Origin of the sequence: Campylobacter showae CSUNSWCD (assembly GCF_000313615.1) — a bacterium.
Lineage (GTDB): Bacteria > Campylobacterota > Campylobacteria > Campylobacterales > Campylobacteraceae > Campylobacter_A > Campylobacter_A showae_A.
In genome coordinates, this window is the sequence record NZ_AMZQ01000002.1 from 57,672 (window position 1) to 115,342 (window position 57,671).

A 57,671-nucleotide genomic window follows, 5' to 3' on the forward strand; every position below is an offset into this window, starting at 1 on the left:
TCTCTAGCCTCGTGGAGGGCTCCGTCATCATCGGCGCTATCAGTAAGCAGTTTGGCTCAAATATGAAATACGAGCCCTGCGACAACGTCATTTTCGAAGCCGACGAGAGCGATAGTAGTTTTCTCAACTCAAACCCGTATCTAGCCGTCGTGACCAACGCCGAGCCCGAGCACATGGAGCACTACGGATATGATTTGGAGAAATTTCACGCGGCGTATCGCGGATTTTTGGAGCGAGCCAAGGTGCGCGTGATAAACGCCGAGGACGAGTTTTTAGGTACGCTAAAGCTTGATGCCGTGCGCCTTTATCCGAGCACCGATATCACCGAGCTTAGCATGATCGTGCGCGATTTCGTGCCTTACACCGCGTTTAATCTAAAAAATTTAGGCAAATTTGAAGTGCTGGGCATGGGCGAGCACATCGCCGTGGACGCGTCGCTTGCGATCTTGGCCGCGCTAAATGAAACGTCTCTGGCGCAAATCAGGCAAAATTTGCTAAATTTTAAAGGCATCAAAAAGCGCTTCGATATCCTCACCGCTAGTCGCAAATTCGTACTAATCGACGACTACGCGCACCACCCAACCGAGATCAAAGCTACTTTACAATCGGTCTTTGAATACGCCAAACTACTAGGCATCACCAAGATCACGGCGATATTTCAGCCGCACAGATTTACGCGCTTAAGCGCAAATTTGCAGGGCTTTAAAGGGTGCTTTGAGGGCATAGACGAGCTAGTTATCCTGCCTGTTTACGCAGCGGGCGAGACACCGATAGAGATAAATTTAAAAGAGGAGTTTAAACGCTACAACCCAGTGATGACGCAAAAAGTCGCGCGCGAGGGCGAGGGGATAGTCTTTACGGACGAGTTTGGCGTGAAAAACCTGCTCGATGACGGCCTAGTGATCGGCTTTGGCGCTGGCGACATCACATATCAGCTGCGAGGCGACGCATGAGGGTCATAATCGTACTTTTAGGCGTGCTTGCCGCGATCGCGATATTTAGCGTGAGCGACGAAAAGCTAAGCAAAAAGGCGAAATTTATCATCACTTTTTCGGTGATTTTTGTCGCGGCGGCGCTGTACTTTTACGAGACCAGGCTGGAAAGCGAACAAGGCAAAAGGCTGGAGCTGGTCGCGCTTTTTAATCAAGGCAAAACTCTAAAATGCGGAAATTTTGACGTAAATAACACTAAATTTAACTATGAGTTCGGCACTTCCTCTTTTGTCGCAAAACGCGCGGCAAAGGAGCTAAACAGCGTCAAGATCGCGCTTGATGGTTGCGAATTTAAAGGCGAATAATTGCGAAATTTTAAAGATAATCAAAATTTGACCCAAGGCGGAGTTTGGGAGGCGGACGGGCGAGAAAACAGCGTCTCGCGCGAGCAAAGAAACGGCGACATTTTTGACACTACAGGACACCGCGAACAAAAAGAATTTACAAACGCGGAAGGCTTTGAACGGCTTATAAAAATTTTAGACCTACAAGGCTATATGGAGCGGTTTAACTCCTTTTTAGCGCGCCCAAAGCCGCTTTTTATGGCGGGCGACAGCAAGTTGCATTATGAAAAAATTTTAGAACTCTCGCAAAAGCAGTTTGATGCGCCCTCGCCCGCTCAAAATCTAGACGACGCGCTCATTCGCCTTAGCAAGCAAGCCACGCTGCATGTGAGCGAGATTTTTGAGTTTGCTAAGATTATTAGTTACTTTACCTACCTAAAAACGCTCAAATTTGAGGGCAAACTAGGCGAGTGGCTCGCTAAAATCGAGATCCCGCAGCCGATGCTAAAGCTCGCAAACTCGTTTGATAAAAACGGCGAGCTAAAAGACGAAGTGGACGAGCGCCTAGGCAGTATCAGAGACGCGTTTAGCGCCAAAAGAGCGCAAATAGACGCCGATCTGCGCCGCCTCATCTACTCAAAATCCATCACGCCATACCTCGTTGATACGCAGGTGCACTACATCAGCTCCGTCGAGGCGCTGCTCGTGCGCGGCGGGTTTAACCATGTGCTAAAGGGCACGGTCGTGGCTAGAAGCTCTGGCGGATACTTCTATGTCGCGCCCGAAAACATCCAAAAACTCAAAAAAGAGCAAAGCGAGCTGCTGGATAAAAAAGAGGAAATCGTCTATGAGCACTGCAAAATTTTTAGCTCCGCGATGCACAAGGCCTTGCCGTTTTTAAAATTTATAAACGGTGCGTTTGACGTGTTTGACGCCTACTGCGCGCGGGTCTTTACGGCTAAAAGCGCAGATTTTGAGTTCGTGCTACCAAGCGGCGGGTCAAATTTAAAACTAGCAAATTTCGCCCACCCGGCGCTAAAAAATCCAAAAAGCATCAGCATAGACTTTAGTAAAAAGGTACTGCTAATCACCGGCGTAAACGCAGGCGGTAAATCGATGCTTCTAAAATCGCTGATAGCCGCAGCCTTCCTAGCCAAATACCTGCTGCCGATGTGCATAAACGCGCAAAAATCGCAGATCGGAAATTTCAAAGAATTTGACGCCATCATCGAAGATCCGCAAAACGTAAAAAACGACATCTCGACCTTTGCCGGGCGTATGGTGCATTTTTCTAAGCTTTTTACGAAGAAAAATCTGCTCATCGGAGTCGATGAGATTGAGCTCGGAACGGACTTTGAGGAAGCGGCGAGCCTGTATGGCGTGATGATCGAGCGGCTGATGAGTCAGGATATCAAGATGATCATCACCACCCACCACAAGCGCCTTGCTATGCTACTAGCTAAAAACCCGGACGTCGAGCTGGTTGCCGCGCTATACGACGAGGAAAACTCGCGGCCTAAATTTGAGTTTTTAAAAGGTACGATCGGCAAATCGTATGCCTTTGAGACCGCGGCTAGATATGGCATCGCGGCAAATTTGGTCGCGCAGGCGAAAAAAATCTACGGCGAAGACAAAGAAAATTTAAACGAAATCATCACAAAGACGCTGAATTTAGAAGTACAGCTCAAAGAAAAGCTCGAAAGTGCGGAGAAAAAAGAGCAAAAGCTAGACTCCCTAATCGAAAATTTAAAAGAGCAAAAAGAGCGCGCCGAGGCCGAGCAGCACGAGGTTATAATGCGGCTAGAGCGGGAGTATTTTAAGGCGATAAACGAGGCTAGACGCGCGATAAATTTAGACGACACAAAAGAAAAACAGCGCGCCCTAAACCGCGCAAACGAGGCCAAACGCGCCGTGCAAAAACCAGAAATCTCTGCCCCGCCCCAGCTAAAGGTCGGCGACCGCGTAAAATACGGTAAGATAAAGGGCGTCGTCGCAAGTCTGGGGAAAAACGACGCCGTGATACAAACCGACAACGTGAGCATGCGCGTGCCGATAAATCAGCTAAAAATCAGCGGCGAAATGCCAGCACCCGCGAAAAAATCAGGCATAAATCTAAGCGTGCAAAAGCCGCAAAACGCTAGCGTCACGCTCGATCTACACGGACTGCGCGCGGACGAAGCGGTGCAAAAGCTCGATAAATTTATCTCAGATAGCCTAGTGATGGGCTTTGACGAGGTGCAGGTGTATCACGGCATCGGCACGGGCAAGCTCGCCTACGCGGTCAAAAATTTCTTGCGCGAGCATCCGAGCGTGAAGGAGTTTTTCGACGCGCCGGCGGGGCAGGGGGGATTTGGAGCGCAGATAGTGCGATTGTGAGTTCGGAGATTGGCGGCTCGTCTCGCGAGCGCTTTTCCGAGATTTCGCAAAATTTTCGCTCCGCAGGCTATATGCCTAGCGCACGCTCAATTTTGCTTCTTCTGCTTGCAGCTGCGAGCTTGCGAAGCAGAAAACTCGAAAAATCATCTCGCGATACTTCGCCTTATCGTTTTTGCGATCAAAATTTGAAGTCAAATTTGTAAATTTGAGTTGCTGAGACCCTCACCTTGAAAATGCAAATTTAAACCTGCGCATAGCGCAGCAACCTCTCACGTCGTAGGGGATAGGGGATCGTTAAGGGGGAAGGGAGCTCTTTTGCTTCAGCTACGCTTCGCAACTGCAAAGCAGAGCGCAATTCAAGCCCCTTCCCCCTTAACAAGAAAGATTAAGTACACAGTACTAAATTTGATAAAACCAAATTTAGCACCTTAAAGGTGCAGGTCTCGGTGGGTAAATTTCCAAATCCCAAAGTCAAATTTGCATGCTTCATTAAAAATTAAATCCGCTTTTCGCGTCAAATTTAACGACCTCAAAATCTCTCAAATTTAGGTAAAATCCAAAATACAAAAATGAAAAAAGGACAAAGATGAACGCATTTTTGCAGGGCTTGCTGCTGGGTTTTAGCGCGGCGGTACCGCTAGGACCCGTAAACGTGATGATAATGAGCACGGCGGTAAGGTCGTTTTGGGCGGCGTTTGCTATCGGGCTCGGCGCTATGAGCGCGGACGTGGCGTATCTGTTGCTTTTAGCGTTTGGCGTGCTTGAGTATTTGCAGGGCGAAACGGTAGAAAAAATCATCGGGATTTTTGGATTTTGTTATCTAGCCTACATCTCCTACGCCATATTTAAAAGCGCAAACAAGCCTATAATGGCGGACGCGCAGGGCGGTGAAGTAAAATTTAGCAAAAACTACGCAAAAGGCCTTTTTGTCACGCTTGCAAACCCGTACACCGTTGGATTTTGGCTCAGCGTGGCTGGCTTTGCGAAAAGTTTTGAAAACGCGGGCGCTGTCGTAGCGGGGCTAGTAGCGGCGATATTTATCTGGATCGTTTCTATGCCGTTTGCCGTGCATAAAAGCGCGAAATTTATCTCGCAAAACCTTGCAAAATTGCTAAACTACGTGTGCGCGGTCATTTTGCTGGGTTTTGCTTTCTTTTTACTTTATAAACTATTTTTATAAAATTTAGCTTTTATAATTAACTTAAGTAAATAATGATAAAATGAGAGTAATTTTTTTAAAGAAGTTTTATGCAAAATTCGTATTTTAAAAAATCAACAATGCAGTTTATTATTGTGCCGATTATAGTACTTGTGATTTGTGCATGCTTGGCGATGTGTTTTATATTTTATAAAAAACTGCAGGACTCTTCTAATGATATCTCAAACGTCGATATACAGAACAAATCCGAATACTATATGAATATACTACAAATGATCTATAAGGACATAGCAAAGGGCAATATAGATGAGTTCCAAAGATATAGCGAAGTCGCAAAATCTATTCCTTCGTGGATAGTAAAGCAAACCGGTGAAAAAAACGAGCTCGTTGCTTTGGCCAGCTCGCAACAGCCAAATTTGATTGGAGAAAATTTGCCTTATAATTTTTGCGGAATGAACTCTAGTGCACACATGGAGTTAGCGCGTAACGGCGTTTATAAAAGTGTAAAACTGATTCCAGATAACAAGGCTGAAATTTGTTACTTTAAAAAAATAGACGGTGCAATTATCGGTTATAATATGGTTCAGGGCGTTAAAATTTCAGGTTTTGACGATCCGCTTTTCATGCAATGGCTTATAGTAAATATGAAAAACACTTTTATCGTAACAAGCGTAATGGTGTTTATTTGTATTTTTCAGTATCTTCTTTTTTATAAAAGTATAAGAAGTAATCAAATCTCGCTTGTAAAAACTAATGCTAAGCTTGCTGCTAATAATACCGAGATGCAAAAGCGTCTTTATAGCGACGCATTGACCGGCTTGCCAAATAAAACGGCTTTGGAGCGTGATTTGGAGACGATGAAAAGTCCTAAAATTATCGTTGTAGATATCGATGAGTTTAGAAAGATGAATAACTACTTTGGCGTAGTAGTTTGCGATCAAATTCTGGTACGCATGACTCAAATTTCACAAAAATTCGCAAACGATAATAATATGGCCGTTTATCGCGTGGGTCCCGATCAATTTGCATTTGTCGAGGATGCTATGCTATTTATCGATAGGTATGAAGATCTGGCGACCGAGCTTTTGGATAATATCAAGGGTTTAATTGTCGGCATAGCTGCGCCAGATGGCGAGCAAATCGAGATAGAGATTCATTGCACGGTCGGTTTTGCGCTTGATGAAACAAATACCCTTAAAAAGGCAATGACGGCGCTAGAGTTTGCCAAGCAAAACGGAAAGGATTATTTTTGTTACTTTAAAAATATAGATGATACTCCACAATATGCAGAGCAGATTACGCGATCAAATATGATACGAAATGCTATCGTAAATGACAAGATTGTGCCGTTTTATCAACCGATATTTAATAAAGAAAAGCAAATCGTAAAGCATGAGGCGCTAATCCGTATTCAAAATAGTAATGAAATCATATCGCCGAGCGTGTTTCTGGAGGTTTCAAAGCGCATTAAGCGTTACACGGACATAGAAAAAATGTTGATCGAAAAAAGCTTTAAACTAATCGCCGGTATACCAAATGCCGTGATTTCTGTAAATTTGTCCGGACGAGATATGACTGACGGCGACGTAAGCGTGTTTATTATTGAAAAATTAAATAAATATAAAGTTGCAGGGCGCGTGATATTTGAGATATTAGAGGATGAAAACGTCGAGAATATCGAGCGCATAGGAATATTTATCGAGCGCGTGCGCAGGATGGGCGTAAAGATCGCTATAGACGATTTTGGCTCTGGCTATAGCAACTTCTCCTACATCCTAAAACTAAAGCCCGACTACATAAAAATCGACGGCTCCATCATAAAAAATATCGATACGAGCGAGGACTCTCGCGCGATAGCGGGCGCCATCATCGCCTTTGCTAAAAAGCTTGATATCACGGTAATAGCCGAATTTGTCCGCTCAAAAGAGGTGTTTAATACATGCGTAGAGCTTGGCGTGGACGAGTTTCAGGGCTTTTATCTAGGAGAGCCTAGAGACAGCCTTTATGAGGATTAAAATTTAACTGCGACGCTATTTTGTCGGAGGCTTTAATCTTTTGCTATCTTATAAATTAGTCTTGATTTTTTGATGAATTATCGCCGATTTTTTATATCATTTTAACTTTTAATAAAAACAATAATGTCTCTTGCGGAAATTTTAAAGCGGACCGATTTTTGTAAATAAACTACCAAGTAAAGCCTTATAAAATGAAATCTCGTTGAGAAATTGCCGGAATTTATGCACTTGACACGCTTTAGGGCCTGCTTCATTAACTTTTGTAATTATTTATGGATCAATTGCCTTCTTGTGTTTGTACTAAGTTTGGTTTAGATTTTTGTTTTTGCGACAGCGGCGTCAAATTTGACTTTAATTTTTATTGGGTTTTGGCGATTCTTGTTTGATTACGAAAAAACATCATATCGCGCAAGGATAAGATTTGTACATGCGCCCAAAAAGCTAAGTATAATTGGTTTTTGTAGTTTGGCTTGCGAGCTTTGTATGGTTTAAATTTTATCAAGATTGATCGCCGAGTATTGTGATTAAAAACTATCAAATTTCAAGATATTTTTTGCAGAAATAAAAAAGCTAAATTTAGCGACCTGCATCGTAAAGACGCAGGTTAATTCGACTTACAAATTTAGCTTAAATTTGCGCCTTGATTTTTTCGTAAAGCGATAAAATTTCGTCTTTTTTGATGATAAAGCTATTTTTATTTGCGATAAGGTGTGCGGAGCTGTACATGATGGTCTCGGCGACTCTGAGTCCGTTTTGCTTCATCGTCGTGCCCGTTTCCACGACGTCCACGATCGCATCTGCTAGTCCAACCAGCGGTGCTAACTCGATTGAGCCGTAGAGCTTGATGATCTTTAGCGCGGTGGCCTTTGCGGCAAAATAGTTGCGCGAAATGTGCGGCATTTTAGTGGCGATTTTTAGCTCGGGAGTGTTTAAATTTAGCTCCTCACCCTCTTTTATGCCCACGCAGACGCGGCATTTACCGATCTTTAGATCAAGTAGGCGCACGACGTCAGGACGGTGCTCTTCAAGCACGTCAAGACCCACCACGCCGATATCTGCAGCGCCGTTTACGACGTAGGTCGGGATGTCTTGGTTGCGAACCATTAGAAATTTAAAATTACCCTCGCTCATCAACAGTTTTCTATCCTCAAACTCAAACGAGCTTTGAAAAATTTTCCTAAAAATCGCTAGAGTTTCGTCAGCGATGCGGCCTTTTGGCAAAGCAACCGTTAGCATAAGATGTCCTTTTTTTGTTCGATTAGTTTTTGCATCCCGCGAAATACGAGCATGCGGTCGTAGATACTCGTGGCGAAAAAGCGCGATAAAAACTCGCCGTCGCCGCCCGTGAAGTAGATTTTCGAGCCGTTTGCCATACTTTCGATAAGAAGCAGGATTGGCTTGATGACGCCGTAGCTTACTGCATCGGTCGTTTTTTGCGGGAGCGCGTCGAGGTCGATCTGCGAATTTAGCGAGATTTTTAGCCTAGGTGAGATTGTCTCGCAAGCTTTTAAGATGTGCGAAATGCCGGGCAGTATTGCGCCGCCAAGATGCATAGAGTTCATCATGACGTCTATCGTTATGGCGCTACCTGCATCGACAATAAGGCCGTTTTTTGCGGCGTAACAGCTAGCCACGCGGTCTATACCTAGACCTTTATAGATAGTGTCCAGTTCAAAATACGGCTCCAAATTTACGAATCTGGGCGAATTTTGCAATCTCTTGGTTACTTCGTCGTTTACGCTGATAAAATAAATCTTCTCGTCGCTTCTAAAATATTTAAAATTTTCAAGTCTGATTTTTGTGATTTTGCCGTTTTCAAAAAAGGTGGCGTTAGTGTTGCCTACGTCACATAGAGTCATGTTTGTAGCCGTTTTCTTTCATTAATTTTGCAGTTTTTGAGCAGATATCAGAGCTATAAAAAATAGCTTTTTTCTTAAAATTTACTCCTGTTTGCTCGGCGATTTTGCTGGCTATTTCGTTGATTGTTTCAAACTCTTTGCTTAAAAATCTAGCCTTTGCGCTACGGAAAAATAAAAGTGTATAAAATCCCTTCATATCAACGCCCGTAAGTGCGGCAAGGGTCTTTTTTTTAGTAAATTTATCAAGCTCCGTCCAGCTTAAATTTTTTAAGATAATTTTTTTGGCTTCCAGAACTTGATAAATTTCTTGTTTCGTCATTTAAGCTCTAAACTGTAATCGTCGTAGTAAAATTCTTTCGCGCCGGCGAAAATTTGGCTCTCGACCTCGTCTGAAAGCTCGTAAATTTTGGCATTTTCAAGCGCTAGATCTGTCTTTATGAGATATCCTGTTTTTTCCATTATATAAAGCGAGCCGTTATAGACGGTGGCGCTTGAAAAGATGGCGAATTTAAAATATGCGTCTTTGATTTGTTTCAAATTTAAGTCGCTAAGCACGATTTTTCCGTCTTTTAGCAAGATATATATATATTCGCCGTTTATGACGATGTCTTTGATCTCGCCGTTATAATAAACCGTTTTTTCGGGATTTATCGAGACGATACGTTTTCCGGTGGCGGCTATCATCGTGTCGTTTACGACGTTGAGCGAGATGATGTTGTTAAAAAACTGCTCGCTACTCACGACCACGTCACGTAAAATTCGACCTTGGTTTTTATCGGCTATCATGATCTTTCCGTCAAGCGTAGGAAATATAACGAGCGAGCTCATAAATAACGGCGCAGCGACGCGAGAGTCCTGCGCATAGACGTTTGAGCTTTCAAACTCGAGCAAAGTATCGTTTGTTGCAATGTCGATGAGATATATGACGTTACCCGCGCTTAAAAGGGCTAGTTTATTATCTTCTAGAGCGGCTGAAACGATTGCTTCATTGAAGCTTCTTTGAAATAAAATTTCGTTTGAGCTGTTTGCAACGATCAAATTTCCGTCCAAATCAGAGCTTATAATTTTATCGTCGCTGTAATTTAACAAAGTAGCGCCTTTTGTCAGCTTTGTTTCGGGCGCTAGTAAACCGTTTTTAGTTATCGCCATACCGTTTTTTAGCACCGCTCCGTTTATGCTAGCCGTCGCGATACTAGCCGGTAGCCTGTTTTCTGAAATTTTTTCATTTTGCACGTCGGTCGGCTCGAAATACTGCCTTTTTGTGCTGCATCCGCCAAGTACCGCGACGCAGAGTGCAGCCGCTAAAATAGCTTGAAATTTTCTCATTTTGCATTTCCTTGATAGTGTTCTAAATTTTTGACGATGGATTGAAGCTGAGAATTTAGAGGAACCTTTTTAAATTCGTTTTTTGCTTCGTCGATTTTATTTTCTTTCATTAGCTCATACCCTCTAACAACGGCCTTATACGAGCTTAAAATTTGACCGCTAGGCTCGTTTATCTGAGACTTTACGATATCTTTTAAAAGGGGGTCAATCTGCTCGTTTGCTAGCGACTTTAGCGCGTTTGTGTCGTTGTTATCAACCGCTCTTTTAAACTCGTAAAGCGCGTAAAGCGAGGCGTCTTTTTGCTTTAGCTCGGCTTTTGCCTGCTCGTCTTTTGGATTGAGTATCAGTTTTGCATATGTGGCATTTGCTGCTTTAAACTCTTTTTCTTTTAAGGCGCCGTTTATATAGTATCCTGCCGCTCCGACGATACCCAAAACGACTGCGCCTATGATAATTTTTTTATATTTTTTAAAAAATCTTTCGCTTTTTATTATGTTTTCTAAAAATTGTTCTTGAGTATTTAACTCTTCCTTTATAGAATCAATATCATCTTTGATGGCCAAGTTTGTTCCTTAAATTTTAGTTATTGAAAGTTCGTAATTGTAGCATAATAAATATAAAACATCATAAAAATCAAGGCAAATTGTGTTATAATGCGGAAAATTTTAAAAATTTGACGAGGTTTTATGCAGATAGACGATACTTTATTAACCAAACTCGAAAAGCTTAGTTCGCTTAAAGTCGAGAGCGACAAGCGAAGGGAAATCGAAGGTCAACTCAGTGAAATTTTGAGCTTTGCAGGCATACTAGACGAGCTTGATTTAAGCGCTTCTCAAGCGGTAGTAAGCTCTAGAGAGGGCGGAACTCCGTTAAGAGAAGACGTAAGCGTGAGCTCTGATGTGATAGAAACTATACTTAAAAACGCTCCAATGAGTAGCGAACACTTCTTTGTCGTGCCGAAAATTATAGAATAAGGAAAATTTTATATGGAGCAAATAAGGCAAGAAACTCAAAATGATAGTTTAGAGCCCAAGAAAATAGATGTAAGCTTGGAGACGTTATTAAAAACGGTCGTCCACAATAAGGCCAGCGACTTGCACCTTGTCGCAAGAAGCGAGCCGCAGATCAGAATAGACGGAACTTTGAGGCCGCTTGAGCTCGGCGTGCTAAAAGGTGACGATATACAAGATATCTGCTATGCGCTCATAACAGACGTGCAAAAAAGCGATCTTGAGGAAAATAGGGAGCTTGACTTCGCGATAGAGCTTCCGGGCGTCGGGCGCTTCAGGGGCAACTATTACTATACTATGAATGGCGATTTGGCCGCCGCATTCCGTATTATTCCGACAAATATTCCGTCTCTTGACGACCTTAGAGCGCCTGCTATTTTTAAAGAAGTGGTAAAGCGCGAAAAGGGACTAATTTTGGTCACCGGACCTACGGGTAGCGGTAAATCGACGACGCTTGCCGCGATGCTAAACGAGATAAATTTAAACGAAAGAAAGCATATTATTACCGTAGAAGATCCCGTTGAGTTCGTACACACGAATAAAAAAGGTCTTTTTTCTCATAGAAACGTCGGCGTGGATACCAAGTCTTATGCCAAGGCGCTCAAAAGCGCGCTTCGCGAAGACCCTGATATTATTTTGGTGGGCGAGCTTCGAGATAGGGAAACGATATCCACGGCTATTACTGCGGCGGAAACAGGCCACTTAGTATTTGGCACGCTACACACAAACTCAGCTATTCAGACCATCAACCGTATCATAGATAGCTTTGAGGGCGGCGAGCAACTCCAGGTTCGAAATATGCTTTCTGTTTCTTTAACGGCGGTTATATCGCAAAGCTTACTGCCTAAAATAGGTGGCGGACGACTTGCTATCCATGAGATTCTAATTAACAATAACGCCATCGCAAACCTTATTAGAGAAAATAAGGTGCATCAAATTTACTCCCAAATGCAACTCAACCAACAAGTAACCGGCATGGTAACGCAAACGCAGTCCTTAATGAAAGCTATTAGAGCAAATCAAATTACGAAAGAAATGGCGATGAGGTATTCAACCAATCAGCAAGAACTCGCGCCGTTGTTGGGTGTGTAATGGACTTTGTTACACTATTTGACGTAGTCGTCGTTTCATTAGTTTTGATACTGGGTATAAAAGGCGTGATAAGCGGACTGATAAAGGAAATTTTTGGCCTTATCGGCCTTATCGGCGGTATAGTTGTAGCTAGTAGATTTGGTATTAAGGTCGGTCATTTAATAAGCGATAATATTTATAAAATAGATGGCGATTCTATTCTGTTTTTTGCAGGATTTTTAACGACGCTTATCGTATTTTGGTTGCTTTGCCTGGGTATCGGCGCATTTTTGTCAAGGTTAGTTAGATTAAGCGGGCTCGGTTTTTTAGATAAAATGGGTGGTTTCGTTATCGGAAGCGCTAAAATTTTCCTGGTTTTTGCAGTTTTGATAGTAACTATTTCAAACATTCAAGTTTTAAATAACAAAATCGAGCCGTATTTTAGGGGAAGTAAACTGTACCCGATTTTGCTGGATACCGGCAAATGGATAATGAATGTTAACGTAAAAGGCATATCAGGCGGCGTGGGAAATATCGAAACGCCGTTTGACGCATCTATGCAGGAGCAAAGACCCAATTTTGAGATAAATTCGACGATTAAGGAGTATAAATAATGATTGAGAATTTAGAATACGACGCGCTTCTTGATAAATTTAAAAAAATTTTGAGAGACAATGGCCTAAAATACACGCAACAGCGAGAAGTTCTACTAAAAACGCTCTACAACAACGACGAGCACTTCACTCCGGAGAGACTTTATTTTTTCATTAAAGAGACCTATCCCGACCTAAACGTCGGTATAGCAACCGTTTATAGGACGTTAAATTTGCTCGAAGAGGCCGAGATGGTAACCTCTATCAGCTTTGGCTCACAAGGTAAAAAATTCGAGCTTGCAACCAAGCCTCACCACGATCACATGATATGTCGCAGATGTGGCGCTATAATTGAATTTGAAGACGCAACTATAGAAAAAAGACAAGCAAACATCGCAAAAGAGCACGGCTTTAAGCTAACGGGGCACATGATGCAGCTTTACGGAGTATGTAAAGAGTGTATTGCTAAAGAGGCAAAGGGTGGCAAGTGATATTTGAAAATCAATTAGAAATACAAAGATTAGAGACGGCAAACGAACTAAGAAGCGCGGGCGTAAATCCCTATCCGCATTTTTTACGCCGCGATATGGATATAACTAAATTTAGACTCAAATTTAAACATATAATAGACACCGAAGAGAAGAGCGCCGAAGGTCAGCTAGTAAGCATTGCCGGGCGCATAAAGCTCATCAGGGATGCGGGCAAGGCGATATTTGCCAACATCGAAGACGAGGACGGCAATATTCAAATTTACTTTAGCAACAAGACGCTTGATCCTGATTGGTTTAAGGTCGTAAAGAAAAATATCGAAGTAGGCGACATCATATATGTGCGCGGATATGCCTTCGTCACGCGAACAGGCGAATTTTCTATGCACGTTAGCGAACTTACTTTGGCATCAAAGGCTATTTCGCCGCTTCCGGAGAAATTCCACGGACTAACGGATATCGAGACTAGATACCGCCAAAGATATCTTGATATGATAATGAACCCCGAGGTTAGGGCTGATTTTAAACGCCGCTCGGTTATCGTTAGCACGATTCGCAGATTTTTCGAGGATAAGGGCTTTTTAGAGGTTGAAACTCCAATGCTTCACCCAATAGCTGGCGGCGCAAATGCAAAACCATTTGTGACATTTCACAACGCTCTTGGAGTTGAGAGATACCTAAGGATCGCACCTGAGCTATATCTAAAACGCCTTATAGTTGGCGGTTTTGAAGCTGTTTATGAGATGAATAGAAACTTCAGAAATGAGGGTATGGACCTAACCCACAACCCTGAATTTACAAGCATAGAGTTTTACTGGGCATACCACAACTACCACGATCTAATGGGCATCACAGAGGATTTATTTAATGTCATTTTAGACAAGCTAGATATGGAAAAAGTGATACATTTTGACGGCATGGAAATTGATTTTAGTAAGCCATTTAAGCGCATAAGCTACAAAAAAGCCCTAGTTGAGATAGGCGGACTTGCTGAGGATGTCGTAAGTGATAAAGCTAAAATTTTAGCAAAACTAAGAGCTGACGGCTTTGAGGCAAACGAGAAGCTTGACCTTGGACACTTACAGGCTGAACTCTTTGACAACTACGTAGAGAGCAAGCTCATCCATCCAACTTTTGTCATAGACTATCCGATCTCTATTAGCCCACTTTCAAGAAGAAGCGACACAAATCCTGATGTGGCAGAGAGATTTGAGCTATTTATCGCTGGTAGAGAGCTAGCAAATGGCTTTAACGAGCTAAATGATCCGATCGATCAATACAACCGCTTTAAGGCTCAAATCGACGCTAAAAACGCAGGCGATGACGAGGCTCACGAGATGGACGAGGACTATGTAAAAGCCCTAGGATACGGCATGCCACCAGTTGCAGGCGAAGGCATAGGCATCGATAGACTTGTTATGCTTTTAACAGATAAAAAATCAATACGCGACGTTGTCCTCTTCCCAGCGATGAGGCCACTAAAAACTGAGACAAAGGAGAACGAAAAATGAGTTTGCAAAGCTACGATAAAGATATTTACGACCTAGTAAATTTAGAGTTAAAACGCCAGTGTGATCACCTTGAGATGATTGCTAGCGAAAATTTCACATATCCAGATGTTATGGAGGTGATGGGCTCAATCCTAACAAACAAATACGCCGAAGGCTACCCTGGTAAGAGATATTATGGTGGCTGCGAATTTGTCGATGAGATCGAGCAGATCGCTATCGATAGATGTAAAGAGCTTTTTGGATGTGAATTTGCAAACGTTCAGCCAAACTCAGGCTCTCAGGCAAACCAAGGCGTTTACGGAGCTTTGCTTAACCCAGGCGATAAAATTTTAGGCATGGATCTAAGCCACGGCGGACACCTAACTCACGGCGCAAAGGTAAGCAGCTCTGGCAAGATGTATGAGAGCTTCTTTTATGGCGTAGAGCTTGACGGTCGCATAAACTACGATAGAGTTATGGATATCGCAAAGATAGTAAAACCAAAGATGATCGTTTGTGGCGCTAGCGCATACACAAGAGAGATCGAGTTTAAGAAATTTAGAGAGATAGCTGACGCTGTTGGTGCGATACTCTTTGCAGACGTTGCTCACATCGCTGGCCTTGTAGTAGCCGGTGAGCATCAAAATCCTTTCCCACACTGCGACGTCGTAAGCTCAACTACGCATAAAACTCTAAGAGGTCCAAGAGGCGGCATCATCATGACAAATAACGAAGAGTACGCTAAAAAGATAAACTCTTCTATCTTCCCAGGCATCCAAGGCGGGCCACTAGTTCACGTCATCGCTGCAAAGGCAGTTGGCTTTAAACACAACCTTAGCCCTGAGTGGAAAATTTATGCTAAACAAGTAAAAGCAAACGCTAAAAAACTTGGCGAAGTGCTAATTAGCAGAGGCTTTGATCTAGTAAGTGGCGGCACTGATAACCACCTAATCTTAATGAGCTTCTTAAATCGCGAATTTAGTGGAAAAGACGCTGATATCGCGCTAGGAAATGCTGGCATAACAGTAAATAAAAACACAGTTCCAGGCGAGACACGAAGTCCGTTTATCACAAGCGGCATACGTGTAGGTAGCCCAGCTCTTACAGCGCGCGGCATGAAAGAGGCTGAATTTGAGCTAATAGCAAACAAGATAGCCGACGTGCTAAGCGATATCAACAACACCTCTTTGCAAGAGAAGATCAATGGCGAGCTAAAAGAGCTAGCTCATAAATTTATAATCTACGATAAAGCGACTTATTGATGCATAGTATGGACACTGCGCTAATTAAAATGAACACGAGCCACTACTGGATCAAACGCGATAGTATCGTAAGCAAGATCGAGTATAAGGGGCGGACGTTTTTTAATAAATTTGAGCTCATAAACGAGCCTCTAAGCTATCAGGCAATCAAAGACCACAACGAGGGCAAGATCACGGTCGCGCACTCGCTGATACTACCTGGCGACAAGGTAGAAAATATCGTCTTTGATTACAATGGTAGGATGCCCGAGCGCTTTTGGCATAGAACCCAACTTTTGCTCCGCGAGGAAGGATTTTTAAATTTTACAGCCTATGAGAGTAAAACGCCGGGACACCTGCATCTTTACGTGCACAAGGGGCATACAACGCTAAACGAAGGCTGTCAGATTGCAAATAAGCTATCTATGCTACTTAGTTCGCGTCTAGCAAAAGAGTGGAGAGTGTTTCCTGCGATGGAACTGCCAAAAGAATTTAATATTTTGACCTTGCCATACAAGGTTTATCAAAAAGAGCGCGGCGCAAGCTGGTCTAAACATATGTAAGGAGTAAAAATGGAGTATAATGAGCTAAGAGACATCATGCTTGATAACAACGAGGATAAAAAGAGCAGAAACATTAAGAGGATTCTTATCCTTGTGGCTGTTTTTGTTATTATATTTTTGGCCGTCCTCATCGTGATGAAATTTTTAAATTCAACTGAAACGAGTGATCAGGTTGCGCAAACCGACTCTAGAATGGTTTTACCGCCTGAACCTGATAATACGCGAAGTATCCCGCAACAAGTGAACGTGCCTACTACGCCGCCTAGCGAGCCTACGCCGCAAATAGCGGAAAGTAACGTCCCTCCAGTTGCTCCGCCTCCAGCATCCGAGCCTCAGGCGCAGCAGCCAAATCCTGCCTTTGAGCAGGTGCCTATAGTGCCTGAAAATAAAGGTCAAGATAGCTTTGAGGATATGGTAAAAGCGCTTAAGGAAAAAGAGGATAAAAAGCAGCAGGATGCAAGCATGGCTGCGCCTGCCCCGACCGAGCCATCAACCATACATGGAGCCTTAAAGCAAAATGATACGCCGAGCACTCAACCAAGTGAACAAAAAGCTGAGCCTAAGCAGCACGTAAACGTAGTAAAACAAAAAGAACCTAAGCAAGAAAAAGTTACAAAACAGCCTAAAAATGATGCGACTAAAGACAAACAAGCTAAAGAAAAAACCGCAAAACAAAAGCCTGTCAAACAAGCTCCTGCAGCTAGCGGCGGCGATGCTCACAGCGGTAGTTACGTGCAAGTTTTCGCCGTTAAACACTTTAATGAAAAAGCGCCTGAGCTTGGCAAACTAAAAGCCGCAGGATACGCCTATAAGCTATATAGGACGAACGTAAACGGTAACGAAATCATCAAGGTGCTAGTTGGACCTTATAGCGGCGAGCAGTTAAAAAGCGAGCTTGCCAAAATCAAGCAAAGCGCGGCTCCAAACGCCTTTATCGTAAATATAAAATGATGGTTTTTGCCGTTTTTGGCAACCCTATATCCCACTCCGTTTCGCCGAGACTACACAATCTAGCTCTCGGCGAGCTCGGTCTATCTCGCGAAGCCTTCTATACTCGCTACGAGCTAGCAGATGGCTCACAACTCATCTCTAAATTTAAAGAACTAAAATTAAGCGGCGCAAACGTCACAGTACCTCACAAAGAAGCCGCGCTCGCGCAGTGCGACGTCCTAGACGAAGCGGCTATAAAAATCGGCTCCGTAAATACTCTCGTCTCTCGCAGCGATAAAATTTACGGCTACAATACTGATGCGCCGGGATTTTTGCGAGCGATAGAACATTTTGGGCAGATAAATTCAGCTCTGGTTTTGGGTGCCGGCGGGACGGCTAGAGCGGTCGCATATGCGCTAAAAAGCCGCGGCGTGCGAGTTTGCGTGCTAAATAGAAGCGAGGAGAGGCTAGCAAATTTTGCCGAATTTGAAAGATTTAGCTGGGCAGATTTCGGCAAATTTAATGGCGGCAAATTTGACTTCGTCATAAACACAACCTCGGCAGGACTAAAAGACGAAAATTTGCCTGCACCGATCGAGATTTTGCGCCCGATTTTTGATGAAAGCAAATTTGCCTTTGACGTTATTTACGGCAAAAAAACGCCTTTTTTAAATTTAGCCGCCGCTAGCGGGCTCGCGCATAAAGACGGCGCTGAGATGCTACTTTTTCAGGCGGTTTTAGCGTTAAATTTATTTTTCGAGGGATCGCTTGACGAGGCCAAAATTGAGGCCTCGATGCGAAAAGCACTCTATTTATCGGCTTCTTCTAGATAATAATCTATCTGAGCTTTTCTTAAAATCCTGATCAGGTCCGAGCTGCCCGCCACTCCCGTCGGATAGCCAGCCGTCATGATGTAGCTTTTGTCGTCTTTTATGTAGCCTTTTTCGACTGCGGCTTTGATCGATTTGGCCATGAGCGTGTGCAGTCTTTCTTCTTTTTCTATCACGAATGCCGCTGTTATGCCCCAGCAAAGAGTGAGCCTATATGCGGCCTGCTCGTTGTGCGCTATGGCGATGATATCTATATCGGTGCGGTATCTGGCCAGTTTTGCTGCCGAGCCGCCCGATGAGGTTAGCGCGATTATGCCGTCTACTTTTAGTGCAGAGGCGAGCCTAGCTGTGCTAGACGCCATCATATCGGTATCGTCGTAGCGGGCAAAATCAAATTTGTTAAAAGGGTAAATTTGCTGCGTTTGGATTATAGTATTGCTCATCGCTTCTACGACGGCGACCGGGTTTATGCCGACCGCGCTTTCTTCGCTTAGCATGACCACGTCGGTACCGTCTAGTACGGCGTTTGCCACGTCGCTAATCTCGGCTCTAGTAGCTGTTTCGTGCTCAGCCATGCTTAGCATCATCTGCGTAGCCGTGATGACTGGCTTGACGGCTTCGTTTGCTTTTTTGATGATGAGCTTTTGGATTGTCGGCACCTTATAGTAGGGCACCTCGATACCTAGATCTCCGCGAGCGACCATCACGCCGTCGCTGGCCTCGATGATCTCGTCGATATTTTCCACTGCGTCAAATTTTTCTATTTTGGCGTAAATTTGAGCTTTGGAGCCAAAGCCCTTTAGTATCTCTCTAGCTTTTCTTATGTCGTTTGCGTTTTGAACGAAAGAGATCGCGACGAAATGAACGCCGTTTTTGGCGCCAAATTCCAAATCCTTTAAATCTTTAGGCGTGATAACCTCGATATTAAGCTTGGTGTTTGGGAAATTTACGCCTTTGTTCGAGCGGAGTATCCCGTCGTTTTCCACTACGGCTTCTACTTTTTGGGCGCTTGCATTTACGATCTTAGCGCGGATTTGTCCGTCACATAGATATATGTACTCGCCCATCTTTAGCGCGGCTAAAATTTGAGGCTGATTTATGCAAAGCTTATAGTGATTTTCGTCTATTTGCTCGCCGATTATTTCATCTTTTACGAAGATTAGCGTATCGCCGATTTTTAGTTTAAATTCGCTTCTATCTAGCTTGCCGACTCTTATTTTAGGGCCGCAGATATCCTGAAATATGCCTATTTTTCGCCCGAGTTTCGCCTCTACTTGCCTGATTTTATCTATGTTGGATTTATGGTATTCGTGCGTGCCGTGGCTGAAATTTAGCCTAAAAGCATTGACTCCGGCTAAGACTAATTGCTCCATAACCTCTATGGATTCGCTGGCCGGTCCGACCGTGGCTAGGATTTTGGTTTTTTTATTCATGGATACCCCTTTTCGCGCAATTTTACCAAATTTTTAAAAAAAATAAGTATAATCGGCCAATTTATTTTAAGGAGCAAAAATGAAAAAGTTTTTAGCGGTTTTGGCTGCTTTCGGTTTAGCGCTAGGCGCGAACGCGGCAGACAAAACCTATAAGCTAAAGCTAGCCAGCACCTGGGAGAGCACGACTCCGGTTTTGGGCGACGCAGCGAAAGAATTTAAACGCGTAGTAGAGACGCTAAGCGATGGCAGGCTAGAGGTGAGGATAGACTATCCGTCTAAGCATAAGGCGCCGTTTGGTATCCTAGATTTCGTAAAAGGCGGCCAGTACGATATCGGCTACACGGCGTCTTACTACTACAAGGGCAAGGACGCAAATACTATGTTTTTTACCGCCGTACCTTTTGGTATGACCGCAACCGAGCTTCGCGCTTGGTATGAATTCGGCGGCGGCAAGCAGCTAGAGGAAAAAGTTTACGACAAATACAATATCAAAGTTTTCCTTGCGGGGGATACCGGCACGCAAATGGGCGGCTGGTTTAAAAAAGAGATCAAAAGTGTAGAGGATTTAAAGGGCCTAAAAATCAGGATCCCCGGCTTTGGCGGCGAGGTGATGGCGCGCGTGGGAGCGACGATAAACACGATCCCAACCGGCGAGCTATATATGGCGCTAGAGATGGGCACGATCGACTCGGTCGAGTGGGTAAGCCCTGCATTTGATATGGGTCTTGGCTTTCACAAGATCGCCAAATACTACTACACAGGCTGGCAAGAGCCGAGCGGTCAGACTCAGTTTTTCGTAAATAAAAAGACCTACGAGAATCTACCTGCCGACCTTCAGGCCGTGATCGAGGCCGCGGCTAACGAGGTAGCTAGCATGCTAAATAGCCGCTCGTTCTTTGATAACGCCGAGTACTGGGCGAAGATGAAAGCCGAGTATCCTGATATCGAGGTTCGCTCGTTCCCGCAGGACGTTATGGACGCGCTTAGAAAAGCAAGCGACGAAATCCTAGACGAAGAGGCGGCAAAAGATCCGCTATTTAAGGAGATTTTGGACTCTCAAAGAGCGTTTTTGGCTAAAGCTCGCGAGTGGACGAAGATTTCCGAGTTCTCATATATCCAAAAAACTACGAAATAACTTCTATCGCTCATTTTGGGCGGCTTAAATTTACGGCCTTCGGGTCGTAAATTTCTCTTTTTAAATTTTCTTTTTATTCTTTGTCGTGCTTGTAAAATTTGATTTTGGGGCTACGCGTCAAATTTGAGTCGTTGCAAATTTGACTAGCTTTGGCGGCGGGTTAAATTTGAAGCGGTTTGTCTGTTTGAAATGTGGCAAAAACTTGCTCGCCTAGTCTTAAATTTGAATTCGAGCTAATTTAAAAGGATACCGTTAAATTGATAAAAAGCTTCACGCGCTTGAGTTAAATTTACAGCTCAGTCCTGCTATCAAGCGCCTTCATAAGCGATAGAAGGTCGATATTTTCGAGATTTACGCCGGTAGGTACACCTTGGGCTATCTTGCTAAATTTAACGCCCATATCGCTTAGCTTATCCTCGATAAAAACCATCACCGCGTCGCTGCTAAGCCCCGGCGTTAGTGCAAAAATAATCTCGGTTACACCGTTTTGGCGGATGATCGCGCGTAGTTTTTCGGTTTGTTCGGGAGTTATCTCTTCAAGCACGAAGTAGCGTCCGCGGTAGATCGCACTTTGTTCGAAAACTAGGATGTCTTTTGGGCTTTCTACGACGGCCAGTAGCTCCTTATCTCGCGTTTCGTCGCTGCAAATGTCGCAAATTTCATCTTCGCTAAGCCCACCGCAAATTTGACATTTACCCGTAAATCTCACTGCGTCCTCGATGCTTTGAGCGAGCTTTAGTCCGCCGAAGCTATCCTTTAGGCATACGTGATAGGCGTAGCGCTGGGCGGACTTTTTGCCAACGCCCGGTAGCCGCTCAAAGGCCGCCACGAGTTCGTTAAATTTCTCAAGCCCTTTTTTCAACGCTTTCCTTTGGATTGGTGCAAATTTTAAATGAGTGGAAGCCGTCCTCGTATGAGTATTTTAGACTAAATTTGTGCATACGGCAGATGTGGTCGATGATGTAAAGTCCTAGCCCCATGCCGCTGCTTTTACTGCCCTTTTCACGGATAAAGGCTTGCATGTAGTACTCGATAGGATTTTGTAGCGGTTGGCCTAGGTTTCTCACGACGATACCGTCCGCGTCGCAGATAACCTGCGCTTTTTTATCGTCAGCGTATTTTAGGGCGTTATCTATGAGATTTTTGATCGCGAGCGAAAAGAGCCCGAAATCCACGCGCAGCAAGATATCTCGGCGGATATCTACGCTCACTTTTTCTTCAAATTTATCGAGCATCAGCATGTCGCGCGCTTGGTCAAGGATGTTTGAAAAGTATGACTCCTGATAGTTTAGCGCGTAGTTTTTGGATAGCAGCTGCTCGATCTTGCCAAACTCGTTTATGAGCATGTCAAGGCGCTCAAATATCGCTATCAAGCGCGTTTTGTGCGTAGAATTTTGCACCATCTCAGAGACTATGCGACCTTTGCCGATCGGCGTTTTTAGCTCGTGCATAATCGTGCGTAAAAACAGCTGCCTAGAGCGCAAAAGCTCCCTGATCTTGCTGGCTGCGGCGTCAAATTCTATCGCGACCTTGGCTATCTCGTCGTCGGAGTCGGGCTTGGCGATATTTACGTCCATGTTTCCCGCGCCAAATTTCCTGATATCAGAGCTTAGTTTTTTAAGCGGCATTAGCGACTTCATTACCGAAACGTAAAGCGACACTAGAAGCGCCGTCGTGAGGATAAAACCCACCCAGATCGGATCGTTTATGTTTTTCGTATCGTCGCTTTCGAGCAAAATTTGAAACGAAGGATTTTTGATCTGTAGGTACAAACTATCCTGAAAAAGCAACGATTGAAATAGTCCTAGCTGCGTTTGCTTGGCAAAGACCGGTTTCCCGGAGCTTATGACGTTTGCGACGGTTTTGTCGCTTTTAACGTAGGTTAGTCCGAAATTTTTAAAATAGTTAGTCAAATCGCTAGGCGGATTTGACTTTTCGTATGAAGCGATGAGGTAGTTTATCGCGTTTAGCTGCTTGTTTTTTATCTTTTCTAGCGCGTTATCTAGCTGTATGCTCGCAAACGTGTAGAATAAGATACAAACAAGCGAAAACGCCAGCGCGAAAACTACCGAAATCTTCGTGGTTAAGGAGTATCTCATCCTATGAGTTTATAGCCTATTCCGCGTACCGAAAATATATGTTTAGGCGCTTTTGAGCTGTCGCCGATCTTGGTTCTTAGTCTGCCGATGATGACGTCTAGGCTCTTTGAGTCCTTGTCTTTTAGGCTTTTGCAGTTATAAACTAGCTGCTCGCGAGAGACTGAAAAGCTGTGTTGCTTGATAAGGTAGCTCAAAATTTCATACTCTGCCGGCGTTAGCGTTAGGCTTTCGTTGTTGTAGTAAATTTCGTGTCTGCGCTCGTCTATCCTAAATAGCGTATCAACGACCTCTTCTTGCACTTCGTTGGTCTTTTTGTAGCGGCGGATTAGGCTCATTATGCGCGCGTACATTTCCTTTGGATCGTACGGTTTTGGTAGATAGTCGTCTGCGCCTAGCTGCAGGCCCACGACTTTGTCGCTGATATCGCTGCGAGCAGAAGAGATGATGATAGGGATGTTGTATTTGCTGCGGATCTCTTTGCATACCTCTAGGCCGTCCATGCCAGGTAGTGTAAGGTCTAGGATAAGCAGGTCGAAATTTTTTACTCCAGCACTTAGTCCCAAATAAGGATCTTCGAAATTTGTTACTTTTATATTAAAATCGCTCAAGTATTCGGATAGGATTTGCGCGAATTCCGGATCGTCTTCAATCATTAAAACATTAATCATTTTAAGCCTTTCAAATAGATTTAACGAAAATGATTATAACCAAAAAAAGTTAAATTTTTTTTCCGAATTTACTATCCTTGTTTAAAATTCTCCCCCGCTTTGAATTTTTATAAATAATAAGATAAAATCGCCCTTTAAATTTAAAAATTTTAGGAGATTTTGTGGAAATAGACTACTACGAAATTTTAGAAATCAGCAAAAATAGCGACTCTGAAACCATAAAAAAAGCATTTAGAAAGCTTGCCCTAAAGTATCACCCGGATCGCAATCAAGGCGATAAAGACGCCGAAGAAAAATTTAAAAAGGTAAACGAAGCCTACCAGGTGCTAGGCGACGAGGAAAAGCGCGCGATATATGATAGATACGGCAAAGCTGGACTTGAGGGCAGGGGCGGCTTTAGCTCTGGCGGATTTAGCGCGGATTTTGATTTGGGCGATATCTTTAACTCGTTTTTTGGCGGTGGATTTAGCTCGGGTGCAAGTAGCCGCAAAAGAAGCAGTGACAAATATCCGCTCGATTTAGAGATAGTTCTTAGGATCAAATTTAACGAAGCTGTGTTTGGCGCCGAAAAAGAGATAGATTTTACGATCAAAAAACCGTGCCAAACCTGCAAAGGCAGCGGTTCGAAAGACGGCAAAACGCACGTATGTCCGCACTGCGAGGGCAGGGGGCGGATATCGCAGCAGCGAGGCTTTATGAGCTTCGTGCAGGAGTGTCCATACTGTAACGGCACGGGCGAAACGGTCAAGGATAGATGCTCTGATTGCGGCGGTAGCGGCTACAAAGAAGAGCGCCAAAGCGTCAAAGTAAATATCCCCGAGGGCATCGACGACGGCATGCGCATGCGCGTGAGCGAAAAGGGCAACGTCTCCTCAACCGGCGCCAGGGGCGATTTGTACGTGCATATCGAGGTTGAAGCCGACGAGCATTTCGTACGTCACGAAAGCGACGTTTATATCGAGATTCCGGTATTTTTCACGCAGGCGATTTTGGGCGAGACGATCACGATCCCGACGCTAAAAGGCACAACCGAGCTCAAGCTGCCAGTCGGCGCAAAAGACAAGCAGCAGTTCGTATTTGACGGCCTTGGCGTAAAAAACGTAAATAGCAAAAGATACGGCAGGCTCGTAGCTCAAATCTCCATAAAAACGCCAAAAGAGCTTAATGACGAGCAAATCTCTCTACTAAACCAGCTACAAGAGAGCTTCGGCATCAAGGCGGGCAAGGCGAGCTACGACGAGGAAGAGGACAAAGGAATCTTGGATAAGATAAAAGGGTGGTTTAAGGGTGAAGAACCTAGCGATAAAGGCAATAAAAAAGGCAAAAAGGCCTAAATTTACGTCAAATTTTACCATTTAGCAAGCCCGATCTTTCGTTAAATTCGCCGAGTCGTTCGGGCTTAAATTTGCGTCCGTTACAAAACGGCGCGTCAAATTTGACGTTAAAATACAAGATGAATAAATTTATATTTTTAGCCGCTTTTACGGCGATTTCTTTAAATGCTGCAAAATGCGATACGGGCTGGCTTCAAAAAGGTTGCGACGCTGGCGATTTTGAGAGCTGCGATAACTTGGGTCTTGCCTACATCGGCATCAAGCTTGAGGAGTGCGACTTGGACAAAAACTACGAAAAGGCGTTTGCGCTGTTTAAAAAAGCTTGCGACGGGGAGTACGTGCGAGCCTGCGTAAATTTGGGCGTAGCGTATCGCAAAGGCGAAGGGGTTAAAAAGGACGAACCAAAGGCTGCCGAGCTCTATAAAAAAGCCTGCGATAGCGGTTATTTGCTAGGTTGCGCAAATTTAGGCTCGCTTTATGAGCAGGGGTTTGGCGTCAAAAAAGACGCGCAAAAAGCGGGCAAAATCTGGCGCAAAGCCTGCGAGGCAAAGGACGGGATGTCTTGCTTTAACCTCGGCGTACTCTACTACAACGCGATGCTTGGCGAAAAAGACGTAGCTAACGCAAAAAACTATCTGCAAAAGGCGTGCGCATACGGCTGGAAAGATGGCTGCGACGCGGCGCAAGCGATAGAAAAAGCCGCGAAACGATAAATTTGCCTAAATTTTAATGTCGGTCGAAAGCGGTGCAAAATTCAATTTGTGCCGCAGACTATTTGCGCACAAATTTGGTTGCGTTTTGCGCTAAATTTGGCGGCTTTTTGCAAATAACTGCTGCCAAATTTATTCAAAAGCGGGGAGTTAAATTTGCTCTTTCAAATTTAACGAAAACAAATGCGTCAAATTTGGCTCAAATTTCACTCTCTTTTAGTTGCTCGATCTTAGCCGCCACGCTCCTATTCGTCACCTTTTCGATCTCTTCGCTCGCTGCGGTCATTATAGCTTCAAAGCTGCCGTAAAATTTAACTAGCTTTGCGATACTGCCCGCCGATACGCCCGCGTCTGCTAGCTTGCTAGCGCCCAGATCCTCTTTGCGCTTGGTTTTTTGATGAAAGGTAATCGCAAATCGGTGCGCCTCGTCGCGAAGGCGCTGGAAAAACTGAAGTCGTCTGTCGCCCGTTGGTAGCGTAAAAACGCCGCCCGGAGCGTAAATTTTATCCCTCGCGCCGCCTTTTGCGCGGTGGGCTTTGGCGTCTATTTTTTCTTTTGAGATGGCGAGTATATCGACGTTTGCGCCACTACTAGCGATGATGTCCGAGGCGAGGTCTAGCAGCGCCTGGCCGCCGTCGATGAGCCAGAGATCGGGTGGGCTAAGCTTATCAAACCGCAAAGCGCGCTCTGTAAGCATCTGGTGCATCTGATCGTAGTCGTTTGCGTGAGAGAGGTGCATGTGGCGGTAGTGCTCCTTGGCGAAGTTGCCGTGCTCAAAGCGCACCATCGCGCCGACTGCGGCCGCGCCGAACATATGCGAGTTGTCGAAGGTCTCGATGGTGTACGGCGCGCAGGCTAAGCCGAAATACTCCTTTAGCTCGTCCAAAAACGCGTCGTCGTGGGTTTTTAGGTACTTTTGGATAAAGACTTGCGCGTTTGTTAGCGCCATCTCGCAGATGCGCTTTTTCTCGCCGATTTTAGGGACACAGATGCTAAATTTACGGCCGTGGCGAGCGGTCAAGATCTCCTCTACTAGACTTGCGTCCTCAAATGCTTCGAGTGCGTAAATTTTCGCGCTCACGACGGGCGCGCCAGCTGGAAAGCTCTCTAAAACGATTTGCTTATACGCGTCGTTTAGATCGCCTTGCGAGCTCATCTTGGCGTTCGTGATATTTTGATACACGCCGCTGATCTTGCCGCCGTGCACGCTAAAACGCACCGCACAAAGCAAATTTTGCTCAGCACGCACTGCAAAAACCTCAAAGTCCTCAAGCTTAGCCAGATCGACCTCGATTTTGACGTCTAGGTCTTTGATAGCGTTGATTTTATCGCGCACGAGGGCGGCTTGCTCGTAGTTTTCGTTTTGGGCGTATTTGCTCATCAAATTTACGAGCTTTGGCAGCATAGAAAGAGGATTGTTTAGCGCTGCGATCGCGCCCTCTACGACCTTGGCGTAGTCTGCGGGCGAAATTTTGCTGATGAGCGGGGCTTCTGAGTAACCGATCTGATAGGGCAAGTACGCTCCCGTGGCTTTGAGCGCGCTTTTGCTTTGCACGAGTTTAAAGCTCAGCCTTAGCGCATCTAAAAGCTCGCGCGCGCCGCGAAAATAGGGGCCAAAATACTTGACGTTTTTGCCTCGGACGATCTTTCGCGTGATCTCAAAGCGCGGGAAATCGTCATCCAAATTTACGTAGATGTAGGGATAAGTCTTGTCGTCACGCAGCAAGATGTTGTATTTGGGCCTTAGCTGCTTGATGAAGGAGTTTTCTAGTATCAGCGCGTCGGCCTCGCTGGGAGTGACGATATACTCGAGGTGTACGGCCTCGCTGATCATCTTGTGGATGCGCGGGCTAACCTTGGGCGAGGGGGCGAGCGCCGGCGTAAATGAAAAGTAGCTTTTGACGCGGTTTTTTAAAATTTTAGCCTTGCCGACGTAAAGAAGCTTGCCGGCCTTGTCGAAATACTGATAAACGCCTGGTTGGGCGGGCAATGAGCGGATCTCGTCGATTAGCAAAATTTGACTCCCGCCAGTGAATTTGAGCTTTTGCTGATTGGGGTTAAATTTGACCAAATTTGATTCATTGCGCCCCGCTTGATTCTTTGGCTAAATTTTGCTTTATAGCAAGGCGAATTTTTTCAAATCCTTCGAAAATCCGCTCGCTTTTGGCTAAATTTACAAACTCGCCTTTAGCAGGCTCGGCATAAGTAAAAATTCGCTTTTTTTCGTATGGGTCGGTCGCTTTTTTAAATTTTAAATGCTTTGTCACAAAAAATTTAACGTCCGTTACGCGAGCGAGCCTGCCGTCAAAATTTACGCTAGAATAGATTTTTAATAAGCCTTTTAACATTTTTATACTACTATCGCTTTTTAATTCCTGAAGTCCTAGCGGATGAAACAGGGCGAAAAACAAAATGCCGTTTTTCTCGTAGCAAAAGGCGATGAGCCTGCGATGATTTAGGCTTAAAAGCTGTAAAAATTCTCCGCATTCGCTACGGTTTTTTAACTCTTTATAAAAAGGATTATCAACAATATGTCGAATAATAGTCTTAGCGTCTTTCATAAGGCGATTTTAGCATTTTTTTTGTTAATTTTTATAGCAGGCTGCGGCCACAAGGGCGATCCGTTCTACGAGGCGCCGTCCGAGCCGTCAAACAGCAAAACCGAAAAGATAAATAAACTATAAATCAAGGAGAGTAAATGAAGATCGTCGGACTTTTGGGTCTGTTTTTCGCTTTAGCCTTCGGTAGCGGCGACGCTGCGGGCGAGGCTTTAAATCTAACGACTACGTGGGTGGGTATCGCGAGCCTCATAATTTTCGTCGTGGGATATTTTTTCATCGCTACGGAGGAAAATTTTCACATCGATAAGGCTAAGCCGGCTATATTTATCGGCACTTTTATGTTTCTGCTCATCGGCTTTTATATGCTAGCAAACGGCCTAGATGTGCATTTGTTGCAAAATGAGGTAAATCACCTGATTTTAGAGATTTCGCAGATCGTATTTTTCCTCATGGTCGCGATGACATATATCGAGGCGCTTATCGAACGTGACGTGTTTAACGCGCTAAAATACAACCTCGTCTCAAAGGGCTACACGTATAAAAGACTCTTTTGGCTAACGGGCGCTTTGGCGTTTTTCATTAGCCCCGTCGCCGATAACCTAACTACGGCCCTTATCCTTTCTACTGTTCTTTTAACGATAGATAAGACCAATACGAATTTCCTAGTCGCAGGTGCGATAAACATCGTCGTAGCCGCAAACGCAGGCGGCGCATGGAGTCCGTTTGGCGATATCACGACTCTGATGGCGTGGGCTGCGGGCAAGGCTCCTTTTATCGACTTTTTCGCACTTTTCCCTGCTTCATTTATCGGCTGGCTAGTTACGGCGTTTTTACTAGTGCGCATAGTGCCCGCTGGTAGCCCGCACTTTGACCCGGCCACAGAGCCTAAAGTAACCATCAAAAAAGGTGGTAAAGTCGTTATCGGACTTGGCGCATTTACGATATTTTCGGCTGTTATGATGCACCAGCTTTTCCATTTGCCTGCGATGTGGGGCATGATGTTTGGCTTCTCACTTCTTAGCATTTACACCTACATCTACAAAAAAACAAACAAAAACGAAGAGCCTATGCATGTCTTTCACTATATGTCAAAGATCGAAAACAACACGCTTTTCTTCTTCTTCGGCATCCTTGCGGCCGTCGGCGCGCTACACTTCGTCGGATTTTTAAACTACGCCGTTTCGCTTTATGATAAATTTGGCGCTACGACCGTAAATATCGGCGTTGGCTTCCTCTCTGCTATCGTGGATAACGTCCCTGTTATGTCTGCCGTGCTAAAAGCAAATCCTATGATGGGCGCGGATGTGGGCGAAAATTTAAGTCAGTGGCTGCTAGTTACCTTGACTGCCGGTATCGGCGGATCGATGATAAGCTTTGGTTCGGCTGCGGGCGTTGGCGTTATGGGCAAACTAAAAGGCATCTATACCTTCGGCGCGCATATGAAATACGCTTGGACCGTGGTTGTCGGCTATATCGTATCGGTCGTGGTCTGGTACATACAGTTTGAAATTTTTCATTTATATTTTTAAAGGGCAATCATGAATAATACGATAATAGTTTTGGATTTTGGCTCGCAGTACACCCAGCTCATCGCTAGACGCCTGCGCGAGCAAGGCGTTTATACTGAGATTTTGCCTTTTAACGCTAAGGTCGAGGAGATCAAGGCTAAAAAACCAAAAGGCATAATCCTAAGCGGCGGTCCAGCTAGCGTTTATGCGCCGGATGCGTATTTTTGCGACGAGGGCGTTTTTAAGCTAAAGTTGCCGATTTTAGGCATTTGCTACGGCATGCAGCTTTTGGCGCATAAATTCGGCGCCGAAGTCGCTCCTGCCTCTCACAAAGAGTACGGCAAGGCAAGCCTAAACGCTCTAAAATCTCATCCGCTCTTTACTGATACGCCTGAAAAGCAAACCGTCTGGATGAGCCACTCTGACCTCGTAAAAAATTTGCCAAACGGCTTTGAAGCGATCGCGACGAGCGAAAATTCGCCTTACTGCGTATTCGGCGACGAAAAGCGCAAATTTTACGCGTTGCAGTTTCACCCGGAGGTGCAGCACAGCGAGTTTGGCACTCAAATTTTAAAAAATTTCGCCAAATATATCTGCGGCTGCGAAAGCACGTGGAATATGGGCGGCTTTGCTAAAACCCAGATCGCTAAGATCAAAGAAACCGTCGGCAACAAAAAAGTCCTTTGCGCCGTTAGCGGAGGTGTAGATAGCTCCGTCACCGCTGCGCTTTTGGCCGCTGCGATACCGCAAAATTTGATCCTGGTTTTCGTCGATAACGGACTACTTAGAACGGGCGAGCGCGAGCAGGTCGAGGCGACCTTTAGAACAAAGCTTGGCGTGGAGCTAGTTAGCATAGACGCGAGTAAAACTTTCCTAGAAAGGCTAGCAGGCGTAACCGATCCAGAGAAAAAACGCAAGATAATCGGCGAAACTTTCATCGAAATCTTTGAAAAAGAGGCCAAAAAGCACGATAACGTTAAATTTTTAGCCCAAGGCACGCTTTATACCGACATCATCGAAAGCTCGGTCGTGGGATCTAGCAAGACGATCAAAAGCCACCACAACGTGGGCGGACTGCCTGATTGGATGAGCTTCGAGCTGATCGAGCCTTTAAGAGAAATCTTTAAAGACGAAGTACGTCAGCTAGGCCTTGAACTTGGCCTTTCGCGAGAGCTCGTGTTTCGCCATCCATTCCCTGGACCAGGCCTTGCGATCCGCATAATGGGCGAGGTAAATACGCCAAGCCTTGAGCTACTACGCAAAGCCGACGTAATCCTGCGCGACGAGCTAAAATCAAGTGGCTGGTACAACAAAACGTGGCAGGCATTTTGCGTACTGCTAAACGTGCATTCTGTGGGCGTCATGGGTGATAACCGCACCTATGAAAACGCCGTGTGCATACGCGTAGTGGACGCTAGCGACGGCATGACGGCTAGCTTCTCGCGCCTGCCGTACGACCTGCTAGAAAACGTCTCACGCCGCATCATAAACGAAGTAGACGGCATCAACCGCGTAGCTTACGACATCTCGAGCAAACCGCCTGCAACGATAGAGTGGGAGTAAAATTTAGGCGTTTTTACGCCTAAATTTTATTTAAAATCGACTCAAATTTGCCAAAAAGAATAATCCTTATCAACAAATCGTCCGCAAATTTTAGCTACAATGACGCGTAAATTTACGAAAGGAAGAACAATGAGTAAAATTTACAATTTAAACGCCGACACGAAAGTGATCGCAAAAAGCGTCGTTAGCAAGAGAATTTTTGATTGCGAGAACGCTCACGTCGATGTGTTTGCCTTTGACACTGGCGAGGAGCTAGATCACGAGATGCTATTTTGCGACAGCCTTGCGTGGGTCGTAGAGGGCGGCGCGAGCTTGCACTACGGCGAAAAGCAGATGCGCTTAGGCGACGAACAGGCCTGCCTGATAGAGAAAAAAGTATGGCGAAAACTAGTTTTCAACGAACCAACGAAATACGTCTTAATCGATTTTAAGGAGGACTTAATGATAGATCATTTACCTAAGGCGGCTATTTTTAGCCTAGTGGATGCGGTCGAATACGAAGAAGGCAAAATCGTGAGCAAAACGCTCGTCAAAAACGAAAGCGGCTCGATGTCGCTGCTGTCATTTTCAAAAGACCAACAGCTCTCCACTCACGCGGCTCCGGGCGACGCTCTTTTGGTCGCGCTTGACGGCGAGATGAAGCTAACCATCGGCGATGAGCATTTTGATATCAAAAAGGGCGATACTATCGTGCTTCCAGGCAAAATCCCGCACGGACTAAAGATACCGGAAAAATTTAAAATGTTACTCATCGTAACAAAAGATAAGATGTAGAGTTTTGGGGCGATTGCCACGACTCGTTTAGGAAATATATGGCAAGATTTATAATAGATGATGAAAACATAAGCGTAGATAATCTAGCAACGCTAAAAAAACTAGGCGAGAAAGATAAAATTTATATCGTAACAAACAATAGACAAAAGCTAAGCATCTCCGTTTTGGCGTGGTTTCTGGCGCGAAAAATCAAAATAAAAATTATACTTTTAGAAAGCGCTCACAAGGACTATGCCGATAAAATAATTACGTTTTTAATGGGCAAACTCTCGCATAAAAAAGACAAAATTTACATCGTCAGCAACGATAAATTTTATGATGACGTGATAGATTTTTTTAATAAACAAGATAAAAACGGCGGTAAATTTTATAAACTTAAATTTGACTTCAATCGCTCGCACACTGCGCAGCTCATCGAAGAAAATCAAGACGAAATCGCGATCTTGATACGAAACTCGGGAAGCCTAAGCGAGCTTCATATGAAATTTATCTCAAAATTTGGCAGTAAAAACGGTGCTGGCGTGTATAACGCACTAAAAGAGGACGCAAGGAAGATCTACAAAAAACCTCAAATAGAAAACTCGCAAAAAGGTGAGGCAAAGCTTATCGCGGCGCCAAATTCTGCAAAATCTAGGCTAGCGACGCAAGGCGATGAGCAAAAATTTGACGAGCGAGAAAAGTCGCAAATGGAGTCAAATTTGAGTGGCGAGACTTTACATGCTCAAAGCGCCTCGGCAAAAGAGCAAAATTTGGAGTCTCTAAAACCGCAATCTTTAGAGGGCGAAAGTGGTGCGGTGACAAATGATGAAGTTAAGGTTGCTGAGTCAAATTTGAGTGATAAACTCGCTTCTACCGAGCGCTCAAAAGATGCGAAGATCGAGGTTTCTGGCGAAAATCTAAATGCGGACGAAAAGGGGCAAAATTTATCAAGCAAGCATCCGCCGCAAAAACAAAAACAAGCTGGTGCGCAACAAAACGAAGTAAAAAATGAGGCTAAAAATGCGGTAAAAACGCAGCTCGCGCCCAAGATAGATGAGGCTAAAAAGCAAGATATAAGAAAAATCGCATTTGAAAGTAAAAATTTGGGCGATTTTCACAACGGGCTCGTGAAAAAATACGGCGCAGACGAGGCTGGCAGGCTATATAAAGCGCTAAAGCAAAAGGCAAAAGAGTACCTAAGCAAGCGCAATGCGGCTAAGTAAAATTTGTGTTTTGTGTGCGGCTTTTAAAATTTGAGGATTTGCGGTAAAATTTGGACGCAAAGTCATAAACTTAAGGGCAAAAATGATCTATCTAGTCGGGTCAAATTTGGAATTTGATGGCGTAAAGACGCTGGTTTTAAACGAGATAAAATTTAATAAATTTAGCGTAAATTTGGCCGAATTTGAGACGCTGGTTTTGACCTCCAAAAACTCCGTAAACGCGCTAAGATTTAATCAAATTTCGCCTACAGATTTGCAAATTTACTCCATCGGTGAAGGCACTAGCCACGCAGCTAGCGAGTTTGGCTTTGCTCAAATTTACACCGCAAAAAACGCTCACGGAAACGACTTTGCCGCCGAGATCGCACCGTTTATAAAGGGCAAAAAAACGCTGTTTTTAAGGGCGCTCGAAACGGCTTCGAGCGTTGGTGAAATTTTACGTAAAAGCGGCGTAAATTTGACGCAAATAATCGCTTACGAAAACGTTTTTAAACCGCTTAATGAAGAGCAAAAACCGCCTAAAAATTCGGCGATTATTTTTACATCTCCCTCGGCGGTGCGAAATTTTACTCGAAATTTCGGCTGGGATGAGAGCTATAAAGCCGTCTCTATCGGACTTACGACGGCAAAGGAGCTAGAAGCTTTTGCCTCACCTATAGTGAGTGCCCAGCAAAATATAAATGCCTGCGTAAGCCTCGCAAAAACGCTACTTTAAGCTAAAATTTTATATAATAACCTTGCCTGAGTGATTTGGCAGCGTATTTTTATAGGGTCCAACACATTAGTATAGGCGAAGATGTGCGGAACTGTGTGACGTGGCTTCGTTTGAGCGCGCGAGCGCGAGAAGTTGCGACCTAAAGGAACCGCCTATTTGCAAGGTTGGCTTTGAATTTTCGGGCCACTTATATGCGCACCGCTCACTTGGGTTTTTTATTTTTGGAGAAATTATGAAAATTTTGATAATCGGAAGCGGCGGGCGCGAATACTCAATAGCTCTTAGACTTCAAGAATCCCGCAAACACGAGCTTTTTTTTGCTCCAGGCAATGGAGCCACCTCAAAGCTCGGCACAAATCTAAACATCAAAGACTATAATCAGCTCGCAGAATTTGCCGAGACGGAGCAGATAGAACTAACGATCGTCGGTCCCGAAGCGCCGTTAAGCGACGGCGTCGTGGATATATTTAAGGCGCGAAATTTAAACATTTTTGGACCAAGTAAGTCTGCGGCTAGACTCGAGGGTAGCAAGGCGTTTATGAAGGATTTTTTAGCTAGAAACGCTATCCGAACGGCTGCTTATCTAAATACCGACGATTACGATTCTGCCGCTAAATTTATCGACTCTCTTACTGCTCCCGTCGTCGTCAAGGCCGACGGACTGTGCGCCGGCAAAGGCGTGATAATCGCGCAAAGCCGCGATGAAGCAAAGGCCACGGCTCGCGATATGCTAAGCGGCGAGAGCTTTGGCGAGGCCGGTAAACGCGTGGTTGTGGAGGAGTTTTTAGACGGATTCGAGCTTAGCTTTTTTGCTATTTGCGACGGCGAAAATTTCGTCAGCCTGCCCGTAGCGCAGGATCATAAACGCCTAAAAGATAACGACGAGGGACCAAATACTGGCGGTATGGGTGCGTACGCTCCTAGTCCTCTAGCAAGCCAAGAGCTAATAAGACAGGTTGAAGAAGAGGTTGTAGAACCGACCTTAAAAGGCATGAAAGCCGAGGGAAATCCTTTTTGCGGCGTGCTTTTTGTGGGACTTATGGTGGTTAAGGGTGTGCCGTACGTACTCGAGTTTAACGTGCGTTTCGGCGATCCGGAGTGTGAAGTGCTAATGCCGCTGATCGACGGCGATCTGGGCGAAATTTTGTTAAACGCGGCAAAAGGCAATCTAAAGCCCGTAAAATTAAAAGACGAATTTGCTGTAGGCGTCGTGATGGCTAGTAATAATTATCCTTTTTCAAGCTCGCCTAAGGCTAAAATAAGCGTAAAAAACGTGCCTGAAAACTCGCACATAGCTTACGCAGGCGTAAGCGAGCAGGGAGGTGAGATCTACGCGGACGGCGGACGGGTACTCGTATGCATAGGTTTAGGTAAAAGCATAAAGCAAGCCCAGCAAAAGGCCTATGAGCTGTGCGAAAACGTAGAATTTGACGGTGCGCAGTACCGAAAAGATATTGCCTGGCAAATGCTAAAAGGACGTGAATGAGCAGGAGCGTCATAGACAAGCTCGAAAATGAAAATATTACGCTCGCTAGCATCGGTAAAAGAGCCGTCGCATGGGGGATAGATAAATTTCTCATCTCATTTTTGTTCTATGCTGTCTACTACGAAAAATTTGACGGACTAGACTACGAGCAGATCAGTGCACTAGCTATGGAAATGATACCGCAGATCGTTTTGCTCGAGGTTATTTATCAGACGTTTTTTACGTGGTATTGTGGCGCTAGTATTGGCAAGGTCGCGATGAAGATCGTGTGCGTGGATATCGATCTGCTCGATAAGCCAAGCTTGCTAAATTCTCTCACTCGATCTTTGGTTCGCATCATCGGTGAAAACGCATTTTTCCTAGGTTTTGCATGGGCGTTTTCAAATCCATTATTTCAAACGTGGCAAGATAAGGCCGCGAAAACGGTAGTTATAAATGTTTACTAGAATTTTTTTGTTACTAATGTTTGGGGCTTTTAGTTGCTTTGCGGCTCAAAATTTCGAGCTTTTGGCCGATGACGTAAAACGCGATAAGGGTATAGTTACTGCAGATAAAAATGTGCTTGTGTATTCGCAAGATTATTTGATGAGCGCAGACAGAGCCGTTTACGATCAGCAAAAAGAGATCTTGGAGCTTTTCGGTAACGTAAATTTGATAAGAAACAAGGACGAAATCTCGCGCTGCTCATACGCAAAGATCGACCTAAATAGTAAAGATAGTAACTACGAAACGCTATTTATGATGAACCGAGATATGGAAGTATGGATGCAAAGCGACGAGAGTAGCAGCACGTCTAAATTTTACGAGGTAAACGGCGCGGTCGTATCAAGCTGCAATGTCCAAGATCCGGACTGGAAGATTAAATTTAGCAGCGGTAAATTAAACCGCGAGAGTAAATTTTTACACCTTTTTAATCCGGTATTTTACATTGGAAACGTACCTGTATTTTATTTGCCGTATTTTGGTTTTTCAACCGATACTCGCAGACGCACCGGCCTTTTACCGCCGGAGTTTGGTTACGGCAAAAACGACGGATTTTACTACAAACAGCCTATTTATATCGCCGAATACGACAGCTGGGACTTGCAGTTTGACCCTCAAATTCGCACTAGGCGCGGTACGGGCATATACGGCACGTTTAGGTTTGCCGACTCTCCTTATTCTAAGGGCTCGGTGACACTTGGCGCATTTAGAGATACCGAGGGCTACCGACAAAGACAGATCGAGAAAAACTCGCTAAGACTCCCACTAAAAAATAAAACGCATAAGGGCGTTGATGTAAAATATGAGCGCGATAGGCTCGTCAAGCACCTGATAAACGAGGATTTGCAAGAGGGCTTGTGGCTCGATGCGACAGCGTTAAACGATATCGATTATATAAATTTGAAAAAACGAGGCTCTGGTAGCGACGACAATCCTTTGGTAACGTCTAAGCTAAACTATTTTCTAAGCAGCGATAAACATTACTTTGGAGCATATGCTAGATATTATGTAAATACCTCAAAAATCGGTAGTCCGAATGAAAATAAAGACACGCTTCAAGAGTATCCAAGCTTTCAGTATCACAAATATACCGATAGTTTCATCTTGCCGAACGTGCTTTATTCGGTCGATTTATACTCGCACAACTACACGAGAAAAATCGGCGTAAAAGCAACGCAGTATGAATTTAACTTACCGGTTTCATTTCATTTGCCTTTAGCGGACGATTATCTTAAATTCTCGTATTATCACTATTTATACGCCACACACGTAGATTATGCAAAGAAAATGTACCGTCCGACAGGAGATGAGGATAGGAGTGCAAACTATATAGAAAATTATCATAAATTTTCGCTCCAGACCGACTTAGCTAAGGCTTACGAGAGCTTTTATCATAGTTTAAATTTGGGCATGGATTATGTAGTGAAAGCCTATAATAAAGGCGATTTGCCTGATGAATACGAGACTGCCGAAAGCGATGGCAACGTATATATTTATGATATGCTTGGACGAAAATACCAAAGTTTTATCAATCCCCAGCATACTAGAGATGAGGTTTCCGTCAGAGCGACGCAGTATTTCTTCAACGAAGACGGAAGAAAATTTTTGCGCCATACGATTTCGCAGGGTTATTACACTAAAGAAAACAAGCGCTCAAATTTGAAAAACATCATCGGCTGGTATCCTTTGCCGAATTTATCTTTTTACAACAGACTCGAATACTCTTATGATAATAAATACTTTGAAAAAGTTCAAAGCGGCGCGAGCTATACGAATGATAAATTCGGCGCTAGCCTCTGGCACACGATGCAAAGAAAAAATGCGCAGGAAAAGCAAAACTATCTGCATCTAAACGGCTACGTCGAGCTTCCGCATAACTATAGGCTATTTAGCGGTACTCAGTATGACCTTGAGCGCGACTATAATAAGCAGTGGCAGCTAGGCGTCTCTCACCGCAGAAAGTGCTGGAACTACACGTTTATCTACGAAGAGGAGCTTGAACCGACTACGACTACCAGCGGAACGGCCGCCAAAAAATCAAGAGGTGTTTACTTCTTTATAAATTTCTATCCGATGGGCGGCGTGCATTACGACTTTTCAGTAGGACAGACGACGCAAGGTAGCTGATGAGCGATTACCGGGATCTTATGTTTGAAAACCAGCTCGAAGCAGCCGAAAAGTTGCTCGAAATTTTGCCCAAAAAAGAACTGGTTGCAGGTGAATATCTGATAATATGTAGCTCTATAGACTCTGTTATCATGGTCGACAGCGTGGCTCGCGGGCTAAATTTGAGCTATGAGATTTTATTTTGCGAGCGCATTTTTGCGCCAAATAACCCAGAGTGTGAGATCGCGATGGTTAGCGAAAAGGACGACGTGGTGCTAAACGACGAGCTGATTAGGAGTTTTGGCATTAGTTACGATTTCGTTTATGGCGAGGCGGATCGCAAATACGACGAGAAAATCCTAAAAAACGTCTATAAATTTAGAAAAGGAAATTTAATCGGTGATCTAAAGGATAGAAATATCCTGCTTATAGACGAGGGCTGCGAGACGGGTCTTACGGCGCTAACCTGCCTAAAAACGCTCATGCGCGAGCGAGTAAAATCAGTCACCTACGCCACGCCGCTCATTGCTACCGACGTCGCCGCAGCTATCGCGCCTCTGGTGGATGAAATTTACGCCGTGCACAAGATCGCGAATTTTATCGAGGTGGATTTTTACTACGAAAATAAAATCGAACCAAAACCAGAAACCGTGCTTTCCATATTAGAGGAGAGTCCATTTTATATACCATTACAAAAACAAGGAGATATCAGGGCATGCAGTATTCAATAGAAGTCAATAATCAAGTTGAAATTTATGATATAAACAAGGTCGCCAAGCAAGCTAGCGGCGCGGTACTTTTGCGCGTAAAAAACACCGTCGTTTTAGCCACCGTCGCTCGCGAGGACACGCAAGTTAGCGAGGATTTCCTACCGCTAACGGTACAATACATCGAAAAAACATACGCAGCGGGTAGGATCCCCGGCGGTTACGTAAAAAGAGAGACTAAGCCTGGGGATTTTGAGACGCTAACTTCGCGTATCATCGACCGTTCGTTACGTCCCCTATTTCCAAAGGGCTACGCATATCCGACGCAAATCGTCGTTATGGTGCTATCTTGCGATCCGGAGGTTGATTTGCAAGTCGTCGGTCTAAATGCCGCTTCAGTCGCTCTTTATCTTAGCGACATCCCGGTAAATGCGCCTGTTTGCGGCGTACGCGTAGGCTATATAGACAATAAATTTGTGATAAATCCTAGCAACTCCGAGCTAAAAACTTCGGCGCTCGATCTTTACGTGGCCGGCGTTAAAGACGAACTTTTGATGATCGAGATGAGAAGCATCGCAACTGAAAAAGACGAGATAGTGCCTATCGCGCTAGATCCTATGATGGATCCAAATTTGGGCGGCGGCGTGATAGCGATGCAGGATATGAACGAATTTAGCGAAGATCTCATCGTGGAGGCGATCGCGGAGGCGGGCAAGGCTATACTTCGCGCCTCAAACGCCTACGAGGAAGCATTTAGCCAGCATAAAAAAGAAGACGCGCAACTCGAGCTAAAACCGGAGATCGAAAACGAGAGCGTCGCGGTTTATCTAAACGAATTTTATAAAAATGACGTAAAAGCCGCGATAAATCAGATGGCTAAAAGCGAGCGCGCCAGCGAGCTAACCAAGATCGCTAAGCAAATTTTGACCGACGAAGTAGCGCAAAAAGAGGGCTGGGAGGAGGAGGTAGTCTCTAACGTCCTAGCTAAATTTAAGAAAAAAATCATCCGCGAGCAGATCATAAACGAGGGCGTGCGCGCCGACGGCAGAGGACTTAAAGAGGTCCGTCCGATCAGCATCGAGACGAATATTCTGCCAAACGCTCACGGTAGCTGCCTCTTTACTCGCGGCCAGACGCAAGCCCTCGTGGTGGCGACTCTAGGCACCGACGGCGATGCGCAGATGTATGATATGCTAACGGAAAAAGGCGCCGTGACGGATAAATTTATGTTTAACTACAACTTCCCGGGCTTTAGCGTCGGCGAGGCCAGTCCGCTAAAGGCTCCAGGTAGACGCGAGCTAGGTCATGGCAACCTCGCTAAACGCGCCCTTGCGCCTAGCATCGATGTAAATTCGCCTTACACGATCAGGCTCGTGTCCGAAATTTTAGAAAGTAACGGCTCAAGCTCGATGGCCAGCGTTTGCGGCGGCTCTTTAGCGCTAAGAGCTGCCGGCGTCGATACGCCAAAATTAGTTGCGGGCGTTGCGATGGGACTGATTTTTGAGGGCGAGAAACACGCCGTGCTAACCGACATAATGGGGCTAGAGGATCACGACGGCGACATGGATTTTAAGGTAGCGGGCAGCAAAGACGGCATAACAGCGCTCCAGATGGATATAAAGCTGGGCGGTATCAGCCTTTACGTGCTTAAAGAAGCACTTTTGCAGGCGCGCGAGGGTAGGCTGCATATATTAAATTTGATGGAAAAAGCAAATGAAAATATCTCAGTAAACGAAGATATACTCCCTAAACTAGAGCTCTTTAGCGTGGATCCGGGCAAGATCGTAGATATCATCGGACAGGCTGGTAAAACTATAAAGGAGATCATAGAAAAATTTGACGTCGCTATCGATCTAGACCGCGAAAAAGGCGAGGTAAAGATTGCCGGCGCGCAAAAATCAAGCGTCGACGCGGCCAAAGACTACATCATCCAAATCGTCTCAAAAGATAACGGCAAGGGCTTTGGCGGTAGAAGAGGCGGCAAAGACGGCAAACCTCACAAGACGCCTGAGTTTAATATCGGAGACGAATTTGAGGGCGAGGTAAAAAGCGTAGTAGAATTTGGCGCTTTTATCGGGCTTTCGGGCGGCGTGGACGGACTTTTGCATATCTCAAAAATCAAAACGCCTCTAAAAGCCGGCGATAAGGTTAAGGTAAAAATTAGCGAGCAAAAAGGGCACAAAATTTCCCTTTCTCTAGCGCAATAAATTTAAAGGAGAAACGATGCAGTATAAAAAAATATTTTTCCCAATCGGCGCGGGCGACGACGTAAAAGAGCGTATCAGAGGGGCTTTGCTCGTCGCTAAGCATTTCAACAGCCACATTGAGATTTTAGCTTGCCAGCTAGATCCAGGCGTCGTTTATAATATGAAAATGACGCTTCGAGGCGGAGTTCTTTACGATGAGTTTTTAAAGGCGGCAAAGGCCGAACTTGGCGTCGAGCACGAGCGCAACGAGACTATTTTTCATAAACTTTGCGAAGAGCTTGACGTGCAGATCAGCGACGAGCCGATCGAGGGCAAGACGACGGCTAAATTTACCACAAAAAGTGGCAAGCGAAGCGTGGTGGTTGAGCAGGAGTCTAAATTTTGCGATATGGTAGTTGCCGCAGTACCGCTTGACGGTAAGATCACGGGTACATTTGAGGCGGCGGTGCTAAAAAGCGGCAAAAACGTTATCGTGATTCCTAGAAAACTTACTAAATTTAGCGCGGAAAATATCCTGGTAAGCTGGACCGGTACACCTGAGAGCTCGCGCGCCATTACCAGCTCGCTACCGCTTTTAAAAGAGGCTAAGCGCGTAAAATGCATCACTTCAAAGGCAAATTTGGGCGATCAAAGCGAGGCTAGCTTAAAGAGGCTGGATGAATACTTCGCGCTACACGGCATAAATGCGGATTTTGAGGTCGTAGGAACTTTTTCGGTCCCGGGCGAACCGCTTTTAAAAGCCTCGACGGATGGAAATTTCGACCTAATCGTAGCGGCTAGATATGCAGAAAACGGTTTTAGGGAGATTTTCTTGGGCGGTACGACCAAGTATTTCTTACAAAACACCACGATACCGGTATTTATGTAAGACAAAATTCGGAGCCGAATTTTCAAATTTGACGTTTGGCTCCGAGGTAAATTTAAGCGACCGGCCTTTTATAAGGGGTCGGTCGCTTTTTAATTTTGTGACTGACTTCAGGCGCTTACCTAGTAAATTTGTGATTTTTATTTCCTTCCTTATTGTTTTGCACTTATTTTTAAATTTAGATACTAGCAATAGAGGATTAAATTTATCTTGCTAGACGGCTACTTTTTTATCGATTTTAAAACCTAAATTTATTTTTGTGGTTATTCGAGAAGTTTATGGGCGGTAAAGCTTAGTAAAAACTATTTTAAATTTGTAAACTTCTTTTTAAATTTGGTTATGCTGATCAGCCATGTAAAGATGCGATTTGCTTCTTATGAACAATGCAGTATTAAAGCAATCTCAAGTATTTTGAGTATACACAGCAAATTTGACTCTTTAGGGTAATGGGAGGCACTAGCGCAAGAACATGGTTGTGGCGAATAATATCGACTTGTTTTGATTGATCAGTGCTTTTGAAGTTGGAAAATCGTTGATGGCTTGGAAGATTTTTGTTGGAATTAAATAAGAATTATGGTGCGACCTGCGTGTCTGCAATTTAGAGAAAAAAGCCCAAAAAATCGAGGCTTTCGCAAAAATAGGAAGTGAAAAAACCGACTTCCTAGGTTTTTAAGGTTTTTAAAGAAAACGTAGCGTTTTTTTGAAAGTTTAACTCGAAACTTAAGAGGATTTGGACTATTTTTGATTAGATAGTAAATCAAAAATAAACCATTTAAGGATTGAACCTTAAGCAGATAGTTAATTCTCTCTTAGCCCGCCTGTTCTGATTGGCATGTTAGCATTTTTTTCCCTGCTTGTCAAATTACCCATTATTTCCCACTACTTCGGTCAAGCGGAACGGATTTTTGAGAGAGGCGAGAAAATCCGAGGAGCGTAAATAAATACAACTTTTATGACAGAAGCAATAAAGGACGGCACGGGCGGGCGCTTTGATACTCGCTGAGGCTCGTATCGAAAAAATAAGCTAATGCACGCCGCGAACAGCTAACGGCGCGCATAGAGCCTATTTTTTCTCGCTCTGCTTTTAGCTTTTATTTGCGGGCATTGTAGCGAGCCGTTTTTTACAAGGTCAAGGGTATACGAGCAGGATTTTAAGGGCTCGCGATTAGCGCTCACCTCTAAAAATCCGCCCTTGACTCTGTAAAAGCCGTTCGCACAACCCGCAAAGCTAAGGAAAAACAAAAAACAGCCGCCACCGTGCCTTTTGTATTGCTTTGCTTTACTCGCCTTTTGAAGTTGCATTTTGATTGGCGCTTTTAGATTTTTTGGAAGTCGCCTATTTATTATTATATACTATTAAGAAGCAAGGAAAAAGTGCCTCAAAGCCCCTATTTATCGAGGGGCAAAGAGGATCAACGAGTATATTCGAGATCGTTTTTCGGAGACGATAAAGAGGGGCAATAGCTCAATAGCCCACTTTTTATCCCGGCGAAGTTTTTAGCAGGGTATTCCCCCGAAATAATGCTATCAAGCCCAAGTAAGAGAGAGTGACCCTTTGGCTCAAGACAGAGCTTTTTGCTATTAATCAATTCAGACAATAGCGTAGCTTGACCGAGGTAAAAGTGATCGTTAGCGGTAACACCAAAACCCTCTTGATTCTTTTGCAGTTCGGCAATCTGAGCGTCCTTTTGTTTGACAAGCCCCACAGTATCCTTTAAAGTCTTTTGCAGTAGCTCGTTTTGTTTTTGGAGGCTATCAAGAGTTTTCAGCAACCCCTCATTTTCTTTCTTGATAGCGTCGACATCTACATCAGGCTTTGAAACAATGCCACCAAAAAACGCCTTAGCAATCTTGTTGTCTTTAAGATTCGTAGCTTGCGCAGCTTCCGCCTTATAACGTTCAACGTCATTTAAGACGGGCATATAGCTTCGTATCTGCTCATGCGCGGCATAACCCAAAGCGACGGCTTCTGACACAAACGCATATACCTTATCCCGATCCAAGATACCAAAGCCGTTTTTTAAATTAGCAAATTCAGTCTCAGCCTCAGTAACAACCCGCTTCGAGTTTTTGATTTTTTGAATTCTTTCTACAATCTTAGCCATCTCGTCATCGATATTTATATCGGTAGGCATTTTTTTAAGCTCAGCTAGCTCGTTTTTAAGCAATCGGTTTTCTTGCTCCAAAGCCGCATAATCCTCGCGCTTGCCCCCTTGCTCTTGCAGATCAGCGCGGGCTTGTTTATTCGCTTCTTTGAGCTGTCTCTCTAGCTCTTTTATTTGTTTTTTAGCGTCTTTGAGCTCATTTTTGACGTCACCAAGTTTGACCTGCAAGGGCTCTTGCAGGCTCATTGCTTGCCGATACTGTCGAGGAGTGAGATGCGTCCGCTTCGTTATTTTCTTGCTAAGGCCGCGCTCCATGCAAAGAGCCTGGGCGATTTCCGTTTGAATTTGGCTAACCAGACCCGGCTTTCCAAAGTTCCTGCGGTGCATAGAGTTCCCTTGCTCGTCCAAAGAGAGCATGGCTATATGCACGTGGTCGTTGTTGATAAATGGGCGTTCAGTAGTTCGTAAGTCAAACTCCTCAATTTCATCATCGGTAGCAAAGTGACCCTCATCGCGGTGCCGCGTCCAAAAAACAGCCCGATAACCGAGGCGCTTCTCGAGAATTTTCACGACTTTTTCGACATCCTCGCGCGTGTGATATTCTCTTAGATTTACCACAGCTTCCCAGTATATCGCTTCATCGTTATATTGAGGAGTTTTTCCTCTAGCTCTTATTGCAGCGTCAGCATCGTTTTTCATTTGCGCGGCTCGTTGCCTCGCTTCCTTAAACGTACAGGAATATTCGTTATTTTTCGTCAAATCCGCTTGTACGTTATTTGCGCTAAAGCCCTGACGAAAATCGTGCCAATAGGCAAACCCATTTTCCATAGGATCTATTCTCATGCAAGATTTAGCATTATTATCCATTTTTTATTTTCCTTATTATGGTATTATTATTTTTTTTCGGCGGGTCTTGCACCCCCGAAAAAACGAACGTCAGCTCCGCTGATTAGTGAGCTCACTAATCACAAGGGGGAGCAAGCCCCCTTATGATGTTCGCCCGCAAGGGGGTTTACGCAATAGGCGTATTCGCGAGCTCGAACTTTTTAACAAGAGCTTCAACTTCAGCGCGTTCTTCTTCAATTTTTGCCACAGCGTTTTTAGCAGCTTCCAAAGCGTTTTTAGCCTTAGTCTCACGTTTGTCAAGGCTTTGTATTTTTTTTACAAGTTCGTTTAAACCTTTGAGTAATTTTGCACGGGGACTAAGCTCTTTTTTCTCTTTGGCTTCGGTCGGTTTAAGTGCGACTTGAGTCGCTTTTTGGTCTTGAGGTTGAGCGGTTTTTTGGCTCTGCGTTTGCGCTAGAGCAACGTTTTTAGTTTGCAAATTTTCCATAACGGACTCCTTGGTTTTGATTTTTTTTAATTATAAAAACAAAAACATGCTACCGGAAAAAAACTAAAAATTAGGTGCAGCATATCGCTAAAGATACCCGATCAACAACAGTAGCAGGCCTATTATTTTCGTACATAGCCTCCTTGATAAAAGCCATAATTTCTTGAAGGCCAGGATCAAGAGGGGTTGTTTGTTTTTTTAAACGCGGAGCGATATACCCAAACCAAGACCGAATATCGAATCGATTTTCCAAAAGCTCGCGGTCATAGTCAGAGAGATCTCGCGGTGAAAAATCCAACATTCGCAGAGGGTCGCGGCCGCAGATTTTTTTAGCACCAAAGAGCGTGCGATACAAAACAAGTAAGTCATTTTTAGTTAGGCATTTTTTTGCCCAAAGTTTGAGATTATGTATCTGCGTTTTAGTTAAGTAAATGTTTTTTAGATTCACGTGCAAACGTTCGGTATGGTGTCGAGTCCAAAGAGTAACGTCAAGCTGTTGTAGGTCGTCGTTAGATTCGGTTTTTAGCTTGCAATGTGGGTCACGACCGAAGCAGCCTAAATTTGGTTGCATTATGACGTATTTGTCGACTTCGAAAGGTTTAGGCTCGCCTTCGTATTCTCGCTCTATAAGCCTTTTAGGTTTCGTTACGCCTAAAGCTTCATCCTCGAGCTTTTCTTGACGCGTGCGGCAATGAGTAAATTTCCAGTGTCGCCAAAGCTCGCCGAATAAATTACTTAAAATTAAATCGGCGCTAGGGTATTTTTTGCGAAGCTTTGCGTTAAATACGCGATGCAATTCTTTCGTTTTTTGAACGTCGCGAACGGCGGCAACGTTACGGCGAGTTAATTTGTTCTCTCGCTCATTGATTTCGAGAGCAGTGCGAGCAAGCAAGCGCGAGCAGCTAGCCGCAAGAAAGTCGTCCTCTTTTTCGACTAGAGCCCATTCCCACTTTTCATTTTTGAAAATGTATGAGGGACTTAAAACGTTTATTCGCACGGCGTCCTCGTTATATACGGCTTTGCATTTTTGGATAGCTTGAACCAAATCGCGCACCGGAACGAAAAGCAGAGCGTGAATATGCGGGCTCCCGTTTCGGTGCCTCTCGAATACCCAAGCACACCAAACGGGGATCGTCGAGAGTAGCTTTTTTATGAGCTCGTTTAGTTTTCGTTCTAGCTCTTTTGCGGCTTTTCCGTTAGGTATGCGGCCCGGCGTGCCATTTTTCCAAATCCCCGTATTATCGAGAGTCAAAGTAACGCCGAGAGCGGTAAAGCCGAGATTTTGAAAATCTCTCGAAATATCCCATAAGGCTATTTCGATATCTTGCCCGCTCGAGGTTTCCTTTGTTTCTCGTTTGAGTAGTTTTTTATCGAGGTGAAGCTCGCGAGGATTAAATTTATCGTCGAAAACAGAGCGAAAATTACTCATTTTGCGCCCACTTCCCGAGATAAATTATTGAAAAATAAAGAAACATTGAATATAATTTGCTTGTTCTTATGGCAAAGAGCTAATTCTCTTTGCCCGCCTCTTTTGTTTCTCATAATTTCAATCCTCTATCTTTTAGATAATTAAACCACCAAGTCAAAACCCGACGCGTAGTAGCGATTGCCTTGGATCGGTTGTAGCGTTTCTCTACACCTTTTATCGCATGTGATAAGGTGCGAGACATATCATAGTCGCTAACGTCGCCTTCGTCTACTTCATGAGCGAAAGTCGAGAGAATACCGCGGAACGAATGAAACACAATGCGACCCTTCGGCGTCTCAGGCGTATAGTCTTTTAGAGCCTTTGATAATATCGCATCGGAGAGCGCCTTTTCCCCGCTTCGACCCATAAAAAAATACGTGCCGACGTCCATAGAATCCAGCCACTCGCCAAGTTCTTGAGGAATACCGAGATACATATCGCCATTGCGTTTTACCTTCATCTCGTCTTTTAAAAAAACGAGGTAATAGCCGTTTTCGTCGCGCGCTAGGTTTTCCCGAGATAAAAAGCGAACATTTGCTGCCCTTAACGCAGTGCAAAGGCCGAGAACTAGAGCGTTGCGAACATCGCGCGACCCCGCATAATCACAGCAATAGGCGATTAACGAGCGTAAGTCTTTATCGGTTTCAATGTGTCCGAAGCCGTCACTCTCAGGCATGGCGTAAATTTTAGAGAAATCGACATCAGCTAAAGGATTTTTGTCGATTTTTTGGCGGTTTTTTGCATAGCTAAAAACCATTTTCGCTTCGATGAGAAAGTCCTTCAAAGCAGCAAACTTTTCAGAATGATAAAGCTTGTCCGCAATAGCGAATATTGAATCGGCTTTTATACGGCTTACGTCTTTGTCTTTTATAGGGGCGAATTTTTTATATATTTTGAGTTTTTTTGCCATCGTTTGCGGCGCCCAGCGCTTGGCCCCAAAACTAAGATATGAGTCAAAAACGGAGCCTAGGGTATTAAAGGCTTTTCCCTTTGGCGTAGCGCCTACGCTTAGCTCCTTCGCCATTTTTAGCGCGGTTTTGTAATTTAGGTCTTTTGCAGAGCCTAAAAACTTGACTAACTTCCCTTGTTCGCCGTAGTAGAAGTCTTTTTTGAGTTTGACCTTTTTACTTTTGCGGGCAGTCGTTTTTAGGATTTTCACCCAAAGCCCGCATTCGTCGAGCTTTTGTCGGCTTTCTTTTTTCCCGATCGGTAGCGTGTATGTGGCAATAGTTTCGTCTGGGTGAGCTTTAAAGCCGACAAAATCCGTAAGTTTGTCAAGTTGTGAGGTAAATCGCATGCGCGTCCTTTTTTCTTTTAATTATAGGATTTAGGACGGGTAGCGCGAGTTTTCTAAAAAAATACTTCCTAACCGAGATAGGAAGTCATCAAGGAAGTTTTAGGAAAGCAATTCGATAAATTTCGGATTACTTTGCTTTGACGTCTATTTTGCAAAAGCCAGATATTGGGATTTTTTTGGGAGAATTTGTCTAAATGGTGCGACCTGCGAGATTTGAACTCGCACACCCTTCGGCACTACCACCTCAAAGTAGCGTGTCTACCGTTCCACCAAGGTCGCACATGGATTAAAAGAACAAAGAGCGGGACAAACCCGCCCGATATTAAAACATTGGGTTTGCGTAAAGAACGATTAGCGCGATAACTAGTGCGTAGATAACTTGCGCCTCAATCATCGCAAGAGCAACGAACATCGTCGTAGTTAGCTTGCTGCCTACGCCTGGATTTCTAGCTGTGCCTGAGATTGTCGCAGATGCGGTATTTCCCATACCGATAGCGCCACCAAGAGCCGCTAGGCCTAGACCAACCGCTGCTGCAAGAACAGAGTAAGATTTTAGCATTTCGCCACCGTCCGCAAATGCGAAGCTGGCAATTGCCATCATTAAGAAAACAACTTTTTTCATAAAGTCTCCTTGTAAATTTAAGCCATTTCGGATCAGACCCCTACTTTGAAACTTTGAGAGCGCATTTTATAAAAATTTAGCTTTGAGTTACTTAAAACCGAGAAAAATTTTCATAAATTTTCCGTTCGTCAAATTTGCCGCCGCTAGTGCTACAAATTTACAAAAAATTTCAGCGATGTTTCGTTTTTCCACGAATTTATTTAAAAATTAGAATTTTAAAAGCTTTTTTATGCTAGCCTCGCTTCTGAAATTTCAAATACTAAGGTTAAATTTGGCGCAGGATAAATTTTCTAAAATCGGCTTTATATTAGCCGTCGCGGGCTCTGCGGTGGGTCTTGGAAATGCGTGGAAATTCCCGTATCTAGTCGGTCAAAACGGCGGTTCGGCCTTCGTGCTTTTGTATCTTTTTATGACGTTTTTTATTGGGCTTGCGATATTTTTCGGCGAGATAGCTATCGGCAAACTTTCCGAGTCTGACCCCGTAAACGCCTTTAAAAAACTTGCAGCAAAGCGCAAAGAAGCGTGGAAATTTGCAGGTTTTACGATGATTGGCGCGATCATCATCGCCTCTTTTTACACGGTCATCATCGGATGGATACTAAAATACGCAGTGATGGTAATAACCGAGCTACCAAAGGACGTTGAGGCTTCGGAGAAAATTTTCGGAAATTTCTACACTAACGACGCCGCGTCTCAAATTTTTTACTTCACGATCGTGTTTTTTCTCTGCATTTTTATCGTATCAAAGGGCATAAAAAGCGGCATAGAGCGCGTAAACGTATGGATGATGCCATCGCTTCTTATCTTGCTTATAATCATGCTTAGCTACTCGTTTACGATGGACGGCTTCGTGCAGTCGGCTAAATTTTTACTGGTTCCGGATTTTTCAAAACTAGGCGTAAGCAGCATTCTTACCGCGCTTGGACTCGCGTTTTTTACGCTATCTCTGGGTGTCGGCGTCATTATCGTCTACTCTGCGTCATTGCCTGATAATACGAATCTGGTTAGCTCCTCGATCATCATCGTCGTCATAAACGTCGTGATGGGTATTTTGATGGGGCTTGTTATTTTTACCTTTGTATTTGAGTTTGGCGCGACGCCTAGTCAGGGCGTGGGGCTAGTGTTTATCTCGCTGCCGACGCTATTTGCGAAGCTCGGTACGCTCGGACACGTGCTGGCGTTTGCATTTTTCTCGGCTCTGCTTTTTGCGGGCATTACCTCGGCCATCTCGATGCTGGAGCCTTTCACGCACTATCTCATCCGCGAATTTGGCTTTTCTCGTAAAAAAGCCCTCGCACTAATCGGCGCTTTTATTTACTGCATGGGCATTTTGTGCATACTTTCAAGCATAGATGGCGTTAAAGAAAATTTGGTATTTTTTGGCAAGAGCTTCTTTGACTGCCTTGATTTTCTCAGCTCAAACATCATCATGCCAATTGGCGGCATCACGGTGTCGATTTTCGTCGGGTTTGTCATCAAAAAAGACGCGCTTTATATACTTTTTGGGCCGTATATGAGTAGGGCCGTTTTTGAAATTTGGTATTTTATGATTAGATTTGTCGCTCCTATTAGCATCGTCATCATTACGATAAATGCGCTAAGGGGCTAAGCGTGGCAAGCGATAAATTTACTAAAATCGGATTTATATTATCCATCGTGGGTGCTGCGATCGGGCTTGGCAACGCATGGAAATTCCCATACATGGTCGGCGCAAACGGCGGCTCGGCGTTCGTACTTTTGTATCTTGTTTTTGCTGTGGCGGTTGGGCTTAGTATATTTTTTGCGGAGATGGCGATGGGTAAAATTTCAAACGCCGATCCCGTTAACGCCTTTCGCTCGCTAGCTCCTAAAAACGGCAAAATTTGGGGATATGCGGGCGTCATAATGATAACTGGCGTTTTGGTGGCGTCGTTTTATACGGTTATCATCGGCTGGGTTATTAGGTATTCGGTCTTATCTCTTGGCGAGCTTCCGCAAAGTATCGCGGTTTCGGGCGAAAATTTCGGCAAATTTATAAGCTCTGATATCTCGGGTCAAATTTTATACTTTAGCATCGCGTTTGCAGCCTACTTTTTCATCCTTTCAAAGGGCATAAAAGGCGGCATCGAGCGCATAAATTTATGGCTTTTGCCGACGCTTTTCTTGCTACTTATTTTTATGCTTATTTACTCGATGCAGATGGGCGGATTTTCGCAGGCAGCGGAGTTTTTGCTAGTGCCTGATTTTTCTAAGATCACGAGTGAGGCGGTGTTTGTCGCTCTTGGGCTTGCCTTTTTTACGATGTGCGTTGGTATAGGTGCGATCGCGACGTATTCGGTAAGTTTAGACGATAAGACAAATCTTTTCACATCTTCGCTCTACGTCGTCGCGCTAAATATCATCGTTAGCGTCGTCATCGGCCTCATTGTTTTTACCTTTGTTTTTGAGTACGGCGAGCAGCCCAGCCAGGGCGTGGGGCTTGCGTTTATATCGCTGCCTACGCTGTTTGCTAAGCTAGGAGCTATGGGAAACGTCTTAAGCTTTACGTTTTTTACCGCGCTTATTTTTGCGGGGCTTACGTCGGCTATCTCGATGGTCGAGCCGCTCGTTTTTTATCTCATAAACGAGTTTAAGATCCCTCGTCTGGGTGCGATTGCGATCGTTGGCGTTTGCGTTTATTGCCTGGGCACGCTTTGCGCGCTTTCAAATATTACCGAATTTAAAGACGCGCTCACCTTTTTTGGCAAGGGATTTTTCGACGTTTTAGACTATCTTAGCTCAAATATCATGCTGCCGCTTGGCGGTATTGTGATAGCGGTATTTGTCGGCTACGCGATGAAAAGAGTCAGCCTAGAGGAGCTATTTTTGCCGTATATGGGCAGGGCGGTTTTTGAAATTTGGTATTTTTTACTGCGATTCGTCGCGCCGATTTGCATTTTAGCGATAATGATAAGACAAATTTTGGGGAGTTAAATGGAACGAAATTTAAAAAAAGTAGAGAGGTTTTTCGATAAAGTCGGCAATATCGTGGGCTATATCTGTATCTTTGTGATGTTTTTGATGATCGCGGACGTTTTTTTTAACGTCACGGCGAGATATTTTTTCAAATACGGCAACGTAGGCCTCCAAGAGCTCGAGTGGCACTTTTTTAGCGTCATCATCCTGCTTGGCATGAGCTACGCGCTAAAAGACGATACGCACGTGCGAGTGGATATATTTTACGAAAAGATGAGTGTAAAGAAAAGGGCGCTCATAAATATGGCTGGCGTTATCCTTTTTATCCTACCGCTTGCGCTTTTGGTCGCGTGGCTGAGCTGGGACTACGTCGTAGAGGCGTACGAGAGCGGCGAGGGTAGCGCGGATCCTGGCGGTTTGCCGTATCGCTGGGTTATCAAGGCCTTTATCCCGTTTAGCTTTTGGCTACTTATATTTTTTAGCGTCGGCTACTTTGTAAAGTGGCTAAATGTCTATCTGGACGCCAGATCAAATTTAAGCGAAGAGGGCAAATTTGACGCAAATTTAAACCAAACTGCGCAACAAGGAGAGGGAAAATGACCGGCATCGTTATGTTTTTAGCCGCGCTTTTTATGCTTGCTATCGGCTTTAGCGTCGCATTTACCTTTGGCGCAATAGCCGTTATTTTCGGACTCATCGGCGGTATGGTCGAGAGCTTTGGTGGCGGCAACGGCTTTATGGGCGGGCTTGAGATATTTAAAGAGACCTTTAACTTCATGCCTTACCGCATTTACTCGATAATGGAAAATAAAATCCTCATCGCTGTGCCGCTTTTCGTTTTTATGGGCATTATTTTACAAAAGACCAAGCTAGCCGAGAGGCTGCTCGAGTCTATGGCGTTTTTATTCGGCGAGATTCGCGGCGGCGTGGCGATTAGTACCGTTTTGGTGGGCGCGCTGCTAGCCGCATCTACGGGCGTTGTGGGCGCTAGCGTCGTAGCCATGGGCGTTATGAGCTTGCCCGTGATGCTAAAATACAACTACAATAAAGCCTTAGGTTGCGGCACTATCTGTGCTTCGGGTACGCTTGGGCAGATCATCCCGCCTTCCATCGTTCTAATTATCCTGGGCGACGTATTTACGGTGCCTGTGGGCGATCTTTTCCGCGAAGCGATATATCCTGGACTAGCGCTTGTTGGCGCTTATATAGCCTATATCCTTATCATCTCTTACGTGAAAAAGGACTACGCGCCGCCGGTCGTCGTCGAAAGCGACATGCCTAAATCAAAGCAAATTTTAAACGCTATCCTCGCAATTTTACCGCCTTTGGTGCTTGTTGTGCTAGTGCTTGGTTCGATATTTGAAGGCATCGCTACACCAACGGAGAGCTCGGCGTTTGGCTGTGTGGGTGCGATCTTGCTTTCGGTTTTTTACAGGACTTTTTCGTTTAAAATGCTAAAAGAAGCGCTCGAAGAGAGCGTCAAAACCACGGCAGTCGTCTTTACTATCCTTATCGGAGCGACCGCGTTTTCGATGGTGTTTAGCTACACCGGCGGCGACGAGATCGTAGAGGAAGTGATGTCAAATTTGCCTGGCGAAAAATGGGGCTTTATCATCTTAGCTATGATTACGATTTTTGCGCTCGGATTTTTTATAGATTTCGTCGAGATTTCTTACATCGTGCTACCGATCTTAGCGCCGATAGCCGTAAATTTAGGCATAAATCCGCTATATTTCGCTATCGTTATCGCGATGAATTTACAGACTTCGTTCCTCACGCCGCCGTTTGGCTTTAGCCTCTTTTATCTAAAAGGCGTAGCGCCCGCCGAGGTCAAGACCTCCGACATCTACCGCGGCGTGGTGCCTTTTATCGGGATACAAATTTTAGTTTTGATCATTTTTACGATCATCTTGTTAGGCTAAAATTTATCTTTGTAAGGCTATAATCTCTTAAAATCATCCAAAGGAGAGAAAATGAGAGAAATAGCCTTAGTTTCGGCGTTTGCGCTGATAGCGAGCGCCGAAAGCAACCTGATAGAAATTTACAAAAACGCCTCATTTATCCATCAAAATTTCACCGACCAAAAAAGCGAATTTAGCTTAAATTTGCCCGATTTCATCGAGCTTGAGGACATCGATGTGGCTGCGTCGTGCGAGCTAGTGAGTCTAAATTTAAACGAAGCAAAGCCCGCAGAAAACGAGGCCTATGCTAAATTTAAGCAAAACGAAAAAGAGCTTGAGGAGCTAAACGATAAACTAAACGCGCTAAACTCCAAAAACGCTTTTTTAAATAATTTTCCCGCTTTTAAAGAGCAAAGCGTCGCAAATTTGGACGCTGACGGTGATAAATTTTACGAAGCGGTACTAAAAAATCTAGCTCAAATTTCGCAAACCAAAAAGCAAATCGATGAGCTAAAAAAGAAAATGGGCGCGACCGAGGTTAAAAATTTTCAAAAGCTTGATTTGAAATTCGAATGCGACCCAAAACAGGTCAAGATATCCTATCCCGTGGGCGTTGGCGTAAGTTTGAAAAACAAAATCCAGGCCGATGTCGCCAAAGGCAAGGTTGAAATCTCGCAAAATTTGACTGTGACAAATCCTCTGGGTATCGATCTAAACTCCCTTACGATCGCGCTTTATCCGTTTTACTACTCGTCAAATTTGACGCCCGCTCCGTTTTATCCGCGTTATGAGGGCAAGCCAAAACCGCGAAATATGATGCCGCTAGCAGCCGCGCCGATGATGGAGGCGAGTGCTGATATGGTCGTGGCAAAAGCGTCCGCAAAGAAAAATAGCGTAAAAGACGTACGGGCTAGTAACGACGAAAACGCGCTCGCAAACGCATGGCGCATCGAGGGCGTTAGCTTAAAAGCGGACGAAACGGCTGATTTTGCTTATGACAAACAGAGCCTGGACGCTAAATTTGACCTCGTGATCGACGGCTACGGCAGCGCGAGCGCTTTTGTCAGGGCCGCGTTTAAGCCGGAGCGTAGCATAGAGGGCGCACAAAGCGAGTTTAAGATTGACGGTATAAATATTGGCAAAAGATACGTAGGCTACGCCGCCGGCGAGGAGGCGAAGGAGTTTTTCGGCAAAAACGAGCTTGTTAGCGTGAAAAAAGAAGCCAACGGCGAATATACGAAAGAGTCGTTTTTCGGCTCTAAAAACAAGATCTCGCGCGGATATAAATATAGTGTCAAAAACGGCTCGAAACTCGCGTGGGACGTGGTTTTAGAGGAGCAAACACCGGTTAGCACGCATGAGAGCGTGAGCGTGAGCGTGAAAAACGACCCGAAAGAAAACGAGATAGGCAAAGACGGCAAAGTAACATGGAAATTTGCGCTTAAGCCAAATGAGAGCAAGGAAGTAAATTTCTCATATGAGCTAACCAAGCCGAGCGAATAAGATTGTAAATTTCTTGCTACGGCTTGTCTCGCGAGTGCTTTTCCGAGATTTCGCAAAATTTTCGCTCCGCAGGCTATATGCCTAGCGCACGCTCAATTTTGCTTCTTCTGCTTGCAGCTGCGAGCTTGCGAAGCAGAAAACTCGAAAAATCATCTCACGATACTTCGCCTTATCGTTTTACGCTCAAATTTGAAGATAAATTTGCAAATTTGAGCCACCGAGACCCGCACCTTGAAAACGTCAAATTTGAATCATATTTGCGACGCTTTGCGTCAGCAAAGCAGAGCGTAATTCAAGCCCCCACACCCTTTACAATAAAGTAAAAAACAACCTCAAACGGTTGTTTTTTACGCAAGGAAACCAAACTCGCAACGCTAAATTTTAACCAATTCAAATTTACTATCGTCGAGATGCTGGTCTCGGTGTATCAAATTTTACAAATTTAACTCCAAATTTACCCGTCAAATTTAACCCGCAAAATCTAAAAACCATACTCAGCGTAAAATTCGTTCAGGTAGTCCGAGTAGTAGGTGTTGCCGTTTCTAGCGTCAAATTTGCCCGCTATCTCCACGGCTATCTTGTAGTCGCTCTCGTCGCCAAACGCGCTAACTGCGATGAAAAATCGCAGGTCGTTTAGATCGTCGTTGCCATCAAGTATCGCCGCGGAGTGCTTGCGAGCCAAATTTAGCGCCGTCTCGCGCTCGTCCAGCCTAACGGCGATCTCGATGAGCGGGGCGATCATGTTTATGACGCGAGGATTTGACTCGATCGTCGCCGCGGCCTTTGGTAGCAGGGCTTTTGCCTCTTCTATCTTGCCCGTTTTTATCATGCTAAAAAGTATTGGCGCGTAGGTCGTGTGAGGCACTTCGGCACAGGTTAGCTCGCCGGAAAGTATCGGCACGGCAAGCTCAAGCGCCGCTGCGTGCTCGCCGGCAAAATTTAAATAGGCGATCTCACCCGATGCCTCGCATGCTTCGCAGTCGGCCATATCGTCTTTGGCGAGCTTTTTCCATAGCTCGTAGTTGGTCTTCGCCTCTCTAGCATCGCCCATGTCGATGTTTTGATTCATCAAGGCCTTGTAGTATGAGGCCAGCGAGAGCTCCATGCGCTCGTAGTAAAACAGCATCGCTTCGTTTGCCTCGTCTATGAGCTCCTTTTCTATCATGGAGCTTTGAGCGACGCCCGAGACGATCCATTTAAATTTCCACAGGCAGTCTGCAAAGTCGTCGAAATTTGGGTATTCGCTCTCGTTTTCTTTTAAATTTTGCACGATATAGTCCGTGAGCCACATTAGCGCCCTCGTTCTTAAAAACGCGCCGAATTTTTCAAATTCGTCGTTTAAAACAAAGTCGCAAATTTGCGCGGCAAACGCCAAATCCTGCGCCTCTACGGCGTCCCTTATCTCGTCAAACAAAAACTCTTCTTTATCTGTCAATCTATCAAATTCTTTTAGCTTTTTGTAAAGCTCTTCTAGCGTGCGCTCTTGCATTTGCTCCCCTTGCTAAACATTTTTGTGATAATGCTTTGATTTTATTATATCCACTTAATCTAAAACTAGGTAAAATTAGCACGATTTTGAAATTTGAAAGGGCGGCAAAATGGCGAAAAAATTTATAGACGTTATGGACACTACCTTTAGAGACGGCTTTCAGTCGGTTTTCGGCGCGCGTGTGGCGATGGCGGACTTTTTACCCGCGGTTAGCGCGGCTAAAGAGGCTGGTATAACGCACTTTGAGTTTGGCGGCGGGGCGCGGTTTCAGAGCCTTTATTTTTATCTAAACGAAGACGCGTTTGCGATGATGGATAAATTTCGCGAAACGGTCGGGCCCGAGGCAAACTTGCAAACTCTAAGCCGCGGCGTAAATACCGTGACGCTAGATACGGGCAGCCGCGAGCTAGTCGATCTACACGCAAAGCTCTTTAAAAAGCACGGCACGACCACGATACGAAACTTCGACGCGCTAAACGACGTGGAAAATTTAAAATATTCTGGCGAACGCATCGCTCATCACGGACTAAATCACGAAGTGGTCGTTACGATGATGGATCTGCCTGCGGGCTGTTCGGGTGCACACGACGTGGCGTTTTACGAGCGGATTTTGCGCGAAATTTTAGACGCGGGCATACCGTATCACAGCGTTTGTTTCAAGGACGCCAGCGGTACGAGCAGCCCGCAAAAAGTGTATGAAACTATCAAAATGGCTCGCAAACTCCTCCCGCAAAATACTCACATCAGACTCCACACTCACGAAACCGCAGGCGTTAGTGTCGCTTGTTATATGGCCGCTCTAGAGGCTGGCGCAGACGGCATAGATCTAGCCGCAAGCCCGGTTAGCGGCGGCACCAGCCAGCCAGATATCCTAACTATGCTGCATGCCGTTAAGGGCAAAAACTACGATTTGGGCGGACTTGACGTGGAGAAAATTCTAAAATACGAAAGCGTGCTAAATGAGTGCTTGAAAGACTATTTCTTGCCGCCGGAAGCCGTGCAGGTTAGCCCGCTCATACCGTTTAGTCCGATGCCAGGCGGCGCGCTAACGGCAAATACCCAAATGATGCGCGATAATAATATCCTGGATAAATTTCCAGAAGTTATCCTTGCTATGCGCGAAGTCGTACAAAAAGGCGGCTACGGCACGAGCGTGACGCCTGTGAGTCAGTTTTATTTCCAACAGGCATTTAACAACGTGATGTTTGGCCCATGGAAAAAGATCGCCGAAGGCTA

51 protein-coding genes and 1 tRNA gene (2 of these 52 cut by a window edge) are annotated in these 57,671 nt (G+C 44.7%); 34 read left to right on the plus strand and 18 right to left on the minus strand.

Annotation, left to right across the window (positions count from 1 at the left end):
* The 5 genes from murC to CSUNSWCD_RS02350 form a co-directional block, all read left to right on the plus strand.
* On the plus strand, window positions 1-953 hold the 3' portion of the coding sequence (gene murC / locus CSUNSWCD_RS02330; RefSeq protein WP_034964232.1) for a UDP-N-acetylmuramate--L-alanine ligase. Its footprint begins 337 nt before the window's first position; only the last 953 of its 1,290 coding nucleotides appear in the window; its start codon lies beyond the left edge, outside the window; the stop codon is at window positions 951-953.
* Window positions 950-1,297 carry a hypothetical protein gene (locus tag CSUNSWCD_RS02335; RefSeq protein ID WP_009493428.1) on the plus strand — a complete coding sequence of 116 codons (348 nt, stop codon included), beginning with the start codon at window positions 950-952 and terminating at the stop codon, window positions 1,295-1,297. The genes murC and CSUNSWCD_RS02335 overlap by 4 nt, the downstream gene beginning before the upstream one ends.
* 192 nt (window positions 1,298-1,489) lie before the next feature.
* On the plus strand, window positions 1,490-3,652 hold the full coding sequence (locus CSUNSWCD_RS02340) for an endonuclease MutS2 (RefSeq protein ID WP_051990293.1): 2,163 nt from the start codon (window positions 1,490-1,492) through the stop codon (window positions 3,650-3,652).
* Window positions 3,653-4,238: 586 nt separating this feature from the next.
* Window positions 4,239-4,832 carry a LysE family transporter gene (locus tag CSUNSWCD_RS02345; RefSeq protein WP_034964162.1) on the plus strand — a complete coding sequence of 198 codons (594 nt, stop codon included), beginning with the start codon at window positions 4,239-4,241 and terminating at the stop codon, window positions 4,830-4,832.
* Window positions 4,833-4,900: 68 nt separating this feature from the next.
* Window positions 4,901-6,826: an EAL domain-containing protein gene (locus tag CSUNSWCD_RS02350; protein WP_034964177.1), complete on the plus strand. Its 1,926-nt coding sequence runs from the start codon at window positions 4,901-4,903 to the stop codon at window positions 6,824-6,826.
* Between the two features lie 627 nt (window positions 6,827-7,453).
* Here CSUNSWCD_RS02350 and hisG read toward each other — a convergent pair.
* The 5 genes from hisG to CSUNSWCD_RS02375 are packed head-to-tail and all read right to left on the minus strand — an operon-like array spanning window position 7,454 to window position 10,574.
* A complete protein-coding gene (hisG, locus tag CSUNSWCD_RS02355; protein WP_009493442.1) occupies window positions 7,454-8,062 on the minus strand; it encodes an ATP phosphoribosyltransferase in 609 nt (202 codons plus the stop codon).
* Window positions 8,056-8,685 carry a type III pantothenate kinase gene (locus CSUNSWCD_RS02360; protein ID WP_009493444.1) on the minus strand — a complete coding sequence of 210 codons (630 nt, stop codon included), beginning with the start codon at window positions 8,683-8,685 and terminating at the stop codon, window positions 8,056-8,058. The genes hisG and CSUNSWCD_RS02360 overlap by 7 nt, the downstream gene beginning before the upstream one ends.
* On the minus strand, window positions 8,672-9,004 hold the full coding sequence (locus tag CSUNSWCD_RS02365) for a hypothetical protein (protein WP_009493446.1): 333 nt from the start codon (window positions 9,002-9,004) through the stop codon (window positions 8,672-8,674). Before CSUNSWCD_RS02365 ends, CSUNSWCD_RS02360 begins: the two co-directional genes overlap by 14 nt.
* On the minus strand, window positions 9,001-10,011 hold the full coding sequence (locus tag CSUNSWCD_RS02370; RefSeq protein WP_009493448.1) for an outer membrane protein assembly factor BamB family protein: 1,011 nt from the start codon (window positions 10,009-10,011) through the stop codon (window positions 9,001-9,003). The genes CSUNSWCD_RS02365 and CSUNSWCD_RS02370 overlap by 4 nt, the downstream gene beginning before the upstream one ends.
* On the minus strand, window positions 10,008-10,574 hold the full coding sequence (locus tag CSUNSWCD_RS02375) for a hypothetical protein (protein WP_009493449.1): 567 nt from the start codon (window positions 10,572-10,574) through the stop codon (window positions 10,008-10,010). The genes CSUNSWCD_RS02370 and CSUNSWCD_RS02375 overlap by 4 nt, the downstream gene beginning before the upstream one ends.
* A 123-nt stretch (window positions 10,575-10,697) precedes the next feature.
* Between CSUNSWCD_RS02375 and gatC the strand changes: the two genes are divergently transcribed.
* Genes gatC through CSUNSWCD_RS02420 form a run of 9 tightly spaced genes read left to right on the plus strand, consistent with a single transcriptional unit; the run spans window position 10,698 to window position 18,230 of the window.
* The gene (gene gatC, locus CSUNSWCD_RS02380) at window positions 10,698-10,985 is read left to right on the plus strand and encodes an Asp-tRNA(Asn)/Glu-tRNA(Gln) amidotransferase subunit GatC (protein WP_009493450.1); all 288 of its coding nucleotides are present in this window, start codon (window positions 10,698-10,700) and stop codon (window positions 10,983-10,985) included.
* A 12-nt stretch (window positions 10,986-10,997) separates the two neighbouring features.
* Window positions 10,998-12,113, plus strand: a complete 1,116-nt coding sequence (locus CSUNSWCD_RS02385) for a type IV pilus twitching motility protein PilT (protein WP_009493451.1) — start codon at window positions 10,998-11,000, stop codon at window positions 12,111-12,113.
* Window positions 12,113-12,706, plus strand: a complete 594-nt coding sequence (locus CSUNSWCD_RS02390; protein WP_009493452.1) for a CvpA family protein — start codon at window positions 12,113-12,115, stop codon at window positions 12,704-12,706. Before CSUNSWCD_RS02385 ends, CSUNSWCD_RS02390 begins: the two co-directional genes overlap by 1 nt.
* Window positions 12,703-13,176 (plus strand): Fur family transcriptional regulator, encoded by a 474-nt coding sequence (locus tag CSUNSWCD_RS02395; RefSeq protein ID WP_206159151.1) that lies wholly within the window; start codon window positions 12,703-12,705, stop codon window positions 13,174-13,176. The genes CSUNSWCD_RS02390 and CSUNSWCD_RS02395 overlap by 4 nt, the downstream gene beginning before the upstream one ends.
* Entirely contained in the window at window positions 13,176-14,684 is a 1,509-nt protein-coding gene (lysS, locus tag CSUNSWCD_RS02400) for a lysine--tRNA ligase (RefSeq protein ID WP_244263907.1), read from the plus strand. Before CSUNSWCD_RS02395 ends, lysS begins: the two co-directional genes overlap by 1 nt.
* A complete protein-coding gene (locus CSUNSWCD_RS02405; protein ID WP_009493455.1) occupies window positions 14,681-15,925 on the plus strand; it encodes a serine hydroxymethyltransferase in 1,245 nt (414 codons plus the stop codon). Before lysS ends, CSUNSWCD_RS02405 begins: the two co-directional genes overlap by 4 nt.
* On the plus strand, window positions 15,925-16,467 hold the full coding sequence (locus CSUNSWCD_RS02410; RefSeq protein ID WP_034964238.1) for a DUF1882 domain-containing protein: 543 nt from the start codon (window positions 15,925-15,927) through the stop codon (window positions 16,465-16,467). The genes CSUNSWCD_RS02405 and CSUNSWCD_RS02410 overlap by 1 nt, the downstream gene beginning before the upstream one ends.
* A gap of 9 nt (window positions 16,468-16,476) precedes the next feature.
* Window positions 16,477-17,418, plus strand: a complete 942-nt coding sequence (locus CSUNSWCD_RS02415) for an SPOR domain-containing protein (protein WP_009493459.1) — start codon at window positions 16,477-16,479, stop codon at window positions 17,416-17,418.
* Complete coding sequence (locus tag CSUNSWCD_RS02420) at window positions 17,415-18,230, plus strand: shikimate dehydrogenase (RefSeq protein ID WP_009493461.1); 816 nt, start codon at window positions 17,415-17,417, stop codon at window positions 18,228-18,230. The genes CSUNSWCD_RS02415 and CSUNSWCD_RS02420 overlap by 4 nt, the downstream gene beginning before the upstream one ends.
* Here the strand turns inward: CSUNSWCD_RS02420 and pyk are convergent.
* The gene (pyk, locus tag CSUNSWCD_RS02425; protein WP_009493463.1) at window positions 18,206-19,660 is read right to left on the minus strand and encodes a pyruvate kinase; all 1,455 of its coding nucleotides are present in this window, start codon (window positions 19,658-19,660) and stop codon (window positions 18,206-18,208) included. The genes CSUNSWCD_RS02420 and pyk overlap by 25 nt on opposite strands.
* Window positions 19,661-19,739: 79 nt before the next feature.
* Here pyk and CSUNSWCD_RS02430 point away from each other — a divergent pair, with 79 nt between their 5' ends.
* The gene (locus tag CSUNSWCD_RS02430) at window positions 19,740-20,795 is read left to right on the plus strand and encodes a TRAP transporter substrate-binding protein (protein ID WP_009493465.1); all 1,056 of its coding nucleotides are present in this window, start codon (window positions 19,740-19,742) and stop codon (window positions 20,793-20,795) included.
* A gap of 289 nt (window positions 20,796-21,084) precedes the next feature.
* Here CSUNSWCD_RS02430 and recR read toward each other — a convergent pair whose 3' ends face one another.
* The 3 genes from recR to CSUNSWCD_RS02445 are packed head-to-tail and all read right to left on the minus strand — an operon-like array spanning window position 21,085 to window position 23,562.
* The gene (gene recR / locus CSUNSWCD_RS02435; RefSeq protein WP_009493467.1) at window positions 21,085-21,657 is read right to left on the minus strand and encodes a recombination mediator RecR; all 573 of its coding nucleotides are present in this window, start codon (window positions 21,655-21,657) and stop codon (window positions 21,085-21,087) included.
* A complete protein-coding gene (locus CSUNSWCD_RS02440; protein ID WP_009493469.1) occupies window positions 21,641-22,894 on the minus strand; it encodes an ArsS family sensor histidine kinase in 1,254 nt (417 codons plus the stop codon). Before CSUNSWCD_RS02440 ends, recR begins: the two co-directional genes overlap by 17 nt.
* Window positions 22,891-23,562 (minus strand): response regulator transcription factor, encoded by a 672-nt coding sequence (locus CSUNSWCD_RS02445; protein WP_002948262.1) that lies wholly within the window; start codon window positions 23,560-23,562, stop codon window positions 22,891-22,893. The genes CSUNSWCD_RS02440 and CSUNSWCD_RS02445 overlap by 4 nt, the downstream gene beginning before the upstream one ends.
* Before the next feature lie 161 nt (window positions 23,563-23,723).
* On the opposite strand from CSUNSWCD_RS02445, the gene dnaJ reads away from it, so the two are divergent.
* Both dnaJ and CSUNSWCD_RS02455 read left to right on the plus strand, forming a co-directional pair.
* Window positions 23,724-24,896: a molecular chaperone DnaJ gene (gene dnaJ / locus CSUNSWCD_RS02450; RefSeq protein WP_009493475.1), complete on the plus strand. Its 1,173-nt coding sequence runs from the start codon at window positions 23,724-23,726 to the stop codon at window positions 24,894-24,896.
* A 71-nt stretch (window positions 24,897-24,967) separates the two neighbouring features.
* The gene (locus CSUNSWCD_RS02455) at window positions 24,968-25,609 is read left to right on the plus strand and encodes a tetratricopeptide repeat protein (protein ID WP_009493476.1); all 642 of its coding nucleotides are present in this window, start codon (window positions 24,968-24,970) and stop codon (window positions 25,607-25,609) included.
* A 196-nt stretch (window positions 25,610-25,805) separates the two neighbouring features.
* Here CSUNSWCD_RS02455 and uvrC read toward each other — a convergent pair whose 3' ends face one another.
* Together uvrC and CSUNSWCD_RS02465 are read right to left on the minus strand one after the other, a co-directional pair.
* Complete coding sequence (gene uvrC, locus CSUNSWCD_RS02460; RefSeq protein WP_034964241.1) at window positions 25,806-27,620, minus strand: excinuclease ABC subunit UvrC; 1,815 nt, start codon at window positions 27,618-27,620, stop codon at window positions 25,806-25,808.
* Window positions 27,621-27,684: 64 nt separating this feature from the next.
* Window positions 27,685-28,167, minus strand: coding sequence for a hypothetical protein (locus CSUNSWCD_RS02465; protein WP_009493480.1), 483 nt, complete (start codon window positions 28,165-28,167; stop codon window positions 27,685-27,687).
* Window positions 28,168-28,304: 137 nt separating this feature from the next.
* On the opposite strand from CSUNSWCD_RS02465, the gene nhaD reads away from it, so the two are divergent.
* The 11 genes from nhaD (at window position 28,305) to CSUNSWCD_RS02520 (ending at window position 41,786) form a co-directional block, all read left to right on the plus strand.
* The gene (gene nhaD, locus CSUNSWCD_RS02470) at window positions 28,305-29,696 is read left to right on the plus strand and encodes a sodium:proton antiporter NhaD (protein ID WP_009493483.1); all 1,392 of its coding nucleotides are present in this window, start codon (window positions 28,305-28,307) and stop codon (window positions 29,694-29,696) included.
* A gap of 9 nt (window positions 29,697-29,705) precedes the next feature.
* The gene (guaA, locus tag CSUNSWCD_RS02475) at window positions 29,706-31,238 is read left to right on the plus strand and encodes a glutamine-hydrolyzing GMP synthase (RefSeq protein ID WP_009493485.1); all 1,533 of its coding nucleotides are present in this window, start codon (window positions 29,706-29,708) and stop codon (window positions 31,236-31,238) included.
* Window positions 31,239-31,367: 129 nt separating this feature from the next.
* A complete protein-coding gene (locus CSUNSWCD_RS02480) occupies window positions 31,368-32,012 on the plus strand; it encodes a cupin domain-containing protein (protein ID WP_009493487.1) in 645 nt (214 codons plus the stop codon).
* Between the two features lie 38 nt (window positions 32,013-32,050).
* Entirely contained in the window at window positions 32,051-33,214 is a 1,164-nt protein-coding gene (locus tag CSUNSWCD_RS02485) for a PIN domain-containing protein (protein WP_009493490.1), read from the plus strand.
* A gap of 82 nt (window positions 33,215-33,296) precedes the next feature.
* A complete protein-coding gene (locus CSUNSWCD_RS02490; RefSeq protein ID WP_009493492.1) occupies window positions 33,297-33,929 on the plus strand; it encodes a uroporphyrinogen-III synthase in 633 nt (210 codons plus the stop codon).
* Window positions 33,930-34,161: 232 nt separating this feature from the next.
* Entirely contained in the window at window positions 34,162-35,415 is a 1,254-nt protein-coding gene (gene purD / locus CSUNSWCD_RS02495; protein WP_034964243.1) for a phosphoribosylamine--glycine ligase, read from the plus strand.
* On the plus strand, window positions 35,412-35,861 hold the full coding sequence (locus CSUNSWCD_RS02500) for an RDD family protein (RefSeq protein WP_009493495.1): 450 nt from the start codon (window positions 35,412-35,414) through the stop codon (window positions 35,859-35,861). Before purD ends, CSUNSWCD_RS02500 begins: the two co-directional genes overlap by 4 nt.
* Window positions 35,851-38,025, plus strand: a complete 2,175-nt coding sequence (locus CSUNSWCD_RS02505; protein WP_009493497.1) for an LPS-assembly protein LptD — start codon at window positions 35,851-35,853, stop codon at window positions 38,023-38,025. Before CSUNSWCD_RS02500 ends, CSUNSWCD_RS02505 begins: the two co-directional genes overlap by 11 nt.
* A complete protein-coding gene (locus CSUNSWCD_RS02510; RefSeq protein WP_034964183.1) occupies window positions 38,025-38,735 on the plus strand; it encodes a phosphoribosyltransferase family protein in 711 nt (236 codons plus the stop codon). Before CSUNSWCD_RS02505 ends, CSUNSWCD_RS02510 begins: the two co-directional genes overlap by 1 nt.
* Complete coding sequence (locus CSUNSWCD_RS02515) at window positions 38,720-40,918, plus strand: polyribonucleotide nucleotidyltransferase (protein ID WP_009493501.1); 2,199 nt, start codon at window positions 38,720-38,722, stop codon at window positions 40,916-40,918. Before CSUNSWCD_RS02510 ends, CSUNSWCD_RS02515 begins: the two co-directional genes overlap by 16 nt.
* 16 nt (window positions 40,919-40,934) lie before the next feature.
* A complete protein-coding gene (locus CSUNSWCD_RS02520) occupies window positions 40,935-41,786 on the plus strand; it encodes a universal stress protein (protein WP_009493503.1) in 852 nt (283 codons plus the stop codon).
* Window positions 41,787-43,195: 1,409 nt separating this feature from the next.
* On the opposite strand, the gene CSUNSWCD_RS02530 is transcribed toward CSUNSWCD_RS02520, so the two are convergent.
* The 6 genes from CSUNSWCD_RS02530 to CSUNSWCD_RS02555 all read right to left on the minus strand — a co-directional run bounded on the left by CSUNSWCD_RS02530 (window position 43,196) and on the right by CSUNSWCD_RS02555 (window position 48,608).
* A complete protein-coding gene (locus CSUNSWCD_RS02530; protein WP_009493508.1) occupies window positions 43,196-44,755 on the minus strand; it encodes a coiled-coil domain-containing protein in 1,560 nt (519 codons plus the stop codon).
* Window positions 44,756-44,900: 145 nt separating this feature from the next.
* Window positions 44,901-45,221 carry a hypothetical protein gene (locus CSUNSWCD_RS02535; protein ID WP_009493509.1) on the minus strand — a complete coding sequence of 107 codons (321 nt, stop codon included), beginning with the start codon at window positions 45,219-45,221 and terminating at the stop codon, window positions 44,901-44,903.
* 70 nt (window positions 45,222-45,291) lie between these two features.
* The gene (locus CSUNSWCD_RS02540) at window positions 45,292-46,218 is read right to left on the minus strand and encodes a hypothetical protein (RefSeq protein ID WP_157788736.1); all 927 of its coding nucleotides are present in this window, start codon (window positions 46,216-46,218) and stop codon (window positions 45,292-45,294) included.
* A 541-nt stretch (window positions 46,219-46,759) separates the two neighbouring features.
* Entirely contained in the window at window positions 46,760-47,986 is a 1,227-nt protein-coding gene (locus tag CSUNSWCD_RS02545) for a tyrosine-type recombinase/integrase (RefSeq protein ID WP_009493513.1), read from the minus strand.
* A 195-nt stretch (window positions 47,987-48,181) separates the two neighbouring features.
* Window positions 48,182-48,265, minus strand: a tRNA-Leu gene (locus CSUNSWCD_RS02550).
* A 43-nt stretch (window positions 48,266-48,308) separates the two neighbouring features.
* Window positions 48,309-48,608 (minus strand): F0F1 ATP synthase subunit C, encoded by a 300-nt coding sequence (locus tag CSUNSWCD_RS02555; protein WP_009493515.1) that lies wholly within the window; start codon window positions 48,606-48,608, stop codon window positions 48,309-48,311.
* 229 nt (window positions 48,609-48,837) lie between these two features.
* Here CSUNSWCD_RS02555 and CSUNSWCD_RS02560 point away from each other — a divergent pair, with 229 nt between their 5' ends.
* Genes CSUNSWCD_RS02560 through CSUNSWCD_RS02580 form a run of 5 tightly spaced genes read left to right on the plus strand, consistent with a single transcriptional unit; the run spans window position 48,838 to window position 54,946 of the window.
* Entirely contained in the window at window positions 48,838-50,217 is a 1,380-nt protein-coding gene (locus CSUNSWCD_RS02560) for a sodium-dependent transporter (protein WP_009493519.1), read from the plus strand.
* 2 nt (window positions 50,218-50,219) lie between these two features.
* Entirely contained in the window at window positions 50,220-51,560 is a 1,341-nt protein-coding gene (locus tag CSUNSWCD_RS02565) for a sodium-dependent transporter (RefSeq protein WP_009493521.1), read from the plus strand.
* The gene (locus tag CSUNSWCD_RS02570) at window positions 51,561-52,142 is read left to right on the plus strand and encodes a TRAP transporter small permease subunit (RefSeq protein WP_009493524.1); all 582 of its coding nucleotides are present in this window, start codon (window positions 51,561-51,563) and stop codon (window positions 52,140-52,142) included.
* Entirely contained in the window at window positions 52,139-53,464 is a 1,326-nt protein-coding gene (locus CSUNSWCD_RS02575; protein WP_009493526.1) for a TRAP transporter large permease, read from the plus strand. The genes CSUNSWCD_RS02570 and CSUNSWCD_RS02575 overlap by 4 nt, the downstream gene beginning before the upstream one ends.
* A 51-nt stretch (window positions 53,465-53,515) precedes the next feature.
* A complete protein-coding gene (locus CSUNSWCD_RS02580; protein ID WP_009493529.1) occupies window positions 53,516-54,946 on the plus strand; it encodes a DUF4139 domain-containing protein in 1,431 nt (476 codons plus the stop codon).
* A 481-nt stretch (window positions 54,947-55,427) separates the two neighbouring features.
* Here the strand turns inward: CSUNSWCD_RS02580 and CSUNSWCD_RS02590 are convergent, their stop codons facing one another.
* Window positions 55,428-56,435, minus strand: a complete 1,008-nt coding sequence (locus tag CSUNSWCD_RS02590) for a hypothetical protein (RefSeq protein WP_009493533.1) — start codon at window positions 56,433-56,435, stop codon at window positions 55,428-55,430.
* A gap of 109 nt (window positions 56,436-56,544) precedes the next feature.
* Here CSUNSWCD_RS02590 and CSUNSWCD_RS02595 point away from each other — a divergent pair, with 109 nt between their 5' ends.
* Window positions 56,545-57,671: the 5' portion of a biotin/lipoyl-containing protein gene (locus CSUNSWCD_RS02595; protein ID WP_009493535.1), read on the plus strand. The gene runs 694 nt beyond the window's last position; only the first 1,127 of its 1,821 coding nucleotides appear in the window; the start codon lies at window positions 56,545-56,547; its stop codon lies off the right edge, out of view.

Excerpts from the sequence above, each read along its gene's own strand:
- CSUNSWCD_RS02560 (WP_009493519.1), top strand. The coding sequence starts at position 48,838 with ATGCTAGCCTCGCTTCTGAAATTTCAAATACTAAGGTTAAATTTGGCG.
- CSUNSWCD_RS02555 (WP_009493515.1), bottom strand. The coding sequence starts at position 48,608 with ATGAAAAAAGTTGTTTTCTTAATGATGGCAATTGCCAGCTTCGCATTT.
- CSUNSWCD_RS02485 (WP_009493490.1), top strand. The coding sequence starts at position 32,051 with ATGGCAAGATTTATAATAGATGATGAAAACATAAGCGTAGATAATCTA.
- nhaD (WP_009493483.1), top strand. The coding sequence starts at position 28,305 with ATGAAGATCGTCGGACTTTTGGGTCTGTTTTTCGCTTTAGCCTTCGGT.
- CSUNSWCD_RS02580 (WP_009493529.1), top strand. The coding sequence starts at position 53,516 with ATGAGAGAAATAGCCTTAGTTTCGGCGTTTGCGCTGATAGCGAGCGCC.
- CSUNSWCD_RS02410 (WP_034964238.1), top strand. The coding sequence starts at position 15,925 with ATGCATAGTATGGACACTGCGCTAATTAAAATGAACACGAGCCACTAC.
- CSUNSWCD_RS02500 (WP_009493495.1), top strand. The coding sequence starts at position 35,412 with ATGAGCAGGAGCGTCATAGACAAGCTCGAAAATGAAAATATTACGCTC.
- CSUNSWCD_RS02590 (WP_009493533.1), bottom strand. The coding sequence starts at position 56,435 with ATGCAAGAGCGCACGCTAGAAGAGCTTTACAAAAAGCTAAAAGAATTT.
- CSUNSWCD_RS02430 (WP_009493465.1), top strand. The coding sequence starts at position 19,740 with ATGAAAAAGTTTTTAGCGGTTTTGGCTGCTTTCGGTTTAGCGCTAGGC.
- CSUNSWCD_RS02365 (WP_009493446.1), bottom strand. The coding sequence starts at position 9,004 with ATGACGAAACAAGAAATTTATCAAGTTCTGGAAGCCAAAAAAATTATC.
- CSUNSWCD_RS02465 (WP_009493480.1), bottom strand. The coding sequence starts at position 28,167 with ATGAAAGACGCTAAGACTATTATTCGACATATTGTTGATAATCCTTTT.
- CSUNSWCD_RS02570 (WP_009493524.1), top strand. The coding sequence starts at position 51,561 with ATGGAACGAAATTTAAAAAAAGTAGAGAGGTTTTTCGATAAAGTCGGC.
- CSUNSWCD_RS02520 (WP_009493503.1), top strand. The coding sequence starts at position 40,935 with ATGCAGTATAAAAAAATATTTTTCCCAATCGGCGCGGGCGACGACGTA.
- CSUNSWCD_RS02530 (WP_009493508.1), bottom strand. The coding sequence starts at position 44,755 with ATGGATAATAATGCTAAATCTTGCATGAGAATAGATCCTATGGAAAAT.
- hisG (WP_009493442.1), bottom strand. The coding sequence starts at position 8,062 with ATGCTAACGGTTGCTTTGCCAAAAGGCCGCATCGCTGACGAAACTCTA.
- CSUNSWCD_RS02420 (WP_009493461.1), top strand. The coding sequence starts at position 17,415 with ATGATGGTTTTTGCCGTTTTTGGCAACCCTATATCCCACTCCGTTTCG.
- CSUNSWCD_RS02445 (WP_002948262.1), bottom strand. The coding sequence starts at position 23,562 with ATGATTAATGTTTTAATGATTGAAGACGATCCGGAATTCGCGCAAATC.
- CSUNSWCD_RS02415 (WP_009493459.1), top strand. The coding sequence starts at position 16,477 with ATGGAGTATAATGAGCTAAGAGACATCATGCTTGATAACAACGAGGAT.
- CSUNSWCD_RS02480 (WP_009493487.1), top strand. The coding sequence starts at position 31,368 with ATGAGTAAAATTTACAATTTAAACGCCGACACGAAAGTGATCGCAAAA.
- CSUNSWCD_RS02340 (WP_051990293.1), top strand. The coding sequence starts at position 1,490 with ATGGAGCGGTTTAACTCCTTTTTAGCGCGCCCAAAGCCGCTTTTTATG.
- CSUNSWCD_RS02335 (WP_009493428.1), top strand. The coding sequence starts at position 950 with ATGAGGGTCATAATCGTACTTTTAGGCGTGCTTGCCGCGATCGCGATA.
- CSUNSWCD_RS02515 (WP_009493501.1), top strand. The coding sequence starts at position 38,720 with ATGCAGTATTCAATAGAAGTCAATAATCAAGTTGAAATTTATGATATA.
- CSUNSWCD_RS02505 (WP_009493497.1), top strand. The coding sequence starts at position 35,851 with ATGTTTACTAGAATTTTTTTGTTACTAATGTTTGGGGCTTTTAGTTGC.
- CSUNSWCD_RS02385 (WP_009493451.1), top strand. The coding sequence starts at position 10,998 with ATGGAGCAAATAAGGCAAGAAACTCAAAATGATAGTTTAGAGCCCAAG.
- pyk (WP_009493463.1), bottom strand. The coding sequence starts at position 19,660 with ATGAATAAAAAAACCAAAATCCTAGCCACGGTCGGACCGGCCAGCGAA.
- CSUNSWCD_RS02575 (WP_009493526.1), top strand. The coding sequence starts at position 52,139 with ATGACCGGCATCGTTATGTTTTTAGCCGCGCTTTTTATGCTTGCTATC.
- CSUNSWCD_RS02440 (WP_009493469.1), bottom strand. The coding sequence starts at position 22,894 with ATGAGATACTCCTTAACCACGAAGATTTCGGTAGTTTTCGCGCTGGCG.
- CSUNSWCD_RS02345 (WP_034964162.1), top strand. The coding sequence starts at position 4,239 with ATGAACGCATTTTTGCAGGGCTTGCTGCTGGGTTTTAGCGCGGCGGTA.
- CSUNSWCD_RS02510 (WP_034964183.1), top strand. The coding sequence starts at position 38,025 with ATGAGCGATTACCGGGATCTTATGTTTGAAAACCAGCTCGAAGCAGCC.
- CSUNSWCD_RS02405 (WP_009493455.1), top strand. The coding sequence starts at position 14,681 with ATGAGTTTGCAAAGCTACGATAAAGATATTTACGACCTAGTAAATTTA.
- CSUNSWCD_RS02535 (WP_009493509.1), bottom strand. The coding sequence starts at position 45,221 with ATGGAAAATTTGCAAACTAAAAACGTTGCTCTAGCGCAAACGCAGAGC.
- CSUNSWCD_RS02360 (WP_009493444.1), bottom strand. The coding sequence starts at position 8,685 with ATGACTCTATGTGACGTAGGCAACACTAACGCCACCTTTTTTGAAAAC.
- CSUNSWCD_RS02545 (WP_009493513.1), bottom strand. The coding sequence starts at position 47,986 with ATGCGATTTACCTCACAACTTGACAAACTTACGGATTTTGTCGGCTTT.
- gatC (WP_009493450.1), top strand. The coding sequence starts at position 10,698 with ATGCAGATAGACGATACTTTATTAACCAAACTCGAAAAGCTTAGTTCG.
- CSUNSWCD_RS02490 (WP_009493492.1), top strand. The coding sequence starts at position 33,297 with ATGATCTATCTAGTCGGGTCAAATTTGGAATTTGATGGCGTAAAGACG.
- CSUNSWCD_RS02370 (WP_009493448.1), bottom strand. The coding sequence starts at position 10,011 with ATGAGAAAATTTCAAGCTATTTTAGCGGCTGCACTCTGCGTCGCGGTA.
- guaA (WP_009493485.1), top strand. The coding sequence starts at position 29,706 with ATGAATAATACGATAATAGTTTTGGATTTTGGCTCGCAGTACACCCAG.
- CSUNSWCD_RS02390 (WP_009493452.1), top strand. The coding sequence starts at position 12,113 with ATGGACTTTGTTACACTATTTGACGTAGTCGTCGTTTCATTAGTTTTG.
- purD (WP_034964243.1), top strand. The coding sequence starts at position 34,162 with ATGAAAATTTTGATAATCGGAAGCGGCGGGCGCGAATACTCAATAGCT.
- CSUNSWCD_RS02350 (WP_034964177.1), top strand. The coding sequence starts at position 4,901 with ATGCAAAATTCGTATTTTAAAAAATCAACAATGCAGTTTATTATTGTG.